Below are 57671 nucleotides of genomic sequence, written 5' to 3'. Positions count from 1 at the left end.
TCTACTCCTGAAAGCGTTGTAGCGGAAACTGAGACAGAGAATGTCCAGACAGATTCCAACCCAGAAGAGCCAACAGCCGATGCGTCTGAAGATTCAAGTGTTGTTGAAGAAGAGCACCCCGATGAAGAAGAACACGATCATGATGATGAAGAAGATCATCAGGTAATCGACTATTCTAATCACACCAGAGAACAACTGGTTGAAGCGATCGAGGAGCTGAACGGTGAAAATAACTTCAAAAAAATTGATGCCATTTTAGCTCAAATTGAGCCTCTTTTCAATGAATATGAAGAAGAGTTTAGAGCAGGCGCATTGGAGAAATTTGTAGCTGATGGGGGAGAAGAGGCAGATTTTGAATACCGTCATGATAAAATGTACAATCGCTTTGATGCGTCTTTGCGATTGATCAAAGATAGAAAGCACAATTATTATAAAGAGAGAGAAGCCGTTAAAGAGCGAAACTACCAGAAAAAGCAAGACCTTTTGGCAAAGCTTAGAGAACTGGTAGACGAAGAAGCCACAACGAGCCTTAATCCAATCAAAGCAGTTCAGGAAGAATGGAAGGCGGTTGGCCCTGTGCCAAACCAACACAATAGAACACTTTGGGCAAACTATAATGCTTTGCTCGATAGGTTCTATAACAACAGACACATTCTTTTTGAACTTAAAGAACTGGACCGCAAGAAAAATCAAGAGGCTAAAACAGAACTTTGTGAAAAGGCAGAAGCCCTTGATGGAATGGAAAATCTAAAAGAAGCTATTATTCAACTGAATGAGCTTCATGAAGAATATAAAAATATTGGGCCTGTACCTAAAGAAGTTCAAGAAGAGCTTTGGCAGAGATTTAAAGCAGCTTCTGATAAGATTTATCATAAGCGCAAAGATTTCTTAGAAAGCCTCAAAGGTGAGCTTCACGAAAACCTTGAGAAAAAGCAGGCTTTGGCAGACGAACTTCAAGCATTTATTGACTTTGATTCAGATAGAATCAATAAATGGAATGCTAAAACAAAGGAAATTCTAGCTGTTCAGAAAAAATGGGATGCCATTGGAGGCTTACCAAGGGAAAGTGCCAAGGAAGTGAATAAAGCTTTCTGGGGAGCATTTAAGCAATTCTTTAGCAACAAGAATGAATTCTTTAAGAAGTTAGAAGGCCAGCGCCATGAGAATCTTCAGAAGAAGGAAGAATTGGTTGCAAGAGCTGAAGCTCTTCAGGAAAGTACCGATTGGGATTCTACTGCTGATAAACTGAAAGGTTTGCAAAGAGAGTGGAGAGAGATTGGGCCAGTGCCTGAGAAGTTCCGAAACTCAATTTACGAGAAGTTTAAAGCTGCCTGCGATGCGTTTTTTAACAATAGAAGAGCCAGCCAAAGCAAAGCAGAATCTGAATACTCTGAAAACCTGAAGAAGAAAGAAGAGCTGCTAAAACAGATTCTTGAAAAGGCTGAAGCAGGTTCAGGAAATGAAGAAGAACTAGATCAGATTTTAGCAGACTGGCAACAAATTGGTTTTGTGCCAAGAGGCGCTATCAAGTCTATCGAGAATAAACTTTCTGATGCTTTGTCTAAATACGTTGATTCTCTTGATGTAGAAGGGCAAGAGAAGGAGCAGCTTTTGATTAAGGTTGAACTAGGTGGACTTCAAAAAGGGCCGAATGCCGATCGCAAATTGATGCGTAAGGAAGGAGCACTCCGTAAGCAGATTCAAGAGATTGAAGACAATATCTCATTATGGAATAACAACTTGGCTTTCTTTGCTAATTCTAAAACAGCAGATAAGCTAAAAGCCGAATTCGATGAAAAGATCGAAAAGGCTAAAGAAGAATTGACGCACCTGAAACAACAGCTAAGGATGGTGAGAAGCATGTAAGTGCTGGTCTGAAAAAAAATGTAAAATTTATTTCTCTAGGTTTTGCATTTGAAAATAGGCTGCCTATATTTGCACTCGCTTTGAACGAAAAGCCACTAAGAAGCCTCCTTAGCTCAGCTGGTAGAGCAACTGACTTGTAATCAGTAGGTCATTGGTTCGATCCCGATAGGAGGCTCTTAAACACAAAGGGTTACAGAAATGTAGCCCTTTTTTTATGTCAAATTCCCAGTTTTTGGAATAGTAGGTTCGGGGTTTTGAAGCGTATTGTATAAGGCTTCTAACAAGTTGGATAAGTATATCAGTAGGTCATTGGTTCCCCCGAAGCATCGGGGCTGATAGGAGGCTCTTAAACACAAAGGGTTACAGAAATGTAACCCTTTTTTTATGTCAAATTCTCTGTTTTTGGAATAGCAAGTTCGGGGTTTTAAAGCATATTACTTAATGTCTCTAACAGGTTTGATGTACATCAGTAGGTCATTGGTTCCCCCGAAGCATCGGGGCCGATAGGAGGCTCTTAAACACAAAGGGTTACAGAAATGTAACCCTTTTTTTGTATCAAATTCTCTGTTTTTGGAATAGTAGGTTCGGGCTTTTAAAGCGTATTGTATAAGGCTTCTAACAGGTTTGATGTACATCAGTAGGTTATTGGTTCTCCCGAAGCATCGGGGCCGATAGGAGGCTCTTAAACACAAAGGGTTACATTTCTGTAACCCTTTTTTTATGTCGAATTCCCAGTTTTTGGAATAACAGGTTCGGGCTTTTAAAGCGTATTATGTAAGGCTTCTAAAAGGTTTGATGTACATCGGTAGGTCATTGGTTCCCCCGAAGCATCGGGGCCGATAGGAGGCTCTTAAACACAAAGGGTTACAGAAATGTAACCCTTTTTTTATGTCAAATTCCCAGTTTTTGGAATAGCAGGTTCGGGGTTTTAAAGCGTATTGTATAATGCTTCTAACAAGTTTGATGTACATCAAGTAAGTTATTAGTTCCCCCGAAGCATCGGGGCCGATAGGAGGCTCTTATTTTATCCTCAGTATAATAGGGCAGCCCTGCGCTTTTAAGGGTCTATTCTTCCTTTAATACATCGGTTGGGTTGCTACGGGCGGTTTTTAGGGTTTGAAAGTTGGTGACACCAAAGGCCAAACCAATAAGTAACAGTCCCGAAACAATATATTCCAAAATACTTTGTGTGGTATGATATGCAAATGAACCAAGCCATACATTAATGGCATAAACGGAAAGAGGAATGGAAATGGTAAATGCTAAAATGATCAATTTGCCGAAGTAGGAACTGATTAGTTTTAAAATATCACTTTCCTTTGCGCCATAGACTTTTCTCACACCCATTTCCTTTTTGCGCTGCTCGTTGGTATATCGAACAAGCCCTACCAATCCTAAGCAGGCGACAATAACAGAGATTATAGTGTAGGTGGAAATCATTTTACTGAGCTCAGTTTCTTTCTTGGCCAAGCCAGAAAAAGAAGTTTCTAAATAAACGGGCTCAAAGGGCATTCCTGAGCTTATTTCTGTCCATTCACGTTCAATGCTGGCCAAGCCTGATGCTAAATTCAGAGGAGCCAATCTAATCATCAGGTTTGTTCTGCGTAACCTTTTAGAGTAATTGTGAAGGATTAGTGGGGGGATTTCATTCAAAAAAGATTGGTAGTGATAATCCTTTACCACGCCAATGATTTTTGGAGCTGAGCCAGGCCAATTAGGGCTATATATGCTTTTGCCGACCACGCTTGCCAATCCAAGTTGTCTTTTAGCTGCTTCATTGATAATGATAGCCGAGGTGTCACTAAGGATTTCTTCTGAAAAATTTCGCCCTTCTACCATTTGTAAATCAAGAGCATCGATAAAACCAGCATCAATCATATTGGATTGACCTCTGGCTGATAGCGTGTCGCCTTCATGGATTATGCTAACGCTACCGGCATTATAAGTCCCTAATATATCGTAAAAAATATAGCCAGAGCCTAACACTGTACTTTGGTTCGATATCCTCTGTTTGAACGCATCCATTTTAGAATCTGGTAAGTTGGAAGGTTTGATAATTGAAATAACAGCTTCTTTTTGATAGCCAGTATCAATGTTTTTGATGAAATGAACCTGCTTAATAATAACCAAGCTGGCCGTAATGAGGGTGCCTGTAAGTACGAATTGAAATATGACCATGATATTTCTTGCACCTAGAAAGCTAAGTTTTTGAGTTTTTAACTTTCCTCTCAAAATTTGAGTTGGACTAAAGACAGCAGACTTTAAGGTTACATACAGTCCTGCAATGATTCCCAAAGTAATGCCGGCAATCAATATAGAACTAACCAAAACAGGAGAGGACAGTATGCTTAAATCGGCTTGATATAAATGTGTTTTTACGACCGATCGTAGTAAGATTTCGCCTAGCCCAATAGCGAGAACCGCACATAATAAACTGAGCGCACAAGATTCAGAAACCAATCTTATACCAATAGCAAAATGCGTGGAGCCGAGCGTTTTTCTAATGCCTATTTCCTTCGCCCTTACCAAGGATTTTGCGGTGTAAAGAATGCAGAAATTAATGGCCGATATCGCAAGAATCACAATGCCCACAGTTAAAAGTATTCTTGCGAAGAGTAGGTTTCCGGGTGTTCCTGGTTCAAAAAGATTGGTAGCATTAAAGTGGATGTCGGTTAAAGGTTGAACAGGAAAATGAATGTCTCTGGGTTGGCCATTATCATCTAAATAGACCCTTAGCGCTTCTTTCTCTATTTTTTCGTTCAGTAAGGCGATATCTGCTGTGCCATTTGTTCTGAAGAAAACATGGGTGGTGTATCCCCCACGGTTCGGGTCATCATATCTTTCCCAACCACCCCAAGGGTGCTGAGCGATCAGCATGTCGAATTGAAGATTGGAGTTGGATGGAATCTTCTCTAAAACCCCTGTGACTTTGAGTGAAATGGGTTCGTCACCAGCAAACTCAAGTACTAAGGTTTCGCCTAAAACGTCCGAACGATTGAAAAACTTTTGAGCGTAAGCTTCGCTTATTACGATCGATTTGGGTTCACTCAAAGCTTGATGAGGATCTCCAAATTTTAGAGGATAAGCCAAAACCTCCAAAAAATCAGGATCGGTATAAAAACCTTGCCCTTCAGGTATATCGAATTTATTATTTCCAGTACCCAGTACTAAGCTACTTTGGATCGTCTGAAATTTGGTTGCTTGCTCAATTTCTGGAATCTTATCTTCCATCATAGTAACCAAGTGGCCATTGGTGATTGCCCATTTTACCTCCTGATCGCCTCGAATAAAGTAGGTTGTGGAACGAAAGATACGGTCGCTGTCTTTTAAAAATTTATCGAAGCTTACTTCATGATTGTAAATGGTGAGAATAATAGCAAAGCTCGATATGCCGACTATAAGCAAAAGAAAGTAAAGAGAGCTACTATAGATATCACGCTTTAAGTTTCTATAAGCGAGTTTTAAGAAGGAGAGGATCATAGCGGGTTGTTTTGAGTTATTACTGAAGTTGTAAGCTTGAAGGGAATGGCTTGCTAGACGTTGCCGTTCTAACCTTTCCTGAGTAATGGTATCAACAATGAATAATATTTGCAACAATGATGCATAAATGATTAGTGAGTTTTATTCAAATGGCCAAAACTCTTATGGAATCGGTTAAATGAATTATAGTGAAGGAGCTGCTACAGTTTAGCTCAATATTGCCTGATTGTGAAATTGAATCTCGCTAACCTATTGATATATAGATGATAGTGATTTTTTTAAAACTTATAAATGCAACATTGTTGCATTTATAAAACTTTGTTTCTAACATTGTGCATGGTTAAATCAGTAAAGATTTCCTCATTACTGGACAATTGGGGCATTGGCATTTCGCTTGTATGTTGCGTGCATTGCGCGGCCATGCCCCTCTTTTTTATCTCATCTGCCTTCTTGGGTAGCCAAATAGAAATTCTAGAAAAGGTAGAGCTGCCCATGTTTATTATGGCTGCTCTGATTGGGTCAATGTCTGTTTTTCAGACTTATGCTAAGTCTAGAAATTTAAGGCCTGCACTATTCATTGTTTTTGGTATTCTTCTGATTTCAATCGGGGGAATGATGGAAGAAAACCTAAGCGAAGCTGTGTTCCGTGTTTGTGGTTCGCTGTTTATTGTGGCTGGCCATGTGGTTAGTAAAAGGCTTCTTAAAAAACAGGCGGTATGAAGATGGTTTTAGTCATTGTAACCCTTTTCGCCTTTAATTTGGAACTTCAATCTCCAGAAGGTTGGAAGATTTTCGAGAAGGTAGAATTCAACCCAAAATACTTTTCAGAAGTAGGCGCTTATTTCGATGTTCCCACTTTTGATAAAACCTTACTGGCCAAACAGAATACAGAAGTAACACTTTCAGGCTATTACATTCCTCTGGAATTGGATTCGGTATTTATGCTCTCAGCCATGCCATTTAGTTCTTGCTTTTTTTGTGGGGGAAGTGGCCCAGAAACGGTCGCTGAAATTCAGTTCAAAGATATTCCCAATGATTTAGCACCCGATGAGTTTGTGAAAGTGAGTGGAAAGCTGAAACTGAACGATTCGGATATTAATCACATGAACTTCATTCTATATCATGCAAAAATCATTAAGTAATGTAGGGCTTATTGTCGGCTTTTGCTGTTTAAATCTGCTTTCGTGTGGTTCTGGAAACAGTGCGGAACAAAGGCTTTTGGATGATGCTTATGAAAAGCAAACGGAAGCTATTCAGCTTATTAGTCAGATAGAAGATAGAGTAGAGTTGTCCAGTTTTCAGAGAAAAGATAGTTTACTCGAAGCTATTGAAGAGTTGGAAGAAGGGCTTTTTGCCATTCCGGGTCACACCCTCAATTTGCCTGGTCACGAAGGGCATGACCATAGCCACAGTAGGGTTGAGCTTAGTGCCGAAGATATTTTCAAGGTGCAAGAAGAGCTAGTTAGCCAACTACATCAGATTCAGAATACTTTAAAAAATCAATGATGAAATTACCAGTAACTGTGCTTTCCGGCTTCTTAGGAGTGGGCAAGACCACTTTGCTCAATCATGTTTTGCATAACAAGGAAGGTATGCGCGTAGCCGTGATTGTAAACGACATGAGCGAAGTAAATATCGATGCTAATTTGGTAAAACAAGGTAATACGCTCAGCCGAACTGATGAGAAGCTTGTGGAAATGAGCAACGGTTGTATTTGCTGTACACTGCGCGAAGACTTGATAGAAGAGGTAGCCAAATTGGCCCTGGAAAACAAATATGATTATCTGCTAATAGAAAGTACGGGAATTTCGGAACCATTGCCAGTAGCTCAAACTTTTTGGTTTGAAAGTGATGAGTTGGAGGTGAACCTTTTGGATGTATGCGAATTGGATACCATGGTGACTGTGGTAGATGCCATGAATTTTTTGAAAGATTTTGGTTCGCCCGATACCATTGCAACTAGGGAAATGAACGATGAGGACGACAATCGTTCAATCGTAAACTTGCTTACCGATCAGGTAGAATTCGCGGATGTAATTTTGATCAACAAGGCTGATTTGGTGAGCAAAGAGCAACTGAGTTTTCTGGAAAGTGTGATTCGAAAACTAAATCCTAAGGCAAGAATTATTCAGTCTGAATTTGGTAAAGTTCCCTTGAAAAGCATTTTGGCTACGGGTCGTTTTGATTATGAAACAACTTCACAATCGGCTGGGTGGATTCAGGAACTGGAAAATGAACACGAGCCAGAAACCGAAGAATATGGCATCAGTTCTTTTGTTTTTCGGCATAAAAGACCTTTTCATCCAGAACGTTTCTGGAATTATGTGTCTTCTCATTGGCCAGCAAATGTAATCAGAAGTAAAGGTCTGTTTTGGTTAGCTTCCCGGGCCAATGATGCCTTAAGTTGGAGTCAGGCTGGAGGTTCTTTACGAGCAGACTTTGCGGGCGTTTGGTGGTGTTCAATGCCCTTTGAAGAAAGAAGTCGTTATGAATCGTTTGTTGAAAACCGGGATCATATTGAATCGGATTGGAACAGAGAATTTGGAGACCGAAAAAATGAGTTAGTCATTATTGGTCAGCAACTTAGCGAAGCAAAAGTAATGCAAGAACTGGAAGCTTGTTTGTGTTCCGATGAAGAGGTATTCGCTTGGAAAGAGGGCAAAAGCTTTACGGATCCCTGGCCCATTCACTATAATTAAGATGAAGAAATTTACGTTACTCCTCGTCCTTATTTTAAGCCTAGGCTGCGCTAATGGGCCGCGCCAAAGATATTTTTCGAAAGCCGAATATTGGGAACTTTCGGCATTGTCGGCAAAAGAATTAGAGATGGCCAACGAGCTTCTTGCCTATGGTTTGGAGCATGAGGCCATTTATACTTTGTTAGATACGCTGAAACCTATAAGCAGCTTGGGCGCTTCTTTTTCTTTTCCTTTGGCTAAATCTGGTGAAATGAAGGATGGAGATAAATATGTGGCGGATATTGAGTTAGATTCTGTGCAGATGGCTTTGACTGAATTAGAAAGTTGGAACCATATCGTGAATGTTTTATCCAACAATGATTTTCAGTTTTTGCTAATTCCTTATAAACAACCTTGGCATGGGAAGCGAAATCTTCAGATTTTGGTTTGCAGAAGAAGCCAGTTTGATCGATTGATTTCTGAAAAGGCAGGTTTCTTCGGTCAGTGGGGATTCACAGAAGGAGCAAACCCGGCCGCAGTGCTCACTACTATAGAATTTGAAAGCAGAAATGATAGATATCGCGCTTACGGTTACCTTTTCGGTTATCCAGAACATGCAGTGGATTTCTTTGTAAATGCTTCAATTTCGGAAGAGAATACAGGTGAGTTCGTAAAACGAGACTTTTTTAGTATGCCAGTGGCAGTTGGTGAAACAGGATACTTTACCTACGCAACTCCAAAGGAATATGTCCCCACCGAAGTGGATTCCATGATTTACAAAAGGGCAAAAAACACGCTTGCTAAATATATAGAGCTAAAGAAAAACTATACGAATGAATCAGGAAAGCTAAATGCGGTTCATTTGCTTTTAGACTATTGGAAATCAGGCATGTTTGCCCAGTAAAACAGAATGTTAACCATTCTTCATTTCTGTTTAAATTGTTTATGCATCAATGTTGCATATATGATTTTTACTTTCATTATTGCATCACTGTTGCAAATAATCAACCTATGCTACACGCTGTCAACCTAACCAAAAAATATCAAGACCATTTGGCGCTTGATCAACTTAATCTGAGTATTGAGCCAGGAGATATCTATTGTCTTCTAGGGGCTAATGGAGCAGGAAAATCCACTACGATTAACCTCTTTCTCAATTTTATTTCTCCTACTAGTGGTAAGGCTATTATCGACCAGGTAGAAGTTTCTAAGAATCCGCAAGCTTCCAAAAAGCTTATCGCTTATATACCAGAAAATTTGGTTCTCTATAATGAACTCAGTGGTTTAGAGAATTTGGAATACTTTATCGGTTTGGCAGGCATGAAATATCATGAAGATGAATTGATTTCTTTTCTTCAAGAAGCTGGTTTACAGAATGATGCCTTTAACAAAAGAGTAAAAACATACTCTAAAGGAATGCGCCAGAAAATAGGCGTTGCCATGGCCATAGCTAAGAGGGCTAAAGTTTTGTTGCTCGATGAACCAACTTCTGGTTTAGACCCAAAAGCTAGCAATGAATTTTCGGAATTGCTTGTTCGTCTAAGTCAGCAAAATGTGACCACACTTATGGCCACCCACGATTTATTCAGGGCAAAGGAAACCGGTACTCATGTCGGAATCATGAAGTCGGGACATTTGGTTGAACAGCTTTTAACCGCTGAAATCAATCACAACAACTTGGAAAAACTGTACCTCAATCATATGAATAATTGATATGGTTTTCCATGTAGCTCAAAAAGAGATTAAAGAAATGGCCAGGTCTGGTCAGTTTAAATGGATGCTAAGCATAGTGACGCTGCTTTGTGTGGTGGCTGTGTTTGTCAGTCATAAGCAGTGGCAGGAAAAGGAGCACCAGCGTGAATTGGCTGAAAAAAATGCCAGAATGCTTTGGTTGTCGCAAGGTGCTACTAATCCCCATAATGCAGCTCATTATGGCACATATGCTTTTAAACCTCAATTTCCGTTATCATTGATTGATCCTGGAGTAGAAAAATTCACAGGCGTTTCAATATTCTTAGAGGCTCACGCAAGAAATGAGGCAAACAATGTAGCTGCAGCTGACCAGACTGGCCTTTCTCGTTTTGGAGATTTAACTCCAGATTTCATCCTTCTATTCATAGTGCCTTTAATGATTATAGCATTGGGGCATCAAGCGATTATTAAAGAGAAGGAGCAGGGGACAATTCGTATTATCAAAACACAAGGTGTTTCAAACTGGCAACTTGTTTTTGGAAAATGGTTGGGTGTTTATTTGCCAATAGCAGTGCTTACAACAGTCATTTTTGTTGTGGCTGCGCTAGTGTTGAACAATTTCAATTGGAAGTTTTTAGCAATGATGTGGCTGGTTTATATGGTCTACTTTGCAGTTATCAATAGCATTACCCTTGTGGTGTCGTCATTGGCGAATCACTCGGGTATTTCTTTAGTTACTTTATTAGTAATTTGGATTATCAGTTGTCTGGCGATTCCCAAGATCGCCAGCAGCTATACCAACGAAAAGTATCCATATCCTACCCGTCAGGAATTTGAAGCTGCAGTGGCTGACGATAGAAAAAAGGGGCTTGATGGTCATGATCCTTGGAGTGAAGCTTCTAAGAAGTTGGAGGAAGAAACGCTAAAGGCTCACGGAGTTAGTGAGCTTAAGGATTTGCCTTTCAATTTTGATGCATTTAGAATGCAAAAGGGCGAAGAACACGAAGCTGAAATTTACTATAAGCATTACAAAAAGTTAAAGGAAGTTCACAAAGAGCAAGTGTCAGTTTATCAGAATCTGGCGGTTCTATCACCTTTTTTGCCCACTAGGTTTATGTCTATGGCCTTGGCCCATACCGATTATGCCACACACTGGAACTTTACCGATGAGGCTGAAAAGCATAGGGTAGAAATGCAACGTGTGTTGAACACCAACTTTGCTGAAAACTCCAAATTGGGAGATTGGAGCTATAAAGCAGATGCTTCTCTGTTGGAAGAAGTTCCTGAATTTCAGTTCAAAGTAGCCAGCTTTAACCAAACGGTAAAGGCAAATACTACCAATTTGCTCATTCTCTCAGTCTGGCTACTTGCTTCATTTTCGTTATTGTTTTTCGCTTCAACCCGTATTTAAATGTTTACTCATAATGTTCGCCATGAATTACGCTTGCTAAGTCGTAATCAATGGTTTGTTTCTCTTTCAATAGTAATGTGTTTACTGTGTTTATATGCGGGCTATAATGGTCTTCAGCAATTTAACAGCAGACAAGTTGATCAGCGAGATGCCATTTTGGATCAAAGGGCAAAAGAAGATGCGGTTCGCGAGGTGGCCGAAGCTTTAGAAAGAGGGGAGGATCATCCCAATTATTACAGAATGTCACCTATGAATGTGGCAATTGCAACGGGCAAATTAGCTACCATGCCCACCACTGTAATGAGTAAACTGGCCATAGGGCAAAGCGATTTGTATGCACATCAAGTGAAAATCGCTTCTAATGAAGATTTGGCAACACTCAGTTTTAATGAAATGAGCAATCCGGTTCAGCTGCTGTTTGGCAATTTCGACTTGGTATTTGTGTTAGCTTATTTGGTTCCTTTAATCATTATTGCTTTTACGTATAACCTTAAGTCTCAAGAATTAGAATCGGGAAGATTTAGGTTGTTGGCCTCCAATCCTTTGCGCATTAATGTTTGGCTATTTCAGAGGTTTACAATTCGCTACTTTTCTTTGTCGCTGATTCTCGTGGTTAGTTTAGTGGCCACGGTGTTGTGGGTGAAAATTCCCTTCAGTAGTAATTTGCTGCTTTTCTTTTTACTGGCCTTGGCTTATTTAGCTTTTTGGTTTGCGCTTTCTTTTTTAGTGAATATTCTGGGGCATTCTTCCGCTAAAAATGCTGTGTCGTTGCTATCTCTGTGGATTGTTTTGGTATTGATTGTTCCGGCAGTAATTAACCAAGCGGCCAATGTTTTTTACCCTATGCCATCACGAATAGCGTTGCTCAACGAAATACGTGAAACCAAAAGTGAATTAACTAAAGAGCAAGATAAAGTACTTGATGAGTATTTGAGAAATCACCCAGAATTGATCCGTGAGAAAGAAGGGAATACTTATGCTTATTGGCAGAGTTATTTTGCAAGCCAAGAAATGATGGAAAAGGAACTTACACCATTAACAAATAGCTTCGAGGCACAATTAGAAAAGCAACAAGCCTGGGTGGATTCATGGAGGTTTGTAAGTCCTGTAGTGCTTTTTCAAGATGCCGCAACTGATGTGGCAGGTACTTCTTCAAAGAATTATAGTTTATTTAAAAGTGAGGTTAAGGCTTTCAGCTTGTCATGGAGAGCTCATTTTATGCCCTTCATTTTTGATAACAGCATGCTCAAGCTCAGCGACCTTGAAGAGCTTCCAGAATTCAAATTCAGATCAACAACTTCACCTTCAGTCTATATCAATATGGCTGCTCTTTTGGTAATTGGCTTCGTTTTCATAGCCCGTGGCCTAGTTATAGAAAGAAGAAGACCAGTGATGGAAGTTGTTTGAGGTTGAATCAATTATCGTTAAAAAATTAAACCCACTGTGATTTCACAGTGGGTTTTTGGTCTGTACTAATTGTATGAGTAAAATAAGGCTTTGGTAACTGATTAGTCAGCTACATTAAACCTTAATTTTTTAAAATCAGATAGCTGTATGGCTCTAATGTTAGGGTGGTTGTCAAGTTGAAGTTTTCTCCTGTCATGGTGTTTTGCCATGCAGTGTTAGCCAATTCGCTGGACAGGCTGTAACTCACACTTGAATTACGAACATTTACCAAAACCAATACTTCGTTAGAACCTTCTTTGCGCTTGAATGCAGCTACATCTTGACTGCTGAAATCGCTGATTGAACCTCGTTTAATAGCATTGCTTCCATTTCTGATAGAAATGAGCTGCTTGTATTCCGTTTCTATCTCTGGATTTAGAGACCAATCGATTGGTGAGGTGGTACCTTCAAAGAATAAGATTTGATTTGGGTAACCAATTTCCTGTCCGTTATAAAGCAAAGGAACGCCTCCCATAAATGTAGAAATCACGAAAGCTGACATTGATCCTCGCTGACCATTGAATTTTTCAATAGGAGTAGTGTCCCACGCATTGTCGTCATGGTTGGTAATCCAACGAAGAATCTGATCGCCTTGCGGAATGTTAGTGTAATCCGATGAATTTGTTGATGAAAGCTGTTTGGCAGAAGCGTTTTCGTTGTAAACTTTATTCAAAGTTTCGTAGAAATTCCAACCAAAGGTTAAATCAAAACCAGCCGTTAATAAAGACTTATCTCTCGCTTCAGCAAACATAACCAACTTCCGTTCTGGAATAGCTCTGATTTGACTGATAGCCGATTGCCAAAAATCGTTCGGAACTCCTTCGGCATAATCGCAACGGTAACCATCAATGTTGGCTTCCAAAACCCAATATTTCATTGCGCTGATCATGGCATTTCGCATGTCTTGGCTATCGTAATTAAGGTCGGCAACATCGGTCCAGTCTTGTGGACTTTCAATATTTCCTTCATTATCGCGGGTATACCACGAAGTATTTTTGATCCATTCATTATCCCAGGCAGTATGGTTGGCTACCCAATCAAGAATTACGGCCATATCTCTTTTGTGAGCTTCTTTTACAAAAAGCCTAAGGTCTTCCAAAGTACCAAAGTCTGGGTTTACCTCTTTGTAGTTTTTAACCGCATAAGGCGAACCTACGCTCTTCAAGTCGCCTGTAGTGTAAATAGGCATGAGCCAAATTACATTTACGCCCAGGTCTTTGATTTCGTCCAATCTTTCCATCGCACCAGCGATATCCCCTGAATTGCTGAAAGCTCTCAGGTTGATTTCGTACATCACGATATCAGCCGTGTTAGGAACTCCCTCAAATGGAACATCGTATTGTACAGGTTCTTTATCGGGGTGAATGGTATCGAACTTAACAGGATCTTCCTTGCACGAAGCATTTGCCACATTGATGAAAGCCATCATGAGCAAGGATTTGAAACGGTAGTTTATAAACTTAAACATCTTCTAGATTTTGATTTTAAAGTCCTTCTCTGGGTTTAGAGAAGGACTTTTTATGTGAAAAAAGACTGCTTTAATCTGTTGATGTGGTTTACAGATTCATCATCTCAATTTTAAAGCAGCCCTTTATGAGTTAATTCTTCTTCAATTCGTAGGTGTAAGCCCCAGGCACATGAAGGTCTAAGGTTATGGTGTAGTTTCCATCGGATGGAACTGTCAACTGAGGTTGGTCAACATAAGCTTTCCATGGGTGATTGGCATAAGCCAAATTGCCTTCAGCATCGATACCAAAATCCAAAGCCCAAGCTTTGTTCGCTCTAAATTTGAACGAACCGTCCGCTACCATGTCGGCAGTTGCAGACCAAGTTTGTGAATCAGGATCGTAGGTAAGTTCAGTGTCAGTATCCCAACCTCCAGGCGTTGCGGCACCAAGTATTCCCCAATCGGTTTTCATCAACAAGTAAGTCATGTCGTTCAAGTTGATTGAGAATAAATAGTAACCGTCTGAAGGCGCTGCAAAGTTGTCGCCTGCATAATTAGCTTCGAAAATTACGCCATCGTTTTTGGTGCCGTAAGAAGTTGAACCCCAATCAGGTGCAGTGTAAACTTTGAATTCGTTAGTTCCGCCCGCAGGAATGAAGATATAGCCTTCATAAATGCCATTGTCTTCAGTAGAAACTATGGTGCTTGGTTCTCCAATATTCCAACCCTGAAAATCACCAGCAATGTATAAAGCTGGATATTCAGGATTCATTACGGTTTCTTCATAGGTAGTAATGTTCACCACTTGAGGTTGCGAAAACACATATCTGTCTACGTAAGCTTTTATGCGAAAAGCGAATTTGCCTTGAGCTCCGGCTTCAATTTCAAAATTATTGATGGCCATTTGATTCAATTCTTTTACGATAAAAGAAGTTGAAAGAACCTCATCACCGATGGTTTTCTCCCAAGCATTTGCCCATTGAGAAGTGTCATCTACAGTTGTGATTTGAACGGAATAAGTAACGGTAGCTTCGCGAAGAAAGTCAACGGCTTCCCAGTTTACAGTTAGTGCTGTGGAAGATGAATCTTCTTCCACAAGCACTAAATCATTGCTAGAAACCGTAATGGGGTCTGAGAACACCACATTAGAGAGTACAGTCAATTCTGGTTCTTCAGCACAACCAATGAAGGCCAAGAGTGCCAGAATCAATCCAAATAAGTTGTATTTCGTTTTCTTCATTTTATTTCAGATTAAAAACCAGGATTTTGAACAAGGTTAGGGTTGGCATTTAATGCAGCGGTTGGAATAGGGAAGAGCTTGAACTCTGCACCTACAGCAGGAGCTAAATCATGAGCTTCGGTAAATTTGCCAAACCTGATCATGTCTTGTCTGCGATGGCCCTCCCATGTCAATTCAAAACCTCTTTCATTATAAATATCAGTGAGGGTTGGGGCGCTAGCTAGCGCTGAAAGACCAGCTCTTTCTCGCACTTGATCTACGAAAGTTTTAGCCGCACCCGCTTGACTCATTCTTACTAAGCATTCAGCTTTCATCAATAAGAAATCGGCATAACGGTAAATTGGGAAATCGTTAGATGCGCCACCGCTGTTTGCTGGTAGGGCAGGGTAAAATTTAAGGTTTCTGATTCCCGCGTTTGGAGCTGCTCCTGGATCGTTGAGATTGGTAACTACAGGATCGTAATTGATGAAACCTGCTGGTTGTGGGCCAGAAGGATCGGGGCCAAATCTGAACTGATTTTTACGGATGTCATTATTATCAAACTTGTCAACATATTCCTTCGGAACAATAGTGCCATTCCAAGCGCCAGAACCTACCAAAAGTGTTCCGTCAGTTCCGCCTAAAGTTCTGATTGAGAAGATGTTTCTTCCTACAACATCTAGCGTGGTATAAATCGCTAGAATGGTTTCATCGTCAGGACAAACATCTCCGAACAAATCATAATATTCGCTTCCTAGTGGGTGTGAACTAGCGGCTCCTGAATGAAGGCTAAAACCACCTTCTTCCATTTTTTCGATAGCTGCTAGACATTCGCTCCACATTGGAGTGCCGGTATAAACTTCAGCATTCAAATAAAGCTTGGCCAAAAGTGCATAGCCAGCCCACTTGTTGAATCTTCCGTAATATTCTCCGCCTTTGGCCGAAGTAAGATTCTCTACATTGTCCGAAATTTCTTGAACAATAAATTGAAAGATGTCTTCTCTTTTAGCCTGCGGAATATTCTCAACTGACTGATTGTTTTCTGTGAAGAAAGGCACATCTCCAAAATCATCGATCAACAAATAATAGAAGAATGAACGAAGCATTTTGGCTTCTGCAATTTTACTGGCTTCAGCATTAGCGGCTTCCAACTGTTCTATGGCTAGGTTTGCTCTGAAAACAGAAGTGTAAAGCCAGTTCCAAGTGTTGTTGAACAAATAGTTTGTCGGAATCCAATCACGAAGGTAGATGTATGCGAACTCCAATTGCCAGTCGCCAGTATTGCGGTGAGGAATCACCTGCTCATCAGACGACATGCTATTCAAATCATACCAGCCATTATCGGCACCAGCATAGCCTACGCCATTCCAGTTTCCAGGAATTTGAGCATAAACGCTGGCCAAGGCAGCATCAGAACCTTCTTCCGAAGCGTAAAAATCCTTTGCGCTATACTTATCATAAACTTCTTCGTCAATGTTCGTACAGCTAAAGACTACGAACAGAGATGCGATCAAGAGATTTGTTATTCTTTTCATGTTTTTCATCTTTTAATTAGAAGGTGACGTTTAGGCCTAAAGCAACACTTCGGGTACGTGGATAAATACCTGCATCGGCACCACTACCGCCACCACCTGAGGCGTTCAATTCTGGATCAAGCCCTGTGTATTTTGTGAAAAGAGCCAAGTTGTTTCCTGTTAAGGAAATGCGCATTGATCTGATATATGGAAGAGATTTGGTGTCTACCGTATAACCAATGGTCATGTTCTGGAAGCGAATGAAATCGCCATCTTCAAGCCATAAATCCGATCCGTAATTGGTGGTGTACAAGCCTAAATCAGCAGCACTCTTCAATAGGTTAGATTTACCTAAGTTTTCATAAAGGCTGAAGCTGGTTTTAATGCTGTTGTAGATTTTGTTTCCTCCTGAACCTCTCCAAACCATCGACATATCGAATTTTTTGTAGGTAACAGATGGAGTGAAGGCGAAAGTATATTTCGGTAGGGCAGAACCCGCGATATAACGGTCGGCACTGCGGCTTCCTTGGTCAATTACACCGTCATTGTTGCGATCTACTACGACTTCAGCATTAGAAGTTTCATTCTTTCCATCGTTTTGAAGAATGTTGAATGTACCGATTGGTTGGCCTTCAATGAGGTAAGCATTGTAGCCCCAGTCTACATAATTGGTATTTACGGCTACGCCATTGATGCTGCCGCTCATTGAAACAACTTCGTTGCGAAGGAATGTAGCGTTACCAGCCAATACTACAGTCAAATCGTTATTGCTGATTGCAGTGTAGTTCAAGCCCAACTCAATACCTTCATTGCGAAGACTACCCACATTGGCAATCAATGAACCGAAAGGATATGGAGGTTGTGGTACAGTGTAGTTGAATAGCAGATTCTTTGTAGTAGCGGTGTAAACATCCAAAGTTCCGTTTAATCGTCCGTCAAAAAATCCAAAGTCGATACCAACGTTAGCTTGGTTTCTGGTTTCCCAACGAAGGTCGCTGTTTGAGTTTTGTGTTACGGCAAAGTTGGTAATCAAATCTCCATTGAAATAAGAAGTGCCTGAAGCACCAACCAATTGTAGAGATTGTTGAGGATAAAGCCCTTGTTGGTTACCTGTAACACCATATCCTGCTCTTAACTTCAAATCTGAAATTACAGCACTGTTATTCAAGAACCCTTCTTCGCTCAATCTCCATGCAATTGAAGCGGAAGGGAAGGTTCCCCATTTGTTGTTGATTCCGAAAACAGAAGAACCATCTCGTCTAACACTTGCAGTAACCAAGTATTTATCTTGAAAACTGTAGTTCAAACGACCTAAGAAAGAAACCAATTTGCGGTCGTTTTTATACGAAGACATATCACCAGGCAATACTTGGCTGATAGAACCTAATTGAAGTGCATTGTAAGTGGTAATGTCGTTGATGAAGCCTTTCATTTGGGCAAAATGGCCTTGGTAGGTTTGTGCTTGCCACTCGTAGACTGCAGTTGCGGTAATGTTATGTTCACCGAATGCTTTTTTGTAGTTCAAGCTAATGTCCATCAGCTTTTCGTCAGTTAGGTTGGTATTTACATTCGCCACACCATTATTGTCTACTGCGAAAGGAATAGTTGAACTAGAAGGGGCGTAATAACCTGAATTGGTGCTTACTTTTCTCCAGCTACCAAACCAGCCGAGGCTTAAGCCGTCAACAATTTCTAAATCAGCTTTTAAGCTGGCGAATTGATTAACGGTTTCACTTTCATTTATTATGGTTTTGGCTACAGCATATGGGTTGATGTACTGGAATACGTTTACATCTGTATAGTAAGAACCATCCTGAAAAAGAACTGGATCGGTAGGTTTAGAAACATAAGCGTTGCTAATCAAATTGGAAGTGAATGCCGCTCTACCCACGCTACCCGGGCTACCAATATTTTTACGAATGCTGTTGTTTAGGTTGATTCCCAAAGTAAGCTTGTCGTCCATGGCTTTGGTAGTAGCCTGTAAGCGGGCAATGTAATTTGTGTTGCTACTGTTGATTACAACTCCATCTTGCAAGATGGCCGAAAGAGAAGCTCTATAATTGAGGTTAGAAGAACCACCACCAAAGGCCACAGAATGGTTTTGTGTATACCCCGTTTGAGTCAATAGGTTGTACCAATCTGTATCTGATCCGTGATCAGCCGATTGAGGTACGTTCCACAACGCAGCTTGTTCGCGCCATTCATCAGCAGAAAGAATGTCAAGCTTATTTGCTAAGAAATCGATAGAAGCTGTTCCTGAGTACTCAACGATTACTTCGCCTGATTTACCACCTTTGGTGCTTACAATGATAACCCCAGCAGCTCCTCTAGAACCATAAATGGCCGTAGCTGAAGCATCTTTCAAAATGTCGATAGATTGAATTTCAGAAGGCGGAACTTGGTTCAGAAGATCCATATTACCTTGCACACCATCAACCACAACGAGTGGATCGCTACCGCCTAAAAGGGAAGTGATACCACGAATTCTCACCGAAGGAGAACTACCTGGCTCGCTACCCACTTGAGTTACATTTACACCAGCCGCTTTACCTGCGATTTGTTGAAGTGGGTTGGTGATGGCTCCTGGGTTGAAGTTTTCAGGGGTAATTGAAGCCACAGCTCCCGTGATGTCGCGCTTTTCTTGAGCTCCATAACCCACAATTACTACTTCTTCTAATTCCGAAACATCAGGTGAAATGGTGATTTCAAGGAAAGATTGGCCAGCAACAGGAGTTTCAACAGTGGTATAACCTACAAATGAAACCATGATTATGGCTTGGCCATTAGGGATATTCAATTTGAATTTTCCGTCACTATCGCTGGTTGTACCAGCCGTGCCATTTTTTACACGAACTGTGGCGCCTGGCAAAGGGCCGCCAGTTTCACCGTCTTTCACCATACCAGAAACGGAAGTCTGATTCTCCTGAAAAGGAGATGCCCATACCTTAGCAGTGGCGAAGGTGAGCAAAAGCACCAGCCAGAGGTATCTTGGTTTTAAAAATTGTAAAGAGTTCTTCATACGATTACATATTGGTTTTATTCAGTGCATTAATATTTGGTTAGTCAATCAAATGGAACCTAATGGCTTGGCCGCCTCCAGCTGCCAAATAGATTTTGAGGCTTTGGTTGGCCATTACGGTTTGCTCAAGAATTTTTATTGAAAGTGGATTTTGTTCCATATCGGCATCTGGGCCGTCTTCATAAATCTGAGCGAGGTATCTTTTATTAGGCATTAGAAAATCTAGGCTAACTTTGAAGTCTCTTGCGGATTCATCTGTAGTGCTTCCTAAGTACCAATCGTCACTATTGCGGTCTTTGCGAACGATGGTCAGGTAATCTCCAATTTTCGCATTTAAAACTTTGGTTACTTCCCAGTCGGTAGGTACGTCTCGAATGAATTGGAAAGCAGGTTGTCCCTCATAATTTTCAGGCAAATCGGCCGCCATTTGCAGAGGACTGTATAGGGTGACATACAGGGCGAGTTGCTTTGCTAATGTAGTATGAACCCGGTTTTCAGGTCGGGAAGGAATCAGGATGTCGAAAATTCCTGGGGTATAATCCAAAGGGCCAGATAGTCCTCGGGTGAAGGGGAGAATTACGGTGTGTTCAGGAGGATTTCCTTCACTCCAAGCTTCGTACTCAGTACCGCGAGCACCTTCACGCGTCATCATGTTAGGGTAGGTTCTTCGTAATCCCGTAGCTTTCACTGGCTCGTGCATATCCACCATGATTTGGCGCTCGGCAGCCATCTGCATCACTTTATTATAGTGGCGAACCATAAATTGCCCTTGGTGAAATTCTTTACCGTTGGGCATTTTGGCCACGTAACCTGTTTTTACCGTATGGATTCCCAGGCTTTGATAATATTCGAAAGCTTCAGGAAGTTGTTTTTCGTAATTGTTTACATTTCCGCCTGTTTCGTGATGACCAATGAGCCCAACACCTTTTGCAGCGGCATAACGAGTGAGTTCTTCAATGTCAAAATCAGCGTAAGGCTTGGTGAAATTGAACATTCCACCGCTCCAGTCATTGTCCCAGCCTTCATTCCAGCCTTCGACCAAAACTCCGGATAGGTTGTTTTCCGAAGCAAAATCAATAACTGCTTTAACGTTTTCAGTGGAGGCTCCATGCTTAGGACCAGAACCCCAAGTTTGTTTGTCGATGTGCATGCCCCACCAAATGCCGTTGTATTTGCCTGGCTTTATCCATGAAACATCTTGAAGTTTGTTAGGCTCATTAAGGTTTAAAATGAGGTAGGAAGTAATTAAATCCCCCGCACTTTTTGCCACTTGAATGGTTCTCCATGGTGTTTTAAATGGTGTAGTGACTTTCGCTTTAATGCCTGTAGACCAAGGAACTAAGTCAGCTTGCAGAGAATGACCTTTCGGCATCAGGGTCATGGCTGGGAAGTCGATGAGAGCCGCTTCGTGAATGCTCAAGAACAAACTGTCGCCAGATTCTAGGGTTAGGGGCGTGTGAATTTGTTCTGGAACTTCCGAGAGTTGATTTTTTGAAAAGAGCGATTCATAATCGGCCGCTTCACTGTAAGCTGGAATCCACCAAGCAGTAGGGTCGGTGTTTAGGTTGAATTCGGTGAGCTCATTGGTGATTTCAAAATCTTTGAGATTGGGTTGCTCAGGGAATTCATAACGGAAGCCAATTCCATCATTAAAAACTTTGAAAGTGATTTTTAAAATGCGTGCTAATTCAGTGGTTTCCTGAAGTGTGATGCTTAGTCCGTTGTGATGATCTCTGATGTTTTTTACTTCACCCCAAGGTTGCGACCATGTTTGGTCATTGGCAAACTTTTCCACTTTAAGAATGGTGAAATTTTCGGCAAGAGAGATTTGGTTATTTAACTCAAAACCCAAACGTGAATCAGAGATGATTTCCTTTCCATCTTTCAGAAGCGAATAGTAGGGGACACCATCGTTTAGATGAAATGAAATTTGCAAACCTTGATCTGGCGATTTAACGATTTGCTTTGATGAACAACTGCTACTTACCAAAAGTAGGAGAGCTGAAATAATCAGACTCCAAGGCCAGCTGTTTCTTTGTTTGAGTTTATGCATTCGATTCCCGTGTCGGACTTAAAAGTTGCTGAGACAAAGGAGATCGAGATTGAAATCAATTTCAAAAAACAGGTTTCAGATATAGAAAATAATTGATAGTGTGGGTTGTTAAAGTATTGTTTATTAATGGATTGTGTTAAATGGTGTAGGGGATTAATATAGATAAAATATAGCCTGTATTTTACTGCATAAGCTTGGAGACAGCGTGAAAAGAGGGCGTTTTTGGAAAAAATCTGAAGATTTAGGCTGTGATTTTTATTAAACGAACTTCGGGAAATTGAGGTAGAAATGACTTTGACCAGTGGAGGATTTAAATGGCTTCTATCTCCATTATTCGCTTTTCGAATTCATCATTAGCCAAAATGGATTTACTCTTCACACGGTTTTTGTAAGCGTAAATTGTATTGACTGAATAGCCTAGAATTTTGGCCAATTTATCACTGTCGGAAATGCCCATTCTTATGAGCGCGAATATGCGCAATTCGGTATTTAGAAGCTGGTCCTTTTCTAGTTTTACCTGATCTTCTTCTTTGAAATAAGTGTTGAAAGTTTTGATGAAATCAGGAAACAACTCAAGAAAAACCTTGTCGAAACTGTGGTAAAGGTCTTCTCTTTCCTTCTTCAAATCAACTCAACTCATCACGTAGCCAATATCCTCGTACTTTTTCTGAATGAGTTTTTGGTTTACTGAAAGCTTAAATTTTTCAATCTTCTCTAAATATTCAGAATTGATATTGAAGTAATAGGCCATATAGCCTTCTTTGATTTTGTTTGCTTCCAGCAATCTGGTATTGGTTTCGCTTAGCACATCGTTTGCGTTTTGAATGATCTGATCTTTCTTCCTCAATTTTTTAAACTGAAGGAAGGTACTGAGCGCAAAAACGATGGTGAGAAGTGACAAAACCGTTAACCCAATGGAGTAGCCAAGCAAATTTCTCCTTTGATTATCGATGGAAGTCATTCGCGCATATGCGATAATGGGTAGGATAGAAGCCACTTCAGTTTTTCGCTGCTTGGCGCCATAAAAATTGGCATCTTCCATGGCTTGATTAATGTAAACAAAGGCTTGTTCTACTTGGCCTGTTCGGTATAAGAGTTGCGCCAATTGTGTCATAGCAACGGTTTCTTTGGTTGCGGCTTTAATATCTAAGATCGAAGCATCAGCCAATAGATTTACCGCAGCCGTTGTATCTCCGTGTTTTAAATTTAAGAAGCTGAGCGTTGAAGCCACAATAGCTGCTTGATGATTGTTAAGGCTTTCTTTATCGTCATAAAGTCTATTGAGATACCTCATCGCATCATCTGTTTTGAATTCTCTAAGATTATATAAACCGTTGAGGTACAGAAAGTCGTATGAATTTGGGTCACTCAAAGTGATGGCATAGTTGAAGTATTTTTCGGCCAAATCAACATAAGCTTCGCAGTAATAATCATCCTTGTTGTAGTCGCAAGCATCATAAAAGGAGCGAGTCATTAACGAGTAATAATCTAGCTTTGAAGAATCAGGTAAATCGCTCACCCTCACTGTATTTAGAGTATCGAAGGTTTCTTTAAACATGCCTGCCGATAGGGTTATAAAGCCCATTTGTGTCTTAGCATAGCCAATTTTTTGTGGGTCATTAAGCTTATACGCAATGGCCAGCATTTTTTGAGAATAAGCAAATGCTGAATCGTAAATGTAGCTGCGATATTGATTATAGAGTTCCTTATGAATTTCAAATTTGATTTCTAAATCGCTGTTTTTGTTCGATTCAAGGCGTTTTTTTAATCTATTGATGGTTTGCTCTTTGGCTTGCTCATAGGTTTCCTTTTGCCCTAAAACTTCATTGAGTTTATCCAATGAGGTAGCAGGTTCTTGAGCTTGAAGAAAGGCGACCAGAAACAGGAAGAAAGCTAACAAAAAGGGCTTCAGCATTGATCTACTTCAGATTGAGTTAATGAATGCTAAGGTAAGGATTTTTAACCCCAACTATAATGGAAACGATTGCTCTCTTATATGTAGGATAATAATTTGTATGTAAGAGGTAGAAAGCGTATTGATTGTAAGGTTTTTGAAAAGAAAGGAAAGGTTTGGGTTTACCAATTGTAATGACAAGTGGAATTGCACTAAACAAAACAGGCTCTGAACATATGGATCAGAGCCTGCCTTTATGATTTGAGGTTTTGGACTTATTTAAATCATCAGAACCTTAAAGTGTTGGTTTACTTAAGATTACAAGTCTAAATATCCATTTAATATTTGCTTTTCTGAGTGCACGAAGAAGTTAAATTTGATACAATACTTCTTTGGCAAGGCTCAAGATAGAAACTTGATATTTAAGTACTCTTGAAAATTTAAAGCTTATCCAATTCGGTATTGATAAAGCTGATTTCTTCTTCAGTCAACTTGATGTCAGCAGCGCCAGCATTCTGAGTTGATTGTTTAGCGTTTCTGGCACCTGCTAAAGCAATGGTAATGCCTGGGCGTTCAACCGTCCAACGAAGTACAAGCTGCGCTAGAGTAACTCCTTTATCGTTAGCTAATGGCTTGATTTTCTCAAGAAATGCATTCGTTTTGACAATGCTTTCATCTGTAAAGAACTTGTTGTTAGCTCTGTGATCACCCTCTTGGAACTTATAGCCAGGGGTTATTTTTCCAGTCAATAAACCTCTTTCAAGAGGGCTATAAGCCAAAACAGACTTATTGTTTTCGATACAAAATGGCACGGTTTCATCTTCAACACCGCGATTAACCATACTGAAAGGAATTTGGTTTGAAGCCAATTTAACGGCTTTTTCTGCTTCTGCCATTTGAGCCGCATTATAGTTGCAAACTCCAGCATATCGCACTTTTCCTTGTTCAATTAGTTTGGCAACAGCTTCAAAGGTTTCCTGAATCGGAGTTGTGGATTCTGGCCAGTGGATTTGCAATAAGTCTATGTAATCGGTGCCTAACCTTTTAAGGCTGTCTTCACATTCTTTGATCACGCTTTCTTTACCCGCGTATTTATAAATGTCGATTGGCTCGCCCTGATTGTTCTTGCTGGCAAAGGCAAAGTCTCCTTTGGCCAAATCCCAACGCATTCCAAATTTGGTTAAGATTTGAACCTTATCTCTCGGAATGTCTTTTATGGCTTCTCCAACAATTTCTTCACTAGTTCCTTGGCCATAAATAGGGGCGGTGTCTATCGAAGTAACGCCCAAATCATAAGCGGCACGAATGGCTTCTACAGCTTCTGAACGCTCGGTTTTACCCCACATCCAGCCACCTGCAGCCCAAGCGCCAAAGGTTATGATGGAAACGTCAAGGTCGGTTTCTCCTAGTTTTCTATACTCCATGTTAAAATCTAATGGTTTAAGGTTTATGATTCGTTTTTAGTAGGCAGATCTTATCAGTCCGCCTTCGGCTCTTACTGAGGCTCCATTGGTTGCAGCGGCTAATGGACTGGCCAAATAAGTTACGGTATTGGCTATTTCCTGCGGATCGGCAAAGCGTTGTATTAAGGAAGTTGGCCTCATATTTTGGAAGAACTGTTCTTCCATTTCTTCGAATGAAAGTTCCTTCTGTTCAGCTAAATCATTCACGAAATTGCCAACACCGCGGGATTTGGTTGGGCCTGGTAAAACGGAATTTACCGTTACATTGGTGCCTTTTGTGAGTTCAGCCATACCTCGCGCAATAGAAATTTGGGCCGACTTTGTCATTCCGTAATGAATCATTTCATCGGGAATGAATACGCCTGATTCACTGGAAATGAAGATGATTCTTCCCCAGTTTTTCTTCAGCATTTTGGGAAGCGCAAAGCGAGAAAGCCTAACACCACTCATTACGTTTACATCGAAAAAGCGGAACCAATCTTCATCAGGAATTTCTTCGAAAGCTTTCGGTTCAAAAATGCCGACATTATTAATCAGAATGTCAATTTCTGGAAGTTGATCAATTAAGCTTTGAACTTCTTCTGTATTTCCGAAATCTGCCGCAATGCCAGTTACATCGGCTTCAGGAATTAAATTTTTGAGATTTGCAATGCACTCATCTACAGAAGCTTGTTTTCTTCCGTTTATGATTACTTTGGCGCCTTCGTGCAAAAGCGTTTCAGCAATGGCGAGGCCAATACCTGCTGTGGAACCGCTTACAAAGGCAGTTTTATTTTTTAGTTGTAAATCCATTGAAAGGAATGGTTTATAGGGTTACAATTACTTTTCCTTGAGTGTGCCCAGTAGCAACTTGTTTGTGGGCTTCGGCTAACTGATCGAAAGCAAAAGTTTTGAAAACATGAGGTTTAATGGCTCCACTTTCAAGTAAATCAGCCAAAGCTTTCATGTCATCTCCGCTAGATTGAACCAAATAGGCTTTTGCTTCAATGCCTCTTTCTTCTGCCTCTTTTGCTACCTCTTCTTTCAACCCAAGGTTTGAAATGAGGGTTCCACCAGCCTTCAATACTTTAAGGTTTTTAGCAATGTTTTCACCTCCAACAATGTCAATCGCTACATCAATGTTGGTTAAGGTCTCTTCAAAATTTTGGCTTTTGTAGTCCAAATGTTCATCGGCACCAAGCGAAAGCACAAAATCTCTGTTTGAGGCAGAAGAAGTTCCAATTACATAGGCACCAAGATGCTTGGCTATTTGAACGACAAAGTGACCAACACCGCCAGAAGCTGCATGTATAAGCACTTTTTGGTTCGGCTGAATGGTGGTTTGTTGTGTTAAGTCTTGCCAAGCAGTTAGTGCGGCCAACGTGGTAGCGGCAGCTTCTTCGAAACTGATTTTTGCAGGCTTTTTTGCCAAATGAGCAGCTGGAGCAGCTACATGTTCTGCATAAGTTTTTCCGCTTCCAGGAAAATTCACCATTCCAAAAACTTCATCACCAACTTCAAATTCGCTTACATCATTTCCTGTTTCAGTCACGATTCCAGAAACATCCCAACCCACGATAATAGGAGACTCTTCTTTGAGTTTTCCATAGAATGCAGTTCCTGCCGAAGTTTTTATATCAACTGGATTAATGCTGATGGCTTTTACCTGAATTAATACCTCAGTGGCATTGATTTGAGGTTTATCTATATCTACCAGTTCGAATTGTTCTGGGCCTTCTGGATTTACAAGTGCAAATGCTTTCATGAATTTCGATTTATATGCAATGCAAAATTATACAGTTAATTGCGGTGGTTATTGGTATAAGTTTTCTTGATTTCGGTACTTTTGCGGCATGAACAAAGAAAGCCTTTACGAACCTTTTGAAATTGTATGCCAAACGTTGGATAGTGCGCCATCCATGGGTCATAAGCATACCTTTTTTGAGCTGGTTTATGTAATTGAAGGCAGCGGGCAACAATGCATTAACCAGAATAAATTCAACTATTTTCCTGGGCACATGTTTTTGCTTACTCCGCAAGATTGTCACGCTTTTGATATAGAAACCACCACTACGTTCTTCTTTTTGAGGTTTAATGACATTTACATCAAGGCTTCTGGCTTAGCAAATGAAAATGTGCAAAGGCTGGAATATATCCTTCAGCATGCAGGACATCAGCCCGGTTGTATTCTTAAAAATCAAAGCGATAAGCAATTGGTTAAGCCTTTGGTTGACGCTATTGTTAGGGAAAACTTGAAGCAGGATTTATACAATAAGGAGATGATTCAGCAAATGGTAAACACGCTGATTGTGGTTGTCGCTCGAAATATCGCTATGTTTTTGCCTGCCGATGTAAATGAGTATAGTGAAGATAAGGTTTTGGATATTCTTCAATATGTTCAGCAGCATATTTACCAACCGGAAAAAATTAGGGCTAAAGCGATAAGCCAAGAGTTCGGGATTTCAGAATCGTATCTAGGCAGATATTTTAAGAAACATGCTGGAGAAACGCTTCAACAATACGTTACCAATTATAAATTAAAACTGATTGAGCATCGCCTCAAACACAGCGATCTTAGAATTAATGAAATCGCTTTCAATATGGGATTTTCAGACGAAAGCCATCTAAACAAATTCTTCAGGAAGAATAGGGGAATGAGTCCTTTGGCTTATCGGAAAGAAGTTCGCTTGGCCAAATCGGCTTAAGCCTTTACATATTGATAAAGTATATGCTTTTTGTGTACGTATTGATCGTTAAAATATTCCGTGAAGAACTGACGCACAAAACCACCCAGATCGTAATCGAGCACTTGGTTTAAATCAACCCACTCAAAGCTGGTGGCTTCGTTATTCAGCACAACATTATCAGAATCCGTTTTGCACAAATAATCGATAAAGATGAAGTGTCGGTTTTCGTGAAAATGCTCACTTCCTATACTTTCTTGCAAACTGATTAACTCAATATCGAAAATTTCGAGCCCAGTTTCTTCTTTGATTTCCCTTCTAAGCGCGGTTTCTAAACTTTCTCCTTTTTCAACATGGCCGCCCGGAATCACATACTGATTATTCCATTTTTCAGATTTGCACAAAAGTACCTGATTAGCTTTGTTGAAAATGAAAGCTCCAACTGTAACTTCTGGGTAAGCGTGGTTGGTTTTAGTTGAGTTTTCTTCCATGCTGGCAAGAAAGAAAAAAGATAGAATTGAAGAAAATTAAAACCCTGAAACTACTTAGGTAATATTCATCCAAATCATGCGTGATTTACGGTAATTGAAAGTCCAGAGCAGAACGATAACCCCAATAAGCCAATACATAATGTAGTCCAGTGAAAGGTTTACAAAACGACTAATGATGAAAGCAGCAATAATTTCGGCCAAGCATAAACCATAACTTACGTACATGGCACCAGTAAAATAGCCAGGCTCCTTTTCAAACTTGTGCCCACACTCTGAACAATGTTCTTCCATTTCTGGAAACTTCATCAAAAGAAGATTTCCTTTGGTTTTGAAAACTTTCCCTTTGCCACAAACTGGGCATTTTTCCTGTGTAATATTCGATACCATACCTGCCATGACTACCGCTTTTTTGTTGAATCAAAGTTAGAGTATTGTACGGGTTGGAATGTTGAATGAAAGTTTCCAATATTTGTACTATTAGGACATGAGCCGCATGAATGAGATTGATATTCTAAATTTAAAGCAGTTTGAGAAGCAGCAAAGCGCAGAAGAGTTTTATTGTAATAGCTTTCGAAATCATTTAGCGGCTCATAAGGAAGCTATTTTGGTGCCTCATAAACATGATTTTTTCCTAACGGTTCTTTTTACACAGGGAAGCGGTGTGCATGAAATCGACTTTGAGAAATACGACATTAGCGCGGGGAGTGTTTTTATGATGAACCCAGGGCAGACGCATTATTGGGAATTGTCTGAAGATGCGGATGGTATCATTTTCTTTCATTCTAAGGAATTCTTTGATCTGGTTTTTTCTGAACATTCAGTTTATGATTTTCCATTTTTCTTCGCTATTCATAATCCTTCCGCTCTCTTTTTAGCTCAAGAGGAGCAAGACTTATTGATGGTGTATTTTGAACTGCTCAGAAGCGAATTCCATAAGGCAGAAATTTTAACCCGAGAAAAAATCGTGTCGCTGATCAACTGTATTTATGTGGATTTGACACGGATTTACTTATCGCGATCGGGAAGTGATTTAGTTCGGCCTGAAGTGTATACCGGTCATTTAAGAAAGCTGGAGTTGTTAATCGATCAGCATTTTAGAGAAGTCAAATCTCCTGCTGAATATGCTGATATGTTGAATGTCAGTGCAAAACATTTGAATAGGCTTGCTCAAAATATGCTAGGTAAGTCAACTACGCAGCTCATAACGGAGAGAATTATTTTAGAGGCTAAGCGTATGATTGTGAGAAATGACGAGCCTTTGGCAAATATTGGCGATGCATTGGGCTATCCTGATTATGCTTATTTCTCTCGGCTTTTTAAAAAATGGACGAATTTAACACCCATGGAATTTAGGAATAGATATAAATCTAGGTTAGGGTAGAAGTAATCCTTACCCCTTAGGTTTTAAATTTTTGAAGAATTCTTTTAGAATTTTTGTGGACTCTTTTTGAGCTGAAATTGTATTTTCAAATGCCCTCAATTGATTTATAATAGAGTCTAACATTCTAAGGTATTCAGCTTTATTCTCTAAAATATTTTCAGAATTAACTGGTACATTAGAGTTTGAAGGATTTGGTTTGTTATAGATGTTACCTTTACCCCAAATAAGCCAATCAAGGTTAATTTTCGGATCATAATTAAGAAGTCGATACAGATTTTTTTCTGTTATTCCATTGTCTTGCTCTAGGACTCCCTTCGAAATGCCTGTTCTTTTAGAAAATTCATAATTAGAAATCTCATGGTACTTGATGTATTCAGAAATTCTTGATTTTATTTGAGAATTATCGCGTATCATATTTTGTTTAATTTATAGATTAATTTAAATAATTTTAAAATAGCATAAAAAAAGCGACTCAGTTGAGTCGCTTTTTTTATGGATTAGCTATTCTTATTTTTTCTTGATCTGAATCACTGGATCGTTCTTTTTCAAACCTGGAGTTCTGTCAAGGAATTCATCATACAATCTGATTTGTCTTGAAGTCATTGGCACTTTATAGCCATCGATGAACAAGTCAGTGATTTTGCTTGAAGTTTCGAATGGATCGCCAGTAGAAACGAAAACGTTCGCTTTTTTACCTACTTCAATAGATCCGATTTGATCGGCAACACCTAAAATCTCAGCAGCATTGATGGTAATTGCTTTTAAAGCTTCTTCGCGGCCCATGCCGTAAGTAGCAGCAAAACCAGCGTGGTAAGGCAAGTTTCTAGCGTTTTCAGTTTCACCACTTCTAATAGCTACTTTAACACCAGCTTCGTGCATAACAGCAGGATTGGCATAAGCAGCGTCATATCTGTCTGACTGACGGGTTGGAAGCGCCTCGATTGGACCAGCAATTACTGGGATTTTAGCCTCAGCTAATTTATCAGCAACTCTCCAGCCTTCAGAAACACCAGTGAAAACTACTTTTTTGTAACCTCTTTTCTTCACCCATTCAATTGCAGAAAGAATATCCTTAGCAGCATTTACTTCGATGAAAAGTGTGGTTTGACCTTTAACTACAGGTACTAAAGCTTCGATTTCTGGATAGTTTCTAACCTCATCAGAGTTTTCGATTTTAGCATAAAGTTCAGCTTTGTCCCAAATGTCGTTAGCTTGTTTCATAGCTCTTTCCAAAGCTTTAGCTTGATCTTCAGGAGATCTTCTTCTAAAGAAACGTCCACCTCCAGAAGAAGGGAAGTTCATGATGATTCCTTTAGAACCAGCAAACATTTGGTCAGGCGTATAGCCAAACAAGTTGATAGCAGCTGCAGTACCTGGTAACAAACCTCCTGTTGGAGCTGTCCAAACAGTAGTTACGCCACTTACTCTTGTAATAGGAATAACTTCAGAATTAGGGTTAACAGCAGTTAAAGCTTGCATTTGAGGTGTAACTGCTCCGCTTTCGCGTGAATCTTGAGATTCAGAAATACTTCCGATTTCAGCCAAACCTACTTGGGTTCCTGAATCGATCATACCTGGATAAATCTCTTTTCCTTTACAGTCGATTACTTCTGCATCGGCAGGAATATTTACATTGGCGCCAACAGCTTCTATAATACCGTTGCTGATTACCAAAGTCCCGTTTTCGATAACACCGTTAGTCACGGTGTAGATTTTAGCATTTGTAAGTGCAAATTTGCCGCTGCGGGCTTTTAGCACATGGTCGTCTTCTTGTCCGAAAGAAAGAAGCGGAACAAGAATAGACAGGAGTAATATTTGAAATATCTTCTTCATTGGTCTATCATTAGTTGTGTGAGAATAAGGCCTCGAAGCTAACTACATCCATTTCCATACACTTGTGCATTTCATGTCTGTCAAAGATTGAAATCTCTTCTACAGTTTCTTCAGGGTTTACATAAATGCGTTTGTCGCTTTGTGGATCATTCGCATCGAAGTATTTGATACCATCTACGATAGTCATTACTGGCTTGGTGTAGATAGAAAGAGGGTGGCCTTCAAAAATGGCGATATCACCATCTTTTCCCACTTCAATAGAACCTACTCTTTTATCAATTCCCAATTGCTTAGCAGGGTTCAAAGTAATTAAAGCAAGTGCTTCATTATCAGTTAAATCACCGTATTTCTGCGTTTTAGCAGCTTCGTGGTATAAGTGTCTGATCAATTCAGCGTCATCAGAGTTGATAGAAGTAGTTACTCCGTTTCTAGTCAAAATGGCTGCGTTGTAAGCAGTAGAGTAGTAAACCTCTAGTTTGTATGCCCACCAGTCAGAGAAAACTGAAGCCATAGCACCAAACTCAGCAAGTTCCGGAGCTACTTTGTAAGCCTCGTTAGCATGCTGGAAAGTGATTTTATCGATACCGAAATCAGCAAAAACTTTCAAAAGCATGTAAATCTCATCAGCTCTGTAAGAGTGGCAATGCACTAGGATTTTTCCTGCAAGAATATCAGAAAGGGTCTCCATTCTTAAATCATACTCAGGAGCAACTTTGCGAGGGTTTTTGTCTGCCTTGTAAGCATCCCATTTTGCTTTGTAAGCCAAAGCATCAGTAAATGAGTTTCTGATCATGGCTTCCACACCCATACGGCTAGAAGGCTGAATGCCTCTTGCACGTCCACCTCTGGTTGGGTTTTCACCCAAAGCGAATTTGATGGTACGAGGAGCATCTTCGAACTTCAATACTTCAGGGTTTGTAGTTCCGTATCTCATTTTAAGCGTTTCGCTTTCTCCTCCAATTACGTTGGCAGAACCGTGAAGTGCATGTGTAGTAGTTACACCACCTGCCAATGCTCTGTAAATTCCGATGTCCAAAGGATCAACCACATCGCCCATGTTAACTTCAGCCGTAACTTGGCTAGTACCTTCGTTTACAGAAGTTAAAGCAATGTGAGAGTGAGCATCTAGAATACCTGGCATTACAAATTTGCCAGAAGCATCAATTTCAACAGTTCCTTTAGGGGCTTTAAGGCCTTTACCAATCTTAGAGATTTTACCGTCTTTGATTAGAATGTCGGTGTTTTCCTGAGTTCCGTTGGTAATGGTTAAAACGGTACCGTTTTTAATCAAAACATCACCTCTTGGAATTTGCTGTGCTTTAAGCGTAAAAGCGGCAAATAGGGCTAGGGATAATATTATTAGTTTCGTTTTCATCGCTCTTAGATTATTGTCTTGCGTCATCTTTAGTAGCTTTCATTGCAGTAGAGAAGTTGAAAGCATCGATAGACATTGTGCCATCAAAATCTTTACCTGTTACTGGTCCGCTTACTACTACATCTACACCTTGTCCTCCGGCATCGAATGAAAAATCGAAGGTAAGTGTGTTGTTAGTAAAGCTGATGTTGCTCAATGGAGTGTCAAGCATTCCGTCTGTGCTAGAAATTGAACCAGCAAGAGAACCATTATCCATTCTAAAAGTAAGTTTACCAGTAGTTTCGCCTTGTGGGCTTTCGAAAGCAAAGGTCCAAGTACCAGCCACGGCATTTCCAGCACCTGCACCAGCTGCTGCTCCTGGTCTGTTTCCTCCGCCTCTTGTACTCTTTTCTTTGATTTCAAGATCGTATTTGTCGCCATCTACGAACATGTATCTGATTTGGGCATCCTTAGTGAAATAAGGAGCGTTTGAAACCATTACGTTGGCAATTTTGCCTTTCTCTAAAGTTCCAGTCATTTTATCAATGCCCAAAATGCTAGCAGGGCTAGTGGTTAAAGCTGCTAATAAGTCAGCTTCGCTTAAGCCATTATCTTTTAAAGTAAGAAGGTTGGCTTTGATTTTATTGTTAGAAGCATCTAAAGTAGAAAAGCCGAATTTTACGCCTGCAGCAGCTAGTTGGGCTGCCTGAGTAACGTATTTTTTGTAGAAATCTACTTTTCTAGCTTCCAAAGCTTTAGCGGTTTCGCTAAGATCAGCTTTGTCCTTAGGCTCTTTTGGTTCTTCAGGAAGATCAAGAGAAAGGAATACTCCAACATTGCTCGCTTTAAGCTGATCAACCAAATCCCAAGCTTGTTTAACATTGGCTACAGATAATTTGAAGCCTAATTCTTGCTGAAGTTTAAGAGCTCTTTGAACTTCAAGAACACCAGAAACATCGTAGAATACAGTTTGGTTTTTAGTTAAAACAGGGAAGAAAGCTTCGCTAACTCTGTCTCTTTCTGGTCTTTCAATTCCACTTGGGTTTTCAGTGTACATTTCGTGATGCTTTTTAGAAAGCTCAGCGTTTTTGTACAGGTTTCTGAATTTCGCCATAATACCCAAAGTGTTACCTGGGTATGCACCTGGAGCTCCTGTAAATTGAGTGAACATAGAAACATCGTTCAACAACATCATTTGGTCAACATGTTCTTTGTTGCTCAAAAGCATTAATGAACCCGTTCCTGGTAACATTCTACCGAAAGGAACCACGTGAGAAATACCAAAGCCTTGATTTCTCAATTGCTCAATGGCATTGCTTCCCACTTCGATTTGAGCCAAAACGCTGTTTTCAGGTGTAATACCAGCATATTCGTTTGGAGGATCTGGAGTGAAAAGGTTTTGTGGTCTTTGTGGATTCTCAGGTCTTTTAGCGCCTGTAGTTGAAAGGCCATCGATAAAAGCAGGGTATACAAACATGCCCTTTGCATCGATTACCTGGGCATCGGCAGGAATGCTCACATTGGAGCCAACTGCTTCGATAAGCCCATTTTTAATAAGTACGGTCGAGTTTTTCAACTCTTTTCCTGGAGAAGGGATAACCGTGGCATTAGTGAGTGCGAAGGTTCTAGTGACCGCAGATTCACCGGTTGGGTCGCTCTGAGCCATAAGGCTAAGAGAACATACCGACAAAAGCAGCATTAAAACCGAGCGCATAGTTTTCAATAGTTGTAGTTTCATTTGAACGCTTTGGTTTATGTGAATTTTTAAGATTGTAATATAATCGAATGGTTTAGCCGAATCAAAAGCAAATATAGGAGTGGTAAGAAACCGCTTTGAAACACGTTTGAATCAATGATAGGCCATATTTGGCCTTTTGTAAAAAGTTATAAACAAAAAATGCCCCTGCTGAAAAGAGCAGAGGCATTCTAAAATTCAAGTTTTATTTACGCTTATTTTGGGTCAAGAATGTTGTTAATTCTATCCAATAAATCATCTAAATGAATGCTGCTGGCTCTATCGCCAAATTTACTCTTATTGTTGGTAATGGCTTGTTTCAAAAGCTTCAATTCGGCTTTCACCACAGGGCGAATGTCAGATTGAGCAATATCTACTGATCTGGCTTGGTATGAGTTCGATTCAGTAGTCATCAAGTATTCCATTCTTTCAACAAATGCTCTTTGAAGATTTCTTCTGTAGGTATCAATTGCCGATCCGCTTTCAAGTTCTGAGAACAAACCTTTTCGGGTGTCTCCAAAAAGTTGATAAATGGTATAGGTATTTCTGCCTTTGAAAGCCTCTGCTTCAATCAGTCTTTGAGCTCTGGTTGGATCGAGCAAAGAATTCAAGAAAGAAACCTGAGTACTTCTGATACGATTAACCGCGCCATAGCTCTCCAGTTTTCTTAGCAATTCTTCGTCTAAAAGCCAATCTGGAGTGCTGAAAGCATATTTTTGCATCCAATCCATGGCTTCAACCTGATATTTCTCTGGAACCACTTCGTAAACGGCACCTTCTTGATCGGTTGATTTTAGATTTTCGGTAACACCGCCAATAACGGTTGTAACATGTCCTGTGAATCTTCTCCACTGACCAATAATTTCTCCGTAGATTTCTTCGGTTTCAGTAAAGTTTTCACCGTCAGTAGTCGTCCAATCCAATAAATTCGGCACCACCTTTTTAAGGTTTTCCATACCATACATGCTCGCTTTTACTGAGTTGTCGCTCAAATCTTCAGTTTGAGCTTCAGGGTTCATGCCATTGCTACTTCCGAAGCGGTACATTCTGTCATTTGCTTTCTCCAAAATCCATTGATCCAAAATTGGAGCTTCTGCTTGAGGAGTTTTGGCTGAAGGAATTACACGGTATCCCCAGTTGATCGCATATTTATCATATGGGCCGATTTTACGGATAAAGCGGGTAACGCCATCGCCTGGTTGGGCAATGTAGTTAAGCCTAGCGTAGTCCATAATGGTAGGAGCCACCCCGTATTCTTGTGTGAATTCAGGATCGCGCATTTTTTCTACTGGGTAAGAAGAACTGGCCTTCATGTTATGAGGAAGTCCTAAAGCGTGACCGATTTCGTGAGCTACAACGGCTCTCATCATTTCACCGATTTCTTCTTCAGGAATATCCAAAGTTCTTGCTTTTGGGTTGGCAGCTCCGGTTTGAATCATATACCAGTTACGGTAAGATCTTAAGTGGTTATGGAACCAAACGATATCACTTTCTATAATCTCTCCAGTTCTTGGGTCAGCGGTACTTGGGCCAACTGCATTTCTTGTCATGCTGGCGATGTAGCGTACTGTTGAATAACGAGCGTCTTCAGGAGACCAATCTGGATCTTCTTCTGGGCTTGGAGGATCTTTGGCGATGATTGCATTTTTGAAACCCGCAGCCTCAAAAGCTACTTGCCAATCTTCAATTCCCATTTTAAACCATTTTCTGAATCGTTCAGGGGTAGCTGGGTCAAGGTAATACACGATTGGTTTTACAGGTTCTACCAATTCTCCACGAGCATAAGCCGCAGGGTCTTTAGGCTCAAGTCTCCATCTTTTTAAGAAGATTTGCTGATCGCCTTTAAGTTTGTTTGAGCTGTAATTGATGTTGCCTACAGTAAACCACCCCACTCTGTCATCATTCAAACGCGGCATCATTGGGTCTTCAGGAAGTTTAATCATAGATTGACTTACTTCCACAGAAATTAATCCCAACTCGTAATTTGAAGGAGGCCTGCCAGCATCGTAAGTCATTACTTGGCGAATCTCAACGTTGATTGGGAAACTTTTTGCAGAAGCCAAGTAGCTTTTGTCGGTATCAAGTCTTCTTACTTGGAATTGGGAACGCATTCCGGAACCAACTGCACTAATTGCCTTAGTATCTTGAGTGAAGAATTTAGTGACATCGATTAAGAATGAAGCTGAATCCTCTGGTTGGCTTTCAATTTTGAAAGAGCCAATAATAGGGGCGAAGTTGTTTTTTTCTACAGATTTGTAAATAGCATCGGTACTATCGGCCACGTTGTTGTAAGAATAAGTTCTAAGCAGAATGTTGTTGTTTACTTTTTCCCAGCGAACCACTTGCTCAAGCATTTTCCAGCCACTGCCAATATATCCTCCAAAATTTTCAGGCACAGCTACCACCCGGGTTACCCAAAGCATATCTTTGTTCAGTTCCGATTTAGGGATTTCATACATCACCTTATCGTCATTCTGATACAGATTGAAAATACCATCGTCTTTTTTTAATCCTTTAATAAGGTCGTTAAAACCTTTTTCCTTTTTAGGCGCAGGCTTTTCAGGTTGCGATTGGGTAGTTTGCGTTTGCTCCTTTTTCTTATTGCGTTGAGCCAATCCTTCTTGCGGATTGAACGCTAGAAAGCCGAGAGCCAACAGGCAAATTGCCGGTTTCTTAAAGTTCACTTTCATATTTCTGTGATTAGTATAATTTTTGACCAAAATGTAAATGAAGGCAGCGCGACATAAATCCAAAAACTTTATTCAAAGCAATGGGTAAAATGTTATGTTAGTGGCGCTAGATTTAAAGAGCAATGAAAAAGTATTGGGATTTGGTGGTTCAATCTTACGAAGGGTATGCCAATTACCTTTGGAGAGAAATAACCTTTCAGTACGATTACAAACCTATTTGGCAAAATTACTTTTGGGGGCTCATTCTGGTTTCATTGTTCTTTTTTATTTGGGAGTGGGTAAAACCTTGGCGAAAAGACCAGCCAAAATTTAGAAAAGACTTTTGGATGGACGTTTTCTACATGTTCTTCAATTTCTTTCTCTTTTCTCTCATCTTTTATAATGCCCTTTCCGATGTTTTTGTAAATCTTTTCAATGATTTTCTAGGTCTGTTTGGGCTCAAAAATGTAGTGGCTTTGCACATTGAAACTTGGCCTAAAGTTGCGCAGTTGTTTATGCTGTTCATAGTTCGCGATTTTATTCAGTGGTGGGTTCATAGGCTTTTGCACTTTTCTCCGCGGTTGTGGGAGTTCCACAAAGTGCATCATTCTGTAGAGCAAATGGGGTTTGCTGCCCACTTAAGGTTTCATTGGATGGAAACGGTGGTATATCGATCTTTGGAATATATTCCGCTGGCGATGATCGGTTTTGGGATTGATGATTTCTTCTTTGTTCATATGTTTACACTGGCTGTTGGGCATTGGAATCATGCCAACATCAATGTGAGAATTGGTGCCTTAAAGTACATTTTCAATAACCCCAATATGCACATGTGGCACCATGCCCATGACTTACCTGAGGATAAACAGCGAGGCGTAAATTTTGGACTTACGCTAAGCATATGGGATTACCTTTTTAGAACAGCTTATATTCCATACAGTGGTAAATCCATAAAACTTGGTTTTCCTGGTGTTAAAAGTTTTCCAAAGACTTTTTGGCAGCAGATAAAGCATGGCTTTGGAAAGAAACATCAAGACGGTTTTCAGTCAGATGAAAAGGTGAATTCAGATTCAGACCAAGCTTAAAACGCAATTTTCTTGAGCATTGTCAATGTGTGCTCCCAAAGATTGGTAGAAGTTTTTTGCATTTTGATTCCATGCGGAAACCTGCCATCTCACTTGCTTGCATCCACTCGATTTCGCGGTTTCAATTACTTTGTTGATCAGCAATGTGCCTAAACCTTCGCCTCGGTGCTGTGGGGTAACATACAAATCGTCCATATAAATGGACCGTCCCGACCAAGAATTATAAGCATAAAAGAAAGTGGAATAGGCTATGATCTCTTCCTTTTCATTCACCAATACAAAACCGTTGATAAATTCCTTTTCTGATTCCATTTGCGCTGCCGTATTGGTCATCTTTTCAGGTGTTTTTTCAAATTCTGAAAATTCCTGAAACAACTGAATCAGTGCTTCGAAATTGGTAGACTGTATAGGGCGAAGAGTATTTTGATGCATAGTGTGGCTAATGTAGAAGTTGAGATTGGAAAAGTGCAGGGAAAACACCTTTTTTCTGAACTAAACCAGAATGTTCAAATGCTTATATTGTTCTTCTAAATCACACTACTATGAAACGAATTGTAATTTCTGGCCTTTTGTCTGTTATGCTAAGTTTTTCGGTTTGTGCCCAAAATGCGCAACCTTATGCCAAGGATGTAGAAAGTCTGGATAATATTTTATCAGCATTGTACGATGTTATTTCTGGCCCAGCTGGCCAAAAGCGAGATTGGAACCGAATGCGGTTTTTGTTTGCGCCTGAAGCAAAGCTTATCCCAACAGGCAAAAATGCGGAAGGAAAGATTGGCTATCGTATGTGGTCTTTGGAAGAATACATAAGCCAAGCGGGTAGCAACCTAGAAAAGAATGGTTTTTTTGAGAAGGAGGTTCATCGCGTGGTGGAAGATTTTGGAACCGTAACCCATGTGTTCAGTACGTATGAGTTGAGGCATGCAGCGAATGATCCTGAGCCTTTCGTTCGTGGTATCAATAGCATTCAACTGATGCATGATAATGACCGTTGGTGGGTGGTAAACATTCTTTGGATGGGAGAGAATGATGAATATCCCATACCTTCTAAATACCTCGACAATTGATTTTTGCTTAGTACCAAAATCAGTACTGAATTGATTTTAGTACCAAAAAAGGTACTAAATTAGTTTTAGTACCAAAAAAGGTACTATATTGAATCTGTGAAAAAGATGTACGCGGTTATAACAGGCGATATTGTAGGTTCTACTTTAGTGGATGCCGATTATCATTCTATTCTCAAGAATTTAGTCACCGAGATTCAAACAGAACTTGACCCTTCATTAAAGTTTGAAGCCTTTAGAGGAGACAGTTTTCAGATGCTCACTGGCGAAGTGTCTAAGTCGTTGTTGATGGCAGTTCTATTGAGGGCTGGTATTCGAGGTACGGCCAACGCTCAAAAATCTGATGACAGCTGGGATATCCGTTTAACGATTGGATTGGGTACTATTTCTTCAGAAATCACGGCTTTAGGCACTATGGAAGGAGAAGCTTTTGTGCGGTCGGGCAGAGCTCTTGATCATATGAAGAAGGGCGCTGAGCGTCTGAAAATCATTACAGGAGAAGAAGAGACAGATGCACTATTTGAAGGTGTTTGCCCAATGGCCGATAACCTGATTAAAGGTTGGAGCCAACCGCAAGCCGAAGCTGTTTACTTAAACCTTTTGAGGCCATCACTTGGCCAAGCTGAAATAGGCTCTAGAATTGGAACAACACAAAGAGCAGTGAGCAAAAGATTGGATGCCAGTAGGATAGAGGTATTAAAGCCATTTTTGAACTATTACGAAAAGTTAACTTCATGGAAATTCAGCAACTAGATTTATTGTTGAAGCTGGTGATCGCTCATTTGCTTGCTGATTTCATTTTTCAGACCAATCGTATGGTTGAAGGAAAATGGAAAGGGCGAACCAAATTTTTCCTTCTGCATATCGCCATTGTAGGCGCTATTACGGCCTTGCTCATTCAAAATTTATGGGGAGCGTTAATCATCATGGTGGTTCATGCGGCAATTGATTTGTTAAAAGTTCAGTTTGGAAAGGATAAGCTTTGGGCCTTTCTGGTCGATCAGTTTTTACATCTCGCCACTTTAGTTGCCTATTGGCTCATCATAACCCAAAACGACCTTCATTCAATATGGACAAACTTAATGGGGCAGCTTTCCGATGAGCGTAGCTTAATAGTAATTATGGGCTATTTGGTGCTTACCATGCCCACCGGAATCTTGATTAGCTACTTCACCAGAAGTTGGCAAAAAGAGATTGAAAAGAATGAAAAGTCAAAAGGCTTGCCTGCAGCTGGTAAGTGGATTGGCATGATTGAAAGAACACTCGTGCTGACATTTGTACTTTTTCAAACCTTACAGCCTATTGGCTTTCTACTGGCTGCAAAATCAGTTTTCAGGTTCGGTGACTTAAAACAATCCAGCGACCGCAAAAAGACCGAATACATATTGATAGGAACCCTACTAAGTTTTAGTATCAGCATGCTTTTTGGCTTTTTAATTCAATATTGGTTGATGGCTTATTGAGACAGTGGAAAGAATCACTTTGTTAGGTTCTTGACAAAAGAGTGGCTCCTATTTTTTTTGACTATAACACGAAGGATCTCATTTGAGCGGTTCTTTTTTGCTGTTTAAGTAATTGTCTTATTTTTAACTGTATTTTATTTATAAATTTAAGCAGGTGCTTTTTACTGTTTGCAGACCTTTATCAAAACGATTTCTTGATTAGAAGGCTTGACAAAGGTATAGCGAAGAAGAGCTCACTATTCTACCAATAATTTACTGATTGATTCAAACGGGTAATCCATTGCCCATTTTTTTAAGCTTATTACAAAGAAATCATGGAAGCAGAAGTAAAAGAACCACTCAACACCCTTCAACCTTTTGAAAATATAGGGCTATGCTTTAGCGGAGGCGGTTATCGTGCCACTTCGTTCTCTTTAGGAGTACTTTCTTATTTGAATAGGCTCCAGTTTAATGGTTCATCGTTGCTGATGCATGTAAAGGCGCTGAGTAGCGTAAGTGGTGGAACCCTCACGGCAGTTGCATTTGCCAGTTCGCAGGAAAAAGGCCAAACATTTGAAGATTTTTATGCTGAATTCTTCGCTTTCCTGAATAAAGATGAACTGTTGCGGCAAGCAACAGACAATATGAAAAATAATTCTCTCTGGAAGAATAACCATAAACGCAGATCTTTCATCAATTCCTTCGCGATAGCCTATGAGCAACTTTATTTTAAAGGTTCAATGGATAAGTTTATCGATAGAAAAGTTGAATATCCTTTGAGGGATGTATGTTTTAATGCAACGGATTTTTCTTTTGGACTTGCTTTTCGTTTCCAGAATTCGGGAGAAGTTGGAAATTATCACCTTTCTAATAGCCCTCTCAAAAGTATTTGGGGCGAAGTAAAATTAGCGGATGCGGTGGCTTCTTCTTCATGTTTTCCTATTGGCTTTGCGCCCATGATTATGCCTGATGATTATTTTGCTGATCATAAACGATCTGCATATTTGGCTGTTAAAGGCCAACCTTATTTAAGTGAGGGCATCGGGATTATGGATGGGGGTATTGTGGATAATCAAGGAATAGGCAGTATGGTATTGATAGATAGAAGAAGACAGTCAGCGGGTTTAGCAGGATTGGATTTGTTCTTCATTTGCGATGTGGGTAGCTACAAAATGATTCCTTGGGAAATGGATAAATCAGGAGGAGAGGAAAGTACACCATTGAATGAAAAAGTACTCAATCTGCTTAAAGTTTTAGGATTGAAATGGTGGTGTTGGACACCTTTGGTCCTTGGTGTTTTGTTAATGGTTTTGAACTCGATGGAAATGTTCAAAGGGCAGGCATGGCCTGCATTGTACATTATTGGGGGTATTTCTGCTGGCTTAGGACTTGTTCTTACCGCGGGAGGTGCGGCTTTAGGTAAGCTCAAAGCATGGGGCATGGCTACAATCTTGTCCTTGTTCAGGAAGAATGTGCCCAAAGTAATGATTGATGATTTACAAGGTTTGGAGAAACTTGATGTCGCGCTCATTAAACGAATGATTACTGAAAGACTTTCTTCGGGAATGAAAATGATCAATGATGTTTTCTTAAAGCAAATTCGTAGGTTGAACTATGATTTGATTTACAGCAAAAGTGAGTATAGAAATCGAATTATTACGGCCACCGTTTATGCGCTAAATGGCCAACAAACTGATCAGAAAAAAGCAGATTTCAATTCGCAAATTACACCACAACCCAGCGATAAGTTGAAAGCCATCGCTTTGATTGCCTCAGAAACACCAACTACTTTGTGGTGGGACGAAACAGACCGTAAGCTAGATAGGCTAGAGAGCCTTGTTGCTTGCGGCCAGTTTACAGCTTGTTATAATCTTATGGATTACATTTTGAAGTTAAAAAGAGCTGGCTATGCAAGCGTTGAGCTAGATTCGCTATATAACCAGCTCGAAATAGATTGGGAACAATTTAATGACGAACCAAAGTTTATGGTATAATCAAATTCAATCACTACTGAAGTTTTTCGCCCTTTTTGTTGATATAGTAATATTCTTCTTGAACATCTATTAGGCCGACAACTTCAATTTTTTTCACAAAAGCCACACCTTGACTAAATGGCTGTGCATCTCTGAATTGAGGCTGGATAACCACAGTTCCGTTACGATCTAAATATCCCCAGTCTTTGCCGTCTTCAGTGAAAGCCGCAAGTCCTTCTGAGAAATCTCTCACATTTTTATATGGTTTTGGAGGGCTTAATTTATTCCCTTCTTTATCAATGATATAGTATCCCATACCGGTGTGAGCTATAGCAACGCCATCTTCAAAATAACCGATACGTTTATGGGTAAATGGAATAACTTCGTTTCCATTTTTATCAATGCCGCCCCAAACTCCTCTTTTCTTTACAGAAGCAATACCTTCATGAAATGGCAGGGCATCTTGAAACTCAGGATTAATAGCGATATTCCCATTTCTATCAATATACCCGAATTCATTTCCAATCTTAACTGGTGCTAAACCATCCCCGAAAGAGTTTGCATAAGCATATTTTGCTGGAATAACGAGATCCCCGCTTTTGTTGATAAAACCCCATTTATCGTTTATTTCTACCGCGTTCAATCCTTCGCTGAAGTAGTTAGAAAAATCAAAAGTTGGAGGAATAGCCCAATTTCCTTTGGTATCTAAAAAACCATATTTTGGGTTGTTTTCAGCATTGGCTCGTAGTAGGCCTTCGGAATAATCGCCAATGTCATTGTAAGTCGATCCAGTGAAGACTGTATTTCCAGTTTTATCAATAAAGATGGCCTTACTGGGCCATGCGTTATCACGGTCTTCCATCCAAACTCTAGCCAATCCGTTATTGAAAGGGATTACATAACCATATTTGGCTGGGATCACGATTTTTCCGGAACCATCCTTAAAACCAAACTTATCACCAGACTTAAAGGGATAGAGTTGAATTCCTTCTAGCTTTTTGGCTTCATCTATTTTCAAAACGAATGGAGCTATTTCTTCATTTAGCTGGTTGTCGGAAGGAAATTGAGCGAAAGCTTTGACGGCTTTTTCAGCGCTGTCGAAATTGCCCATGCCATAATAAGCCTTTGCTTTTAGCACTTCAATTCTTGCGTTTGATTTCCCCAGCAGAGAAACCGCCTCTTCACAATACTCTACAGCTTTATGATAATCCTTTGCATCGTAAGCTTTAACCGCTTCGAAATAATAGGAACGCGCTTTTAAATCATTATCAGTTTGAGCGTTAGCCTTAATGCTTACAAGTGTAAAAAGGCCTAATAATAGCGTTAATATTAGTTTTTTGGGTTTCATTATTTGGGCTATAAAGGGTGTGTTTTTCATGGTTTGAGGTTCTGTTTTAGAAATCAAGACTGGTTACGTGAATGTATTCTCCAACACTTGAGAATCTCAGTTTTTTGGTTTGCACTAGCTTTTCATCTACAAAAACATAAACCGTAGCTTGCGTTCCTGCGCCATGGTTGTAATTATGGATTTTAATAGAATAAGTTCCTGAAGTTACGCCATCGACATAGATGTTCTCTGGGCCATAACCGTGTGTATTGTCAACATCAAGGTTCATATTGCCAATAGACTTTTGCCTATAACTACATTCTTCACCTTGTGGATTCGTCATTTTCAAATCGATATCTGAGCGAGAAGTATTCCAAACCAAGGATGCTCGTAGTTTTACTGGCTTTCGATTACACATTACGGTGATTACTTTCTCGTAGTCATTCAGCTTTATGGTGAACTTATTTAATCCGGATTTCAATAATAATGAAACCGAAAAATTTTGGTTCGAAACGTCAATATCGTGGGTATAATCCTCGCCAATTACATAGGCGTTCAAGTCTTTTTCATTGCTGAAAATCTTTCCGCTTATGGTGTAAAACCCTTGATCGGTGGTATAGCGATCTTGTTCGTCATCTAATTTTACATAAGTGTAAGCTGAACCAGACCAAAAATCGTCAGCTTTTGTGGGTGAAGAATTCGATTGTTTCGGAGCTGTTGAATTGCCTGTGCTCCAGAAATCTTCAGAATTGGTTTTCTGTGTGGTGGAAGTGGAAGTTGTTTTCGAATCGTTTCCGCTACTCCAGAAGTCGTCTTCCGCCTTTTTCTCCTCTGTTTTCTTTTCCTCTTTTTGCTTCTCTTTTTCTTCTTCCTCCTTTTTATTTTCTCTCAGAATTTTCTCAATCAGATTTTTGAAGTCCGACAAGTACAGTGTGATGACTTTAATATCTTGAAAATCACCTTCTTTCTCCCAAAAGCTTTTTCCAGGATTTTTTTCCTGCCAGCCAGAAACTGCCGCTTCAAATTCTTTGGAGAAAGTAGGGGTGGTCATATCTCCTAAACTGTTGCTGATTTGCAAGCGAGATTTTTCAGTGGCTTTATAATCGTTGCTGCCGTAAAAGGTCAATATTTCCATTTCAGCTCTGCCTTCAACCACAAAACTGTATTTTGCTGGAGTATAGCCACTTGTAGGAAAACCTCTTAAATCGATACCTGCTTTGGCCAGTATTGCCAGATTTTCTTGAGAAGTATTGTATTTATCCAAAACCAATATGCCCTTTCTGCCTTTCAACTGTCTGGCAAATCCTTCATAACCTGTTTCAAAGTTTACATAACCAGAAAAACCATCTACATTTTCGAATAGCACATGATGTTGCCTGGTTTGGCCTAATAAACTAAGAGAACAAAATATGAGAAATAGTACGGATGATACAGTTCGCATAAAAAATGATTGAGGATATGCTGACTTAAATGGTTTATAAAAATAAACTTGAATGAAAAGCCAGAGTTCAAATTTTATGCCACTTAAGCAAAAGTGAATAAATTTAAGTATTTCTTTTTTTGATACTAAAACAACAAGCAAAAATAAAGGCCGTTTTCATTGAAAGTGGCCTTTGGTATATAAAAGAATGTTTGGTTAAAATTAGAAGGGCTGAAGACCCATTTTTTTGCTGATGAGGCCATGCCATACACCTTTCACAAAGGCTTTCAAATGCTGGAATTCAAGCTTGAAAACATAGGTTAAAATGTTTTTTGGTATGCTAATTCCCAGAAAGAAGAGCAAAAAGAAGATGTAGTTTCTACCTGCCCATCGTTTCATAAATGCCAGCCTATTTCTATTCTGATAGTAGACTTTTAACGGGCTGTTTTTCCCGGTAGAAACACTTTCTTTATGAAGCACATAAGTTTCTAAGCACACACGTAATTCATAACCCTGAGCTCTCATTTTTCTAGACCAATCCAATTCTTCATAGTAGAGAAAATAATCTTCAGGCATTAAGCCACATTGCTCTATCACAAACCGAGGTATCATTACTGCAGCTCCATGAAAATATGGGGTTCGAATGGTTCCGGTAGGTTCAGGAGCCACTTTTAAAAGCTCATTTCTTCCGGTTAGTGGATTGATTTCTGTGAAACCCGCAAATTGAATTTTATCAGGAGCGTCAAAGAACCTCAGAATTGGGCTCACAGCGCCAATATTTGGTTTATTGAAAGAAAGCAAGAGACTTTCAATCGTTCCATCTTCAATTTCCGTGTCGTTGTTTACTAGGAAAACGTATTCTCCTTTGGCTTCGCGAATACCCAGGTTATTGCCACCGGCAAAACCCAGGTTTTCGCGAGAATTGATCACCTTCACTCTCTCAAAATGCTGACGATAAAGCAAGCTGTCATCGCCAGGCTGTGCGTTGTCTACCACAATTACTTCTAGCCTCGGGTATTTCAGGCGATTCAAAGAATCTAATAATTCACAAGTAACCTTAGGTTGCTTGTAGTTTACGGTAATGATTGATACAAAAGGCAGTTCCATAATTGTAGCATTTAAAGTGCTAGTATTCGGTTGTAGCAGTTACATTTTTCTGCCAATTACCTGTATCGCATTTCCCCATTTGTTGCGGTGCAACAAGCGGTCTAAGTGAATCAGGCATTTGGCAACGGGTAGGGTAGCTAACTGGGTTACTAAGCCCAGCTTTTTGCCTAAGTAGGCAAGCTCCCATGCAAAGCGAGAAAGGTAGCCATCGGAATAGGATGCGTGAACGACCTCGAAACCCTCTACTTCGAACCTATTTTTCAATCCAGTCAGGTCGTACACTTGTCCTATATGTTCATCTTCCAGCCAGTCATGATGCTCTTCAAAATAACGGTCTGGGAATATTGTTTTTTGGGTTACGTTAGGGATCTTCACCATAAAGTAACCGCCCTTTTTAAGTCGATTATAAACAGAATTGAAAGGCATTTCAGAAGGACTGATATGCTCAAAAACATCTATCGAAAAGGCAAAATCAAGATCTTGAATGTTCGTGTTTTCGATATAGTCCGAATAGGTGTTGATGTTCTCTATTTCTGACCTTTCAATGGCTTCGTTCAGGGTGTTAATTCGGCTTTGGTCAATGTCCAAAGCGTGGATGGTTGCCTGGGGAAATGCTTGGGCTAAGCTGAAGGCATATTCTCCATAACCAGTACCTAAATCCAGAATATTGTCCTTTCCAGAAAAGGGGATAACATCCATCAATTTTCTGAAAATGGTAAAGCGCGCATAGTTGCCAACATTGGTGTAGCCAAATACTTTATTGAAGAGTTTGGCCATTGTTGGGTTGCTCTTCATTTTATTGCTTGTATAGATTTGTGCGGTTCCAAATGTTAGTTCCATGATTTGTTTATTTGAGTGCGAATAATGTTCTGTTTTTAAGGCTGTTAAATACTTCTCTTGTAGGCGTAATATCAGCGTATTTCTTTATATTCAATTGCCCAAGCATAACGGTCAATACAATGCTGGAGGTAGTGGCAATCGCTGCTCCTTGAACTCCATATTGTGGTATTAACCAGGCGTTCATCACTACATTTACAATAAGGCTAAAAGCGAGCATTAGAAAGTTCACTTTTGGCTTTCCAATGGCGTCAAGTGTAAGCCCAAAAACACGTCCCCAAGGCTTGAATAAACAACCTACTGAAAGTATAATGATCAGTGTAGATGATTCTATATAATTTCCTGAAGACAAGAGTTTTATAATTTGCGTATTGAAAATATCTATAACCAGTACTGCTGGGATTATGAGTGCTAATAACGCTAATACAGAGCGCCCATATTCGGTTTTAAGTTGACTGACACCATTAGCGTGATAACCTGCTGCTAATCGAGGATAAATAACTTGGCTCAATGCGGTTAAAGGAAGCTCGGCATACTGAATGATGCGCGATGCAAAGTGGAATAATGCCAATGAAATAGGATCTAGAAAATAGGCGATCATGAGAACATCGGCTTTGTTGAAAAGCAGTGAAAGCAGGTTAGTTCCAGCAATGTATTTACCAAAACCTAGAAGCTCTTTAACGATTCTCCACTTTGGCGCAGAAACCGAAATCGGGTGTTTCCATAACATAAAGATTACCGCAGGAATGATAGCCACCAATTGGCCGTTCATGATAGCGTTGAAACTTAAGGTGCCATAGAAGAATACGCCAGCCATGATGAGCAGAAATGTAACCATATATACGGCATTCAAACCTGCGTATGCTTTGAATTTACCTTTGGCGAAACATAGAATATTCATCATTTGAATAGTGCCAAGACTCAACAAAGGCTTCCAGCTTTGCTTGAATAAATCGACTAAAGCAGGGGCTTCCCACAAATTGGCCAATACACTTCCCCCAAAGAATAATAGCGTTGAAGAGAATAGAATTACACCAAAATTGATGCTGAGACCAGAGCCTGTCTGTTCGGCTTCTTCGTCTGCTCTTTGAATCAACAGGCGAGTAAGTCCGTTTTGAATTAAGCCCTGGCGAATGCTGTCCACAATAGAAATTACGGTGATAAAAAGCGCCCAAACTCCTACTTCTTCTTGTGGGAATTGCTTTAATAAAACAATGAATAACAAGAAGTTAGTAACTAAGAATGATGCTTGTCCCATCAAAGAGAAGGCACTTTGCGAAAGCATCTTGCTATTTTTGAAAAGCTTGATCATTACACAGTAAGTTTTTGGTATGATGCTAAAGTTCTTTCAGCTACTTTGTCCCAGGTGAAGCTTGAGCTTACCTTTTCTCTGCCGTTTGCGCCCATGGCTTCGGCTTCATCAATATTTTCCATCAAATATTCCATGGCCAAAACATAAGATTCTGGCTGCTCTGGGTCGCACAATAAGCCGTTTTCTCCATGCGTAACAGATTCTCTGATAGCTTTCAAATCCGAAGCAACCACTGGTACGCCATGCGCATTGGCTTCTAACAAAACAATGCCTTGGGTTTCGTATGAAGAAGGCAACAAAAGGCCTCTATAGAAGGGCAGAGCCTCATGAATTCTGGCGTTGGTATATTCCCCTAAAACTCTTACCTGATTGATCAAGTTGAGCTTTCTTACCAAAGCTTCAATCTCTTTGCGTTGTGGGCCATCACCAATAATATCTAATTGAATGGTGGACTTGGTTTTGGCTATGGCATTCAAAACTGGAACGAGCCCTTTTACAGGATGAAGTCTGCCAACAAATAAGAAGCGCTCTTTATCCTCAGGAAGAAGAAGCGATACAAATAGTGCTTCAACCGGAGAAATTGACACACCGTTTGGGATAACCTCTATACCTTCTAGTGAATGTGAAAGGCTTATTTCATTAGAAACATCTTGGCTCACCGCAATTTTCAATTTGGCAGCTTTCAATAATCTAGATTCGATTTTTTGAGTTAGCCAAGCATGGAGTTTTGAGTTGAAATTCCATGCTTTTTCCTTTTTAGTCTCCTGGCTGATGATTCCGTGTATTGTATTTACCAAACGGCCTCTCAATGCAGGAATCGCATATAATAAGTATCCGCTGCGTCCTTGGGTGTGTATCACATTGAAACGGTCTTGGTTTTTCACCACCCATTTTTTCACAGTCCAATTAAAGCTGAATTCTTCGGCCAAAAGCGAAATTGGCTTTATGTATCGGCCGGGGAAGAAAGGAACTTCTACCACGATTATACCTTCTTTGAAGTATTTCTTCTCAGCTTGTCTAAAGGCACCTCCTGTAAGTACGGTTACATTATGACCTTTCTGGTTCAAGGCTAAGGCCAAGTTCCAAGTATGTGTTTGAATCCCACCTTTGAATCTCCAAGGAAGAGATTTGCAAATCAATAATATGTTCAATTTTGCGGTGTTCATTTTTTCTTCTTTTTAGCGTTTTTCTTGTTCTTCTCTGCTTTGGCTTCTGCCAAAAACTCAGCTTTGGATCTCATCACTCCCCAGATCAAGAAGAGTGTTGCAATGGGCAGCAAAAGCGGCCAGGGCATTCCTTCGAAAATCATGATTGAACTGCGTTGTGTGGTGTGTGAATAAACTCGGTGCGTGATCTTTTCATCCAGGTCAGCGCGCTAAAGGTTGATAACACTAAGTTTGGAATAGCGCGAGCCAGTTTGCCAAGATTTCCCAGAAGGGTAGCCGAAGGTAAACAAACTGCGTATGCTCCAAAATTTGCAACTGTTCCCAAGGCGGATAGAGCTATTAACGCGTTATTGCCAGTAAGTAGAGAAGCAGCAAACAACCCAAGCATTACAAAAGGAGCTAAAGCTCTTGGTGGTAATGCTAATTGCATGGCTTTGTGGAAGTAGTCAAAATTGCCTTTCAAAAGTCCTTTGAAAGCTGGCTTCAAAGATTTTCTTAAGAAAGCATACTGAGACTGTAACCAACGACCTCTTTGCTTAGAGAAATGCTGGAACGAACCCACCTTTTCATCTTTGATGATTAAATCTTCAGCAAAGTGAATAAACACTTCTTGTTGGGTAAAGGTCAATTCCAATTCTTTGTCGAATCCACCGATAGCGGTAAGGTTGAAAACCACATTATCGAATAAGTCGAATTCGAAAACCATGGCTGAACCAGAAAGCTTTGAAGAAAGCCCCAAGTTATTGGCTCCTTTGCAAGTCATTTCTTGATTTGCTAATTCAGAAAGGCCATCCAATAAGGCTACAGAATTTTGGCTGTTAGCTGCAGCTCTGTTGCCTTGTATGGCTCTTTTTCCTTGATGCAAATATTGGTTCGACTTTTCCAGAAAACGCATGTCCATTACGTTGTCGGCATCTAGGATGACAACCGCATCGTAATCGTTCTTTTCGCCATAAACTTCCATGGCCTTTTGAAGTGATTTAACCTTGGTGCTTTTTTCAAACGCCACTTCCAACACATCCGCACCAAGGTCTCTAAGGGTTTCAACAGTTTCTGCTTTCAAACCATCAGCAATCACCACAAGGTCAAAGTCTCTCTTAGGGTATTGATAGCGCAAAGCCATATTGCGCTTGGTGCTTTCTATAATCACAGCATCTTCACGATAAGCCGGCACAAGAATCAGAAATCTGTTTCTTTTTGTGATGGTTACAAAACTGGTTTTAGCTTTCGCTTTAGAAGCAAGTGCCAAAACAAACAGGTACAGCGCTGAGCCACCGAAATAGGCCAACAATACCGAAACGAGGATGATGATTACAGTTTGCATATCAATTTTTTTCTGGTTTCCATTCTTTGATTAAAAAGAGAAAGGGGATGGCCATATTCATAATCATGCCTGTTGGCATTTGGCCAAACACTTGGTTTCCGTAGCTGGAAAAGAGTACCCCAACAATACAGGCGTACAGTCCCAGTCCGTAAGTTTTGTTCCGCTCATCTTTCAGGTTCATCAGTAAGTGACCACCTTTTCCCAGTACAAAACCTAAAAAGGTCAGGTGAATGGTGAGCCCCACAATGCCTGTTTCAGCCCAAACCTTTACATACCAGCTATCGGTAGCGGTATTGGCCATAAGCGAATCGGGATTAAAGCGAGCCCCCCAAAAGCCGGCTGTCCCAATTCCGGCTCCAAAGGGCTTGTTGGCCAAATAGCGGCCAAAGGTTTTTTGGTTGTCTAGCCTAACAGACAATGACTTGTTGTTAGGATCGAGGGCGGTACGCATTCTTCGTACTTGTTCTACACCTTGGAACATGAAGGTGTATTTCAATATGACGAAGACTATGATGATGGCTGAAAGACCAGCAATCAATACTTTGAAATTCTTTTTAACGATTAGGTAAGCAACACCTCCAAATAAAGGCACAGCCAAGGCTCCACGGGTTCCGGAGATAGCAAATCCTAAGAAGAAGAGGAAAGCACAGGCTCCGTACCATATTCTCAATCGCATTTTGAAAGGCCCTGTGGCCAGAACGCCCAAGAAAAGCGCCATCATGGCTTGCGAAGCTCCAAATTGGCCAGCATCACTGTAGAAAGAGAAAACTCTTAGTACGCCATGCAAAATGTGTTCTTCATGATGATCTTCGTCCCACAACCAACGGTATTCAGCGGCATCAACACCTATGATTTGCTGCTTAAAGCCCCAGGCAACACCCAGCAGTGAAAGGAAAATCAAGATGTTCAAGAAGGTCATGAAGTCTTTCTTTTCCCTGAACATTAAAAAGATCAATGGAACAGAAAGCGCTTGATAGAAACCTAACCCTCTCATGGCATAGAACCAGGCTACAGGTCCGTTGCCGGCTGGGTTTATGATCTCGAAAAGAATGTAACCCATCCAAACAAAGGAGAAGATTACGATGTCGTTTTTGATCAATTTCCAGTTAACAACGATTTCCTTGTTCAACATTACGATTAGCCAAGCCAAAGTCATAAGGATGTCAAGGCTTAAACCCCAAGGAGCACTGATGTATCGGCTGATGCCTGAAATCATGAAGCCCATTATCAGGCAGCCCCAAAGAGCAAGTTTTGGCTTACTCCAAAGGACTGCCAACAATGTTAAGGTGAAGGGGAGTCCAAGCAGAAGCATTCCGCCCATCATACCGGTGATAATGATCAAGCCCGAACCGATAAAGATCAACCCTACTAGTAGTATTAGGCCTAAACCCGATCTTAGTTTTTCGGCTCCGTACTTGGCTGGTATGATTTCGTAACTCTTCATGCTTTTTTCTTAGCATAAAAGTAGTTTGCCAAAAGGGGCTATTTTTTACATTACGATGAATGGGAAACCTGTTTCGATGATTGACAGGATTGGAAGATAAATGAACTTTTGTGTCGTTGAAATGCGAATTAGAAAGGTTAATAGATTGGGTCTGGAGTAGGAGAAAGGCAGCTATAAAACAAAAAAATAGGAGCCCCTCGCTGCTATCGAGAAGGCTCCATCTTCATTAACCCAAAACCAATTTGCTAAACTGAAATGCTCTGATTTGCCAATCATTTCCTTTGGCAAAACTTATTCTCTTCTGAATTTTTAAGCGGTTATTGTACCGAATTTCTTTCTTTATACCCTGAATAAAATCATCTTGATTTTCAGCGATATAAGCCACGCTTTCGAAATCTTCTAGATTGCTGAATGAAGTGCTGACGACCGGTTTTCCCATAGCCAAATACTCATTGATTTTAAGAGGGTAAATGGCCCTCGTTAAGTCGTTCTTTACAAAGGGAATTAGGCAGGCATCCCATTGATCTATAAGGTCTGGTATACACGATTGTGATTTTGACCCTAAGCACTTTATGTTTTCTGGCAAATCCTCAGGTAAATCTACCTTCACCGGGCCAATAAGCTCAAGCTGATAATTGGGTAGGGAAGTGGCTACTTCTTTTAGTAAATCAAAGTCAATGCGACTGTCGATGGCGCCTACATAACCGAGCTTTTGGTTTTTGGTTTTTTCAGTGGCCGAAGTATTGAAAATGGAAAGATTGACTCCATTTTTAACACAAGACACATTCGCGTTTAGCGCCTTCATTTTTTGTTCCAGCTGTGGCGATGTAGTTACAACTTGATTGACGGTTGGAGCAAAAAGCTCTTCATATTTTCCTCCCCATTTTCCAGCCCAATCTGTTCCCGAAATCTCGTCATAGCAATAGTAGATGGTTTGCAGGTTCTTCCATTTTTTTTGGGTAAAGTGCCCATAAATTGGATTGAATGCGTTCACCAAAATGGTATCATTCGGATTTACTTTTTTCAGGATATTTCGAATGCTGAAGCCTACAATCCATGAATTGATGAGCATTAGCAGTTTGAAAATTAAATTGCTGTTGGTCCAGTTTACAGGAAGAACAGGCAATGAGTTGTAAACCTCTATAATACCATGTTCCGTTCTCAATTTTCTGGTTCTTTTCAGTGTCCCTAGAATGTGTTTTTTAGGTGCATGAGGATTTTTGAAAAGATCTTTCACTGTATAATGATAATCCACAAAAATCACTCTGTTATTAGCCGAAAGCCTCGACATCAGCTCAACTGTAGATTTCACGTAAGGCGTGTCCCAGGCAGGAAAACTATGGCAGATTATGGTTTTCATTATACTCTATTTTTTAGCTCAACAATGCTTTAACTTTTCTTCTTAACCAGCTACGTTTTTTAGGCACTTCGCCAATTACATCTTCCATAATGTCGGTTCTAACACCATTTAGGAAAAGGATAGGCTTTTGACCCACGAACTTTTTATACACTTTAAGCGCATGCTGATCTGCTTCGGTCCATTTACGATCTGCTTTGGTTACCAACACATGCAAGTCGGCCTCTCTCACTTCATCGTGACCATAAGGGTGATTCAAGATGGAAGACAACTCGATAAAATTGAATTCCGATTCTTTGTCTCCATAATACTCGGCCATGAAATCATCAATTTTATTGATCAAGTTTGACTTTCCTTCTTGAGGATGAATACTGAAAAGCACCACATTTTTAGTGTCTTTGATTTTGTTTGTGCCCACTTTCAGCTCTTGAACAAAAAGGTTCATGGCTTGGGTGGTGATGGTTCTAAAGTCGATGGACGACTTGTTTAACTTTTTAGGATATTTTGGTAATAGACCAGCCAAGCGGAGGCCAGTTTGTTCTGCTGCATTTTTGGGGCTCTTCAGGCTACTATCCATAAACTCCATCCCAATCACACCACCTGAAGAAACCACCAAACCTGCAACAAATGCTAGTATAACCATGAAACCTGCCTTAGATTTTTCGGCTTTTGCCGGAAAAAATGGCTTGTCTATTACCTTTAAATTGCTCGACATCAACATGTTGTATTTGTGTAGCCTGGCTTGGTTAAAGCTGTGAAGGTTTTCCAAATACTCTCTTTCGGCCACATCAATTTCTCTTTCTAATCTTTTTAAAGTTGAACCTAAGGGTGCAAACCGATCATATATCAATTCGTACTCTGCTTGTCTTTTTTCCATTACTTCCAACTTGGCGTTCGACTCTTCTCTCGTGATCAAAGAGCTAAGCCATTGTGTTAAAAGGTTTTGGGTTGAAACTCCTTCTGGCGTTTCGTTTACCAACAGCACATTTTGAGCAGAACGCGACATTTCGTTTTTCAGATTTTGGATTTTTATCTCCAAAGCTGTTTTCTCCATCAAATTTTCATTGCTCAAAGTCGAATCTCCTAACAGGTTGATTTCGGTTAATGAGTTGGTGTAGTCAGCGATTTTACCTTGGTTATCGGCAATCTCTTTCTGAAGTTGAGGCAATATGCTTTTGTCGTCAATTTCGGCTTCAATTCTTGCCAAAGCCGATTCAGCACCAGCCTTCACTTTCAATTCTTCCTGATACTGCTTATCCAGTTCTTCTTTATTTCCAGAGATAAAGCGAGTTTGTTCGTAGTAGTTGATGATTTTGTTGGTTACTCTGAATTTCAACAGTTCATCTTCAGCGGTTTTCAGTCTGTTCTGAGTTTTTACGGTAGCATCTTCAAAGAATTTGATAACCGAGTCACTCTGACCTTCCTTAATGTCCTTCTGCTTATTGATGAACAGATCAGTAAGCAATTGCAGAGTCAGTTGACTGATGAAAGGATCGATAGAAGTGTATTCCATTCTAATCATATCACTGCTTCCTTCTCTCATTACCACCAAGCCTTCTATTTGCTCTATTCCAAAAAATGGATCTTTGGAGTTGGTTAAATTATAGAAAGGATTGTTTTTGTTTGCATCTCTAAGGGCCACGATTTTGCTTGCTACGGTTTCCATGTCGTCATAATCTTTGATTTCAAGGTTTATGTCGGTTAGGGAAATCGCCAATGCTTCGTGATTTTCTGGTAACAAAGGATTTTTATCCTGGCTCAATCTGATGAGCACTGTAGCCAATATGCGAGCCGAAAGCTCTTTGTTGGTTTCCAGCGAAGTTGCCAAGTTGATCAGGTTTTCGATTTCGTTGTTAGTGAAAGCGTAATCAACACGGTTGCCTTTGCTACTTTCTATATTATAGCCTGAAATCAAACCTGTATTCAACAGGGTATGGCTTTTATATTCTTGCTTTGTGTCTTTGGTAAAGTACCACACCATTACGCCCATTGAAATGGCTGCAAAGGCGATGAAGCCAAAGAAACGAACCAGTAAACGAACGATTTGAATAAAAGACATGGCTGCTTATTTTAAAACTTTAGCACCTACTATTTCTTCTAGCGACCTGAGGTAAAACCAGGCATCGCTTTTCATTTTTTCATACTCCATTTCTGAAGAAGTGGCGATATCTACTGCCATTCGATATTGTTCTACTTCCATTTTTCCAGCCTTGAAATAAGTTTCGGCTATTTTCAGAGAAGTATTGTTGGCCTCCATTTTTTTAGCTTGAAGTTTAAGCCCTGTTAAGGCCAAACTCAAATCGCTATATCTTCTGATTACTTCTTCGCGAATGCCTTTTACCAAATCTTCTTTCTGGTATTCCATTTCTTTAATAGCCAGTTCGCTCATTTTAATTTGGTGTTTACGATGTGATACTGCGGTGAAAGGAAGTCGCAAATTGACACCAACATTATAAGTAGCATTCTGGCGTGTGGCGAAAGTGGTTTGGCGATCGTTTGAAGTTGCCAAGTAATCCGAGATTACACCAGTTCCATAATTGTAGCCAGCGGTGAGGGCAATGTGTTGCATCCAACCTTTTTTGGTCATGGCTATTTCTTCTTTGCGTTGCAATTGCCCCATATGGATACGCTCAATGCTTGGTGCATTTTGAAGTGCTTTGGCTATAAGCGAATCCAAAGGTTTAACTTTTTCCATGGCCAAGCCAAACTCGCTTTGAGCTTTTAAGCCTGTGGCCAAGGCTAGAATTGTGAGTGTGAGTATTATCTTTTTCATGGTTTTTACTTTTCAGCTTGCATTGCTCTTCTATAAGTAAGGCTTCTGATTTTTAGCTTCATTTGCCTCACTTTTTCGGCATTCATGAAAGGCTGTTCAATTGCCTTGTAGAAGATTATACTACTAAGTAAAACCATAGGAATGGCTATTATTAAACTTATCGATAACTGCACGAAGTATGCCGATGAGTAACCGAATTTTCCGATGATTGAATATGCCAGTTCGAGCAATGGTAAATGTGTTAGGTAAATGGTGTAGCACATTCCACCGATGATGGTGATCCATTTTAGGGACAAAATTCTTGGAAAATAACGGCCTTTGAAGCTGGCGATAAACACTAAAAACAGCGCAATATTAAAGAGCAAAGTTTTGAAGTATTCATCGGTCCAGGAATAAGCCATGATAACGAGTAGGGCAGGTACAATCAAATCCCACAAGCGCTGGTCAAAGCGACTTACTTCTTTTCTGTTTACATAGAAGTCGGCTGCTAACATACCAATCAGAAAATGCTGAAGATGGCCTAATAGAGATGGCTTGAGTGGATGCAAATTCCAGCCAAGGATATATTGAAACGAGATGAAGATAAACAGGAAGGCTACCAAAAAGGATCTTCGAGTAATGGTGTGCTTTTCATTGAAATACATCATAGCCACGAATGGCGCAATCAGGTAAAACTGAATTTCAACTTCCAGCGACCAGGCCACAGGATTTATAATGGAATATTCTCCATAT

General features: G+C 40.2%; 46 protein-coding genes, 1 tRNA gene and 1 pseudogene (2 of these 48 running past the window's edge). 17 read left to right on the top strand and 31 right to left on the bottom strand.

What is annotated here, in order from left to right:
• Window positions 1-1866: the 3' portion of a DUF349 domain-containing protein gene (locus ACXACJ_RS08770; protein ID WP_475133986.1), read on the top strand. The gene continues 165 nt to the left of window position 1, outside the view; only the last 1866 of its 2031 coding nucleotides appear in the window; the start codon falls outside the window, past its left edge; it ends in the stop codon at window positions 1864-1866.
• 102 nt (window positions 1867-1968) lie between these two features.
• Window positions 1969-2041, top strand: a tRNA-Thr gene (locus tag ACXACJ_RS08765).
• An 890-nt stretch (window positions 2042-2931) separates the two neighbouring features.
• Here ACXACJ_RS08765 and ACXACJ_RS08760 read toward each other — a convergent pair.
• The gene (locus tag ACXACJ_RS08760) at window positions 2932-5346 is read right to left on the bottom strand and encodes an ABC transporter permease (RefSeq protein WP_475133985.1); all 2415 of its coding nucleotides are present in this window, start codon (window positions 5344-5346) and stop codon (window positions 2932-2934) included.
• A gap of 336 nt (window positions 5347-5682) precedes the next feature.
• On the opposite strand from ACXACJ_RS08760, the gene ACXACJ_RS08755 reads away from it, so the two are divergent.
• The 8 genes from ACXACJ_RS08755 to ACXACJ_RS08720 all read left to right on the top strand — a co-directional run bounded on the left by ACXACJ_RS08755 (window position 5683) and on the right by ACXACJ_RS08720 (window position 12534).
• The gene (locus ACXACJ_RS08755; protein ID WP_475133983.1) at window positions 5683-6066 is read left to right on the top strand and encodes a MerC domain-containing protein; all 384 of its coding nucleotides are present in this window, start codon (window positions 5683-5685) and stop codon (window positions 6064-6066) included.
• Window positions 6063-6488 carry a hypothetical protein gene (locus ACXACJ_RS08750; protein WP_475133981.1) on the top strand — a complete coding sequence of 142 codons (426 nt, stop codon included), beginning with the start codon at window positions 6063-6065 and terminating at the stop codon, window positions 6486-6488. Before ACXACJ_RS08755 ends, ACXACJ_RS08750 begins: the two co-directional genes overlap by 4 nt.
• A complete protein-coding gene (locus ACXACJ_RS08745) occupies window positions 6469-6852 on the top strand; it encodes a hypothetical protein (protein WP_475133979.1) in 384 nt (127 codons plus the stop codon). Before ACXACJ_RS08750 ends, ACXACJ_RS08745 begins: the two co-directional genes overlap by 20 nt.
• Window positions 6849-8045 (top strand): GTP-binding protein, encoded by a 1197-nt coding sequence (locus ACXACJ_RS08740; RefSeq protein WP_475133978.1) that lies wholly within the window; start codon window positions 6849-6851, stop codon window positions 8043-8045. The genes ACXACJ_RS08745 and ACXACJ_RS08740 overlap by 4 nt, the downstream gene beginning before the upstream one ends.
• Window position 8046: 1 nt before the next feature.
• Window positions 8047-8928, top strand: a complete 882-nt coding sequence (locus tag ACXACJ_RS08735) for a hypothetical protein (RefSeq protein WP_475133977.1) — start codon at window positions 8047-8049, stop codon at window positions 8926-8928.
• A gap of 107 nt (window positions 8929-9035) precedes the next feature.
• Window positions 9036-9737: an ABC transporter ATP-binding protein gene (locus ACXACJ_RS08730; RefSeq protein WP_475133976.1), complete on the top strand. Its 702-nt coding sequence runs from the start codon at window positions 9036-9038 to the stop codon at window positions 9735-9737.
• Between the two features lies 1 nt (window position 9738).
• Entirely contained in the window at window positions 9739-11127 is a 1389-nt protein-coding gene (locus ACXACJ_RS08725) for an ABC transporter permease (RefSeq protein ID WP_475133975.1), read from the top strand.
• On the top strand, window positions 11128-12534 hold the full coding sequence (locus ACXACJ_RS08720) for a DUF3526 domain-containing protein (protein ID WP_475133974.1): 1407 nt from the start codon (window positions 11128-11130) through the stop codon (window positions 12532-12534). It begins immediately after the preceding gene.
• A gap of 121 nt (window positions 12535-12655) precedes the next feature.
• Here the strand turns inward: ACXACJ_RS08720 and ACXACJ_RS08715 are convergent, their stop codons facing one another.
• The 9 genes and pseudogenes from ACXACJ_RS08715 to ACXACJ_RS08675 all read right to left on the bottom strand — a co-directional run bounded on the left by ACXACJ_RS08715 (window position 12656) and on the right by ACXACJ_RS08675 (window position 26926).
• On the bottom strand, window positions 12656-14041 hold the full coding sequence (locus ACXACJ_RS08715; protein WP_475133973.1) for an alpha-amylase family glycosyl hydrolase: 1386 nt from the start codon (window positions 14039-14041) through the stop codon (window positions 12656-12658).
• A 130-nt stretch (window positions 14042-14171) separates the two neighbouring features.
• Window positions 14172-15260: a SusE domain-containing protein gene (locus ACXACJ_RS08710; RefSeq protein ID WP_475133972.1), complete on the bottom strand. Its 1089-nt coding sequence runs from the start codon at window positions 15258-15260 to the stop codon at window positions 14172-14174.
• 11 nt (window positions 15261-15271) lie between these two features.
• Window positions 15272-16774 (bottom strand): RagB/SusD family nutrient uptake outer membrane protein, encoded by a 1503-nt coding sequence (locus ACXACJ_RS08705; protein ID WP_475133971.1) that lies wholly within the window; start codon window positions 16772-16774, stop codon window positions 15272-15274.
• A gap of 16 nt (window positions 16775-16790) precedes the next feature.
• Window positions 16791-19772 (bottom strand): SusC/RagA family TonB-linked outer membrane protein, encoded by a 2982-nt coding sequence (locus ACXACJ_RS08700; RefSeq protein ID WP_475133970.1) that lies wholly within the window; start codon window positions 19770-19772, stop codon window positions 16791-16793.
• A 40-nt stretch (window positions 19773-19812) separates the two neighbouring features.
• Window positions 19813-21825 carry a glycoside hydrolase family 97 protein gene (locus ACXACJ_RS08695; RefSeq protein ID WP_475133969.1) on the bottom strand — a complete coding sequence of 671 codons (2013 nt, stop codon included), beginning with the start codon at window positions 21823-21825 and terminating at the stop codon, window positions 19813-19815.
• A gap of 310 nt (window positions 21826-22135) precedes the next feature.
• Window positions 22136-23299: pseudogene (locus ACXACJ_RS08690) on the bottom strand (DUF6377 domain-containing protein).
• An 860-nt stretch (window positions 23300-24159) separates the two neighbouring features.
• On the bottom strand, window positions 24160-25143 hold the full coding sequence (locus ACXACJ_RS08685; protein WP_475133968.1) for an aldo/keto reductase: 984 nt from the start codon (window positions 25141-25143) through the stop codon (window positions 24160-24162).
• Between the two features lie 36 nt (window positions 25144-25179).
• The gene (locus ACXACJ_RS08680) at window positions 25180-25974 is read right to left on the bottom strand and encodes an SDR family NAD(P)-dependent oxidoreductase (RefSeq protein WP_475133967.1); all 795 of its coding nucleotides are present in this window, start codon (window positions 25972-25974) and stop codon (window positions 25180-25182) included.
• 13 nt (window positions 25975-25987) lie between these two features.
• Window positions 25988-26926, bottom strand: a complete 939-nt coding sequence (locus tag ACXACJ_RS08675) for an NADP-dependent oxidoreductase (RefSeq protein ID WP_475133966.1) — start codon at window positions 26924-26926, stop codon at window positions 25988-25990.
• 88 nt (window positions 26927-27014) lie between these two features.
• Here ACXACJ_RS08675 and ACXACJ_RS08670 point away from each other — a divergent pair, with 88 nt between their 5' ends.
• The gene (locus tag ACXACJ_RS08670) at window positions 27015-27866 is read left to right on the top strand and encodes an AraC family transcriptional regulator (RefSeq protein WP_475133965.1); all 852 of its coding nucleotides are present in this window, start codon (window positions 27015-27017) and stop codon (window positions 27864-27866) included.
• Here the strand turns inward: ACXACJ_RS08670 and ACXACJ_RS08665 are convergent.
• Window positions 27863-28336, bottom strand: coding sequence for an NUDIX domain-containing protein (locus ACXACJ_RS08665; protein WP_475133963.1), 474 nt, complete (start codon window positions 28334-28336; stop codon window positions 27863-27865). The genes ACXACJ_RS08670 and ACXACJ_RS08665 overlap by 4 nt on opposite strands.
• A 54-nt stretch (window positions 28337-28390) precedes the next feature.
• Window positions 28391-28732, bottom strand: a complete 342-nt coding sequence (locus ACXACJ_RS08660; protein ID WP_475133961.1) for a DUF983 domain-containing protein — start codon at window positions 28730-28732, stop codon at window positions 28391-28393.
• Window positions 28733-28829: 97 nt separating this feature from the next.
• On the opposite strand from ACXACJ_RS08660, the gene ACXACJ_RS08655 reads away from it, so the two are divergent.
• Window positions 28830-29717, top strand: coding sequence for a helix-turn-helix domain-containing protein (locus ACXACJ_RS08655; protein ID WP_475133960.1), 888 nt, complete (start codon window positions 28830-28832; stop codon window positions 29715-29717).
• A gap of 9 nt (window positions 29718-29726) precedes the next feature.
• Here the strand turns inward: ACXACJ_RS08655 and ACXACJ_RS08650 are convergent, their stop codons facing one another.
• The 5 genes from ACXACJ_RS08650 to ACXACJ_RS08630 form a co-directional block, all read right to left on the bottom strand.
• The gene (locus ACXACJ_RS08650; RefSeq protein ID WP_475133959.1) at window positions 29727-30131 is read right to left on the bottom strand and encodes a hypothetical protein; all 405 of its coding nucleotides are present in this window, start codon (window positions 30129-30131) and stop codon (window positions 29727-29729) included.
• Window positions 30132-30224: 93 nt separating this feature from the next.
• A complete protein-coding gene (locus tag ACXACJ_RS08645) occupies window positions 30225-31550 on the bottom strand; it encodes an amidohydrolase family protein (RefSeq protein ID WP_475133958.1) in 1326 nt (441 codons plus the stop codon).
• Window positions 31551-31560: 10 nt separating this feature from the next.
• Window positions 31561-32925 carry an amidohydrolase gene (locus ACXACJ_RS08640; RefSeq protein WP_475133957.1) on the bottom strand — a complete coding sequence of 455 codons (1365 nt, stop codon included), beginning with the start codon at window positions 32923-32925 and terminating at the stop codon, window positions 31561-31563.
• Between the two features lie 10 nt (window positions 32926-32935).
• Entirely contained in the window at window positions 32936-34642 is a 1707-nt protein-coding gene (locus ACXACJ_RS08635; RefSeq protein ID WP_475133956.1) for an amidohydrolase family protein, read from the bottom strand.
• Window positions 34643-34854: 212 nt separating this feature from the next.
• A complete protein-coding gene (locus tag ACXACJ_RS08630; protein WP_475133955.1) occupies window positions 34855-37329 on the bottom strand; it encodes a zinc-dependent metalloprotease in 2475 nt (824 codons plus the stop codon).
• Between the two features lie 122 nt (window positions 37330-37451).
• Between ACXACJ_RS08630 and ACXACJ_RS08625 the strand changes: the two genes are divergently transcribed.
• Complete coding sequence (locus ACXACJ_RS08625) at window positions 37452-38393, top strand: sterol desaturase family protein (RefSeq protein ID WP_475133954.1); 942 nt, start codon at window positions 37452-37454, stop codon at window positions 38391-38393.
• Here the strand turns inward: ACXACJ_RS08625 and ACXACJ_RS08620 are convergent.
• Complete coding sequence (locus ACXACJ_RS08620) at window positions 38379-38825, bottom strand: N-acetyltransferase family protein (RefSeq protein ID WP_475133953.1); 447 nt, start codon at window positions 38823-38825, stop codon at window positions 38379-38381. The two genes, ACXACJ_RS08625 and ACXACJ_RS08620, sit on opposite strands and share 15 nt — an antisense overlap.
• A gap of 110 nt (window positions 38826-38935) precedes the next feature.
• Between ACXACJ_RS08620 and ACXACJ_RS08615 the strand changes: the two genes are divergently transcribed.
• From ACXACJ_RS08615 to ACXACJ_RS08600, 4 genes are all read left to right on the top strand, one after another.
• On the top strand, window positions 38936-39460 hold the full coding sequence (locus tag ACXACJ_RS08615; protein ID WP_475133952.1) for an NUDIX hydrolase: 525 nt from the start codon (window positions 38936-38938) through the stop codon (window positions 39458-39460).
• A gap of 105 nt (window positions 39461-39565) precedes the next feature.
• The gene (locus ACXACJ_RS08610; protein ID WP_475133951.1) at window positions 39566-40210 is read left to right on the top strand and encodes a hypothetical protein; all 645 of its coding nucleotides are present in this window, start codon (window positions 39566-39568) and stop codon (window positions 40208-40210) included.
• Window positions 40192-40920 (top strand): DUF3307 domain-containing protein, encoded by a 729-nt coding sequence (locus tag ACXACJ_RS08605; protein WP_475133950.1) that lies wholly within the window; start codon window positions 40192-40194, stop codon window positions 40918-40920. Before ACXACJ_RS08610 ends, ACXACJ_RS08605 begins: the two co-directional genes overlap by 19 nt.
• Window positions 40921-41234: 314 nt before the next feature.
• Window positions 41235-42893 (top strand): patatin-like phospholipase family protein, encoded by a 1659-nt coding sequence (locus ACXACJ_RS08600; RefSeq protein ID WP_475133949.1) that lies wholly within the window; start codon window positions 41235-41237, stop codon window positions 42891-42893.
• Window positions 42894-42906: 13 nt separating this feature from the next.
• Here ACXACJ_RS08600 and ACXACJ_RS08595 read toward each other — a convergent pair whose 3' ends face one another.
• The 13 genes from ACXACJ_RS08595 to ACXACJ_RS08535 all read right to left on the bottom strand — a co-directional run.
• The gene (locus tag ACXACJ_RS08595) at window positions 42907-44220 is read right to left on the bottom strand and encodes a WG repeat-containing protein (RefSeq protein WP_475133948.1); all 1314 of its coding nucleotides are present in this window, start codon (window positions 44218-44220) and stop codon (window positions 42907-42909) included.
• A 46-nt stretch (window positions 44221-44266) separates the two neighbouring features.
• On the bottom strand, window positions 44267-45565 hold the full coding sequence (locus tag ACXACJ_RS08590; protein WP_475133947.1) for a YfaP family protein: 1299 nt from the start codon (window positions 45563-45565) through the stop codon (window positions 44267-44269).
• A 276-nt stretch (window positions 45566-45841) separates the two neighbouring features.
• Window positions 45842-46726 (bottom strand): glycosyltransferase family 2 protein, encoded by an 885-nt coding sequence (locus ACXACJ_RS08585; RefSeq protein WP_475133946.1) that lies wholly within the window; start codon window positions 46724-46726, stop codon window positions 45842-45844.
• A 39-nt stretch (window positions 46727-46765) separates the two neighbouring features.
• Window positions 46766-47566, bottom strand: a complete 801-nt coding sequence (locus ACXACJ_RS08580; protein WP_475133945.1) for a class I SAM-dependent methyltransferase — start codon at window positions 47564-47566, stop codon at window positions 46766-46768.
• Between the two features lie 7 nt (window positions 47567-47573).
• Window positions 47574-48848 carry an oligosaccharide flippase family protein gene (locus tag ACXACJ_RS08575; protein WP_475133944.1) on the bottom strand — a complete coding sequence of 425 codons (1275 nt, stop codon included), beginning with the start codon at window positions 48846-48848 and terminating at the stop codon, window positions 47574-47576.
• A 26-nt stretch (window positions 48849-48874) separates the two neighbouring features.
• A complete protein-coding gene (locus ACXACJ_RS08570) occupies window positions 48875-50041 on the bottom strand; it encodes a glycosyltransferase family 4 protein (protein ID WP_475133943.1) in 1167 nt (388 codons plus the stop codon).
• Complete coding sequence (locus ACXACJ_RS08565) at window positions 50038-50184, bottom strand: hypothetical protein (RefSeq protein ID WP_475133942.1); 147 nt, start codon at window positions 50182-50184, stop codon at window positions 50038-50040. The genes ACXACJ_RS08570 and ACXACJ_RS08565 overlap by 4 nt, the downstream gene beginning before the upstream one ends.
• Entirely contained in the window at window positions 50181-51365 is a 1185-nt protein-coding gene (locus ACXACJ_RS08560; protein ID WP_475133941.1) for a glycosyltransferase family 2 protein, read from the bottom strand. Before ACXACJ_RS08560 ends, ACXACJ_RS08565 begins: the two co-directional genes overlap by 4 nt.
• A gap of 1 nt (window position 51366) precedes the next feature.
• Window positions 51367-52809, bottom strand: coding sequence for an O-antigen ligase family protein (locus tag ACXACJ_RS08555; protein WP_475133940.1), 1443 nt, complete (start codon window positions 52807-52809; stop codon window positions 51367-51369).
• A 226-nt stretch (window positions 52810-53035) separates the two neighbouring features.
• Window positions 53036-54169, bottom strand: a complete 1134-nt coding sequence (locus ACXACJ_RS08550) for a glycosyltransferase (protein ID WP_475133939.1) — start codon at window positions 54167-54169, stop codon at window positions 53036-53038.
• Window positions 54170-54182: 13 nt separating this feature from the next.
• A complete protein-coding gene (locus tag ACXACJ_RS08545) occupies window positions 54183-56225 on the bottom strand; it encodes a GumC family protein (RefSeq protein WP_475133938.1) in 2043 nt (680 codons plus the stop codon).
• A 6-nt stretch (window positions 56226-56231) separates the two neighbouring features.
• Window positions 56232-56939: a TolC family protein gene (locus tag ACXACJ_RS08540; protein WP_475133937.1), complete on the bottom strand. Its 708-nt coding sequence runs from the start codon at window positions 56937-56939 to the stop codon at window positions 56232-56234.
• A 5-nt stretch (window positions 56940-56944) separates the two neighbouring features.
• Window positions 56945-57671 carry the 3' portion of an acyltransferase family protein gene (locus tag ACXACJ_RS08535; RefSeq protein WP_475133936.1) on the bottom strand. The gene runs 443 nt beyond the window's last position, so only the last 727 of its 1170 coding nucleotides appear in the window; the start codon falls outside the window, past its right edge; its stop codon occupies window positions 56945-56947.

The organism is Roseivirga sp. AWQ4_251 (assembly GCF_056158225.1).
Note: the sequence above shows the minus strand (reverse complement) of the source record. Positions and strands in the feature narration are given on the sequence as shown.

Coding starts and splice junctions, on each gene's coding strand:
- ACXACJ_RS08695 (WP_475133969.1), bottom strand. CDS start 21,825: ATGCATAAACTCAAACAAAGAAACAGCTGGCCTTGGAGTCTGATTATT.
- ACXACJ_RS08660 (WP_475133961.1), bottom strand. CDS start 28,732: ATGGCAGGTATGGTATCGAATATTACACAGGAAAAATGCCCAGTTTGT.
- ACXACJ_RS08585 (WP_475133946.1), bottom strand. CDS start 46,726: ATGGAACTGCCTTTTGTATCAATCATTACCGTAAACTACAAGCAACCT.
- ACXACJ_RS08540 (WP_475133937.1), bottom strand. CDS start 56,939: ATGAAAAAGATAATACTCACACTCACAATTCTAGCCTTGGCCACAGGC.
- ACXACJ_RS08650 (WP_475133959.1), bottom strand. CDS start 30,131: ATGATACGCGATAATTCTCAAATAAAATCAAGAATTTCTGAATACATC.
- ACXACJ_RS08730 (WP_475133976.1), top strand. CDS start 9,036: ATGCTACACGCTGTCAACCTAACCAAAAAATATCAAGACCATTTGGCG.
- ACXACJ_RS08630 (WP_475133955.1), bottom strand. CDS start 37,329: ATGAAAGTGAACTTTAAGAAACCGGCAATTTGCCTGTTGGCTCTCGGC.
- ACXACJ_RS08665 (WP_475133963.1), bottom strand. CDS start 28,336: ATGGAAGAAAACTCAACTAAAACCAACCACGCTTACCCAGAAGTTACA.
- ACXACJ_RS08735 (WP_475133977.1), top strand. CDS start 8,047: ATGAAGAAATTTACGTTACTCCTCGTCCTTATTTTAAGCCTAGGCTGC.
- ACXACJ_RS08640 (WP_475133957.1), bottom strand. CDS start 32,925: ATGAAAACGAAACTAATAATATTATCCCTAGCCCTATTTGCCGCTTTT.
- ACXACJ_RS08720 (WP_475133974.1), top strand. CDS start 11,128: ATGTTTACTCATAATGTTCGCCATGAATTACGCTTGCTAAGTCGTAAT.
- ACXACJ_RS08550 (WP_475133939.1), bottom strand. CDS start 54,169: ATGAAAACCATAATCTGCCATAGTTTTCCTGCCTGGGACACGCCTTAC.
- ACXACJ_RS08555 (WP_475133940.1), bottom strand. CDS start 52,809: ATGAAGAGTTACGAAATCATACCAGCCAAGTACGGAGCCGAAAAACTA.
- ACXACJ_RS08600 (WP_475133949.1), top strand. CDS start 41,235: ATGGAAGCAGAAGTAAAAGAACCACTCAACACCCTTCAACCTTTTGAA.
- ACXACJ_RS08580 (WP_475133945.1), bottom strand. CDS start 47,566: ATGGAACTAACATTTGGAACCGCACAAATCTATACAAGCAATAAAATG.
- ACXACJ_RS08750 (WP_475133981.1), top strand. CDS start 6,063: ATGAAGATGGTTTTAGTCATTGTAACCCTTTTCGCCTTTAATTTGGAA.
- ACXACJ_RS08755 (WP_475133983.1), top strand. CDS start 5,683: ATGGTTAAATCAGTAAAGATTTCCTCATTACTGGACAATTGGGGCATT.
- ACXACJ_RS08705 (WP_475133971.1), bottom strand. CDS start 16,774: ATGAAAAGAATAACAAATCTCTTGATCGCATCTCTGTTCGTAGTCTTT.
- ACXACJ_RS08595 (WP_475133948.1), bottom strand. CDS start 44,220: ATGAAACCCAAAAAACTAATATTAACGCTATTATTAGGCCTTTTTACA.
- ACXACJ_RS08625 (WP_475133954.1), top strand. CDS start 37,452: ATGAAAAAGTATTGGGATTTGGTGGTTCAATCTTACGAAGGGTATGCC.
- ACXACJ_RS08725 (WP_475133975.1), top strand. CDS start 9,739: ATGGTTTTCCATGTAGCTCAAAAAGAGATTAAAGAAATGGCCAGGTCT.
- ACXACJ_RS08545 (WP_475133938.1), bottom strand. CDS start 56,225: ATGTCTTTTATTCAAATCGTTCGTTTACTGGTTCGTTTCTTTGGCTTC.
- ACXACJ_RS08605 (WP_475133950.1), top strand. CDS start 40,192: ATGGAAATTCAGCAACTAGATTTATTGTTGAAGCTGGTGATCGCTCAT.
- ACXACJ_RS08710 (WP_475133972.1), bottom strand. CDS start 15,260: ATGAAGAAAACGAAATACAACTTATTTGGATTGATTCTGGCACTCTTG.
- ACXACJ_RS08655 (WP_475133960.1), top strand. CDS start 28,830: ATGAATGAGATTGATATTCTAAATTTAAAGCAGTTTGAGAAGCAGCAA.
- ACXACJ_RS08745 (WP_475133979.1), top strand. CDS start 6,469: ATGCAAAAATCATTAAGTAATGTAGGGCTTATTGTCGGCTTTTGCTGT.
- ACXACJ_RS08675 (WP_475133966.1), bottom strand. CDS start 26,926: ATGAAAGCATTTGCACTTGTAAATCCAGAAGGCCCAGAACAATTCGAA.
- ACXACJ_RS08620 (WP_475133953.1), bottom strand. CDS start 38,825: ATGCATCAAAATACTCTTCGCCCTATACAGTCTACCAATTTCGAAGCA.
- ACXACJ_RS08760 (WP_475133985.1), bottom strand. CDS start 5,346: ATGATCCTCTCCTTCTTAAAACTCGCTTATAGAAACTTAAAGCGTGAT.
- ACXACJ_RS08570 (WP_475133943.1), bottom strand. CDS start 50,041: ATGAACACCGCAAAATTGAACATATTATTGATTTGCAAATCTCTTCCT.
- ACXACJ_RS08615 (WP_475133952.1), top strand. CDS start 38,936: ATGAAACGAATTGTAATTTCTGGCCTTTTGTCTGTTATGCTAAGTTTT.
- ACXACJ_RS08715 (WP_475133973.1), bottom strand. CDS start 14,041: ATGTTTAAGTTTATAAACTACCGTTTCAAATCCTTGCTCATGATGGCT.
- ACXACJ_RS08645 (WP_475133958.1), bottom strand. CDS start 31,550: ATGAAGAAGATATTTCAAATATTACTCCTGTCTATTCTTGTTCCGCTT.
- ACXACJ_RS08635 (WP_475133956.1), bottom strand. CDS start 34,642: ATGAAACTACAACTATTGAAAACTATGCGCTCGGTTTTAATGCTGCTT.
- ACXACJ_RS08575 (WP_475133944.1), bottom strand. CDS start 48,848: ATGCTTTCGCAAAGTGCCTTCTCTTTGATGGGACAAGCATCATTCTTA.
- ACXACJ_RS08700 (WP_475133970.1), bottom strand. CDS start 19,772: ATGAAGAACTCTTTACAATTTTTAAAACCAAGATACCTCTGGCTGGTG.
- ACXACJ_RS08670 (WP_475133965.1), top strand. CDS start 27,015: ATGAACAAAGAAAGCCTTTACGAACCTTTTGAAATTGTATGCCAAACG.
- ACXACJ_RS08610 (WP_475133951.1), top strand. CDS start 39,566: ATGTACGCGGTTATAACAGGCGATATTGTAGGTTCTACTTTAGTGGAT.
- ACXACJ_RS08680 (WP_475133967.1), bottom strand. CDS start 25,974: ATGGATTTACAACTAAAAAATAAAACTGCCTTTGTAAGCGGTTCCACA.
- ACXACJ_RS08560 (WP_475133941.1), bottom strand. CDS start 51,365: ATGCAAACTGTAATCATCATCCTCGTTTCGGTATTGTTGGCCTATTTC.
- ACXACJ_RS08740 (WP_475133978.1), top strand. CDS start 6,849: ATGATGAAATTACCAGTAACTGTGCTTTCCGGCTTCTTAGGAGTGGGC.
- ACXACJ_RS08565 (WP_475133942.1), bottom strand. CDS start 50,184: ATGATTTTCGAAGGAATGCCCTGGCCGCTTTTGCTGCCCATTGCAACA.
- ACXACJ_RS08685 (WP_475133968.1), bottom strand. CDS start 25,143: ATGGAGTATAGAAAACTAGGAGAAACCGACCTTGACGTTTCCATCATA.